We start from the raw sequence: 57671 nt of genomic DNA on the forward strand, positions 1-57671 counted from the left end.
TTGGTAGAAAGTCTTGCCCTCCGACAACCGAATAACGAACGGGCCCTAGCAGTGAAGGATCTGTGGCTCGACACGAATAGTTTACCTCAGATTTCTTACGCAGGGATTCCTACACTTACTGACAACGTCAACCGCTTTGCTTCCGGCTTTTGGGTGCAGCAAATGCATTTCTTCAATGGGGATTTTCGCCACAATGAAGAGTTCGAGACGTTCTTCTGGAACCAACGTGATGCAGACAAGATGTATTCCAGTGACATCTTGGGTGAGACGTTTCGCTACGGTTTAACGGCGGGAGTAAGCCCGCAGGGATATCACGCTGATCGCATTGGGGATCATCCCGATAATGTGTTTTCTCCGGAGGCCGTGGCAGCCTGGGGTGACATGGACACCCTCTTGCAATTCTACAACGAGCAGATTACCTCCACGAGTCCCAGCTACAAGTTTGGAATGGTCCGCGTGTCGGAAACGGAGCCCAATTGGCTTCCGAACGACGCGGGGTTGGTCGACCATCTGTTTCTACTCTTTGGCCTGGTAGAGAGCATAGATCCAGACTTCTTTGCGGATCGCTTGTTTCCCGCGTTCATTGAGGGTGATTTCGATCAAGATGGCGACGTCGACGGTGATGATTTCCTCCTTTGGCAGCGAGGCGGTTCACCCGCTCCGCTAAGTGCAGGCGATTTGGCAGATTGGAATTCTCACTACGGTGCTCCATTTCAAGTCACCCCATTGGCCGCGGTTCCTGAACCGGCAACAATAATCCACCTCTTGTGCGTGATCGGTCTACTTGTTGTTTGTAGGCGAAATGTTTAGCCCGAATTTCGGTAGCGTAACGAGAAATGAAACACCCATTAGAAATCGCTTTGCTGGAAAGGCTCAATGCTTGCTCAATCACTCGGCCTCTGCAGACCGAGATTCGATGTATAGCATTCGCAATATCGGTGTTTCATCTCATCTCTTGCGCAACAGCGCAACGCAGTTTTCACGATCAGCATGTAATCTTTGAGAATAGTGTGGCTGAGGAAGGCTATTACCACAGCCAGGGTTCGGTCGTCGCTCCTAGCAAACTGGAATTGATAGAAGGCAAATGTCCTGTTACGAGTAATCACTTCGTAAGTCCACCGAACGCTCTTCGCCTAAATTGGAAATCTGTGAGGGGCGCTGATTGGCGAATGACGCTTCAGTTGCCTGAACGCTATGCGGTTGATAATCAGCTTGCTGGCGATACTCTTTCGATGTGGTGTTACGCGGAGGAGGAACTTCTTGTTACCGATGCGCCCCGAATCCGTCTCGAAGATTCAAATGGGGCAGGTTTACCCAGCATCTCGTTGCTCGCCGACAGAGGTCGCCTTCCCCCTCGCAAGTGGGTGAGACTTTCCATTCCGCTCGAACGATTTCAAAATAGATATGGAGACACTAGGCCCTCGAGCTTCAATGCTCGCAAGCTCGCGAAGGTAGTATTCGTCCAGGGACTCGACGACGGAGCCGAGCACGTTCTGATCATCGACGACGTGCGAGTCATAGACGGCACCCGGCCGGATCATGAGCCCCCCTCCGCCCCGCGAGAGTTAGTCGCTGAGGGTCAGGACAGTCATTTCGATCTTAGCTGGCAACCTAATCACGAGGCCGATCTCTTAAGCTATCGGATATATCGCTCGCTGGAAGGGGAAGAATTCCTCCCGATCCACACCCGCTCAGGCAATTTCACCCGCCATGTAGACTTTGTCGGTCCAAACAAGCGTGCTTCGTATAAGATTAGTGCCCTCGACGCTCACAACAATGAGTCGCCCCTTTCCAACATCGCAAGCGGGTCAACGCAACCGTTTGACGACGAGCAGTTGCTAGACATGGTCCAACAAGGATGCTTTCGATATTACTGGGACGCGGCCAATCGCGATTCAGGCATGGCCTTAGAAGTGCTTCCAGGGGATGAGAATCTCGTCGCATTAGGTGGGTCTGGCTTCGGGATCTCAGCTCTAGTTGTCGCCACAGAGCGGCAGTTCATCACTCGCGATGAGAGTGTTCAGAGGATGTTGCAGATTCTGCGATTCTTGAAAAAAGCGGATCGTTTTCACGGCGTTTGGCCCCATTTTCTCGACGGTCGCACGGGGGAAGTCTGGCCTCTATTCGGCGAATACGACAATGGAGGAGACCTGGTCGAAACGGCTTTTCTCATACAGGGCTTGTTGACCGCCCGCCAGTATTTCAATCGCGATACACAGGAAGAACAGGAAATCCGCGATACCATTACTCAACTCTGGCGTGAGGTGGAATGGGATTGGTATCGCAAGACTCCAGACGGAGAGGTGCTGTATTGGCATTGGTCTCCAGATCACGAGTGGCACATCAGCCATCCGTTGGTCGGCTGGAATGAGACGATGATTGTCTATTTGCTCGCCATAGCGTCGCCAACTCATCCAGTGCCGGCTGAGCTTTACTATTCCGGTTGGGCCGGTCAGAGTGAATCTGCAGTAAAATATCGACATGGCTGGAGTCGTACCACCGATGGCGACCACTACGCCAACGGAAAGAGTTATTACGGTCACAAGCTGGATGTCGGGTGTGGAACAGGGGGTGATCTCTTCTTCACGCAGTTTTCGTTTTTAGGATTTAATCCTCGAGGAATCCGAGACCGTTACACAAATTACTTCGAGAACAATCGACAACTCGCGCTTATCAATCGCGCCTACTGTATCGACAATCCTCGCCAGCGAGAGGGATATGGACCCAACTGTTGGGGCCTTTCGGCCGGACTGCATACGGGTGGTGGTAAACCGCAACCTCGCGATGACAATGGTACCGTCTGCTGCTCCGCAGCGCTGGGCTGCATGCCGTTTACCCCCGACGAATCAATTGCCGTGCTGCGACACTTCTACCACGATTTGGGCAGCAAGATCTGGGGCGTCTTCGGATTTCACGATGGTTTTAGTGCTACTGAAAGTTGGTACGACGAGTGCTACATGGGACTTAACCAGGCACAAATCGTCGTGGGCATCGAAAATCACCGTACGGGACTTCCTTGGAAACTTTTCATGTCGAATCCAGAGGTGCAGCCAATGCTAGACGCGATCGGTTTCGTACCTGATTTGCAAAGTGCAAACTGATTTGAAGAATTTAGCTGTTCTTCAACCTTCTGCATGGCAACCCGATCAAGCTGAGCAGCAAGAGTACAATCACTGCCGGTTCAGGGACAACAGTAGTATTGGATAGATTTTCAACACCCGTGTAACCTCGCTGCCACCGCAGAAAATCGCCTCCGTCTACGTAACCGTCGCCATTGGCGTCTCCCGCCAAAGGACTGCCGATGCTGGGGATGCCGTAGCCATTTTGCCAGAGCGATAAGTCCGCACTATTGGTAACGCCGTCTCCATTGAGATCGCCTTCGATAAAGACCTCGTTAAGCGCGGATTTGATTCCGGCAAGCTGAGCAAAGAATTCACTCCCGCTCTGTTCTCCATTGAGTCTGTCCAGGTACTCTAAGAGGGCCATCGTTGAGAGGACTGTGTTCCAGTTGTCGCCGCTGTTGGAGACAAAATACGGTTCGCTTTGACCCGTATTCCATCGCACCGTGTCGGCAAGCCCCAGAGGTCCCGAGACGCCATCGATTTGCACCAAGGCCCGCAGAGCATCCTCGGCGCCGTCAGTACCGGCGAGCATCGCAAAGGCTACACTCCAAGGCATGAAGAGGTCGGGTTGGCCAAAATTATTGTACAAACTGTACTGCTGATAGCTGGAAAAGGGTGCTCCGCTGGCAGCGTCGGGCTGAAAAAAGTTATCGCGTCCTAATTGTTCGAGTTTGGCGGCTACCTCGCGTTCGTACCGCAGAAAATTTTGCCAGGGGTTGGTGGCCAACGATCGGACAGGATAATTGTCGACTCCTCTATCGCTCGTGTCGACAAACAAGTTGAGCAGTGCTTGTTCAAAGGGGGCACGAAACAGAGTACTTGAATGGACCAGATGGGCGTCGAGAGGGTTCACCAGCGAGGTACGGGTGCGATTTGTGTCGCTATTCCATAACGATTCCAAGGGGACATGATGCGCCTCCAAGGCTTCCGCAGCCAGAGAAATCACCTTTCCCTCGTTGGTATAGCCATTGTAGGTGCCCCCGGTGAATCCCGTGGCAGGAAAGTAAGCGAGCCGGAAACCACTTGCGATGGCAAATGCATCCAGTTGAAAGCGGTTTTGCACCGCATCGATTTGAGCCGCAAGTGCCGGAGAAGTCGTGGGTTGGCTTTTATAATTGTGCAACGCCAATGCGATGAATGAAGAGTCAATGCTCGACTCCTCGTTGTTACCACCAGGAATCGCAGCCGTCACAGGATTGATAAAACGAGTGGGAACGTACGAGGTTTGATTGAGATTTGTGTTGAGGGAGGTGGCAATCTGGGAGACTACGCTATCGGCCTCTGTCTGACTCACCCAACCGCGCTTTACCGCATTGGGAAGCATCCAAAGCACGCCTCCTGTGGTATTCATGGCGGCGACACCCACGTCATCCTTGTGGTTGTAGATCAAGCCGGTCGTTCGATTACGCCCTGACCATAATCCTTCAAATTGTCGACGGGCAAGACGTTCGGCGAGATCTTCGATAGGTGCTGTTTGCGGATCAACTGGACCCCCCGGTTCGATCAATGAAAAGTCATCAAGGTAGTATGAACCAGAGACAGCAGATGTTTCGTTCAAAACAAAACTCGCGATATATGTGCGACTGATGTCGGGATTTCCCACTACGCTCCATCCCGCACCAAGATCGAAGTTCGAAGAAACCTTGTTCCAAGTCGCACCCGTGGGAATTGTAAACGTCTTGGATGCACGATGGCTGTTGCTGTCGCGATAGTCCTTTAGTTCGAGGCGGATACTGAGGGGTGCATTGGTGTCATTGCGAAAGTATCCCTCGAAACCGTCGTAACGCGTGAGGTCGCGCGTTTGTCGTTGGGCTTCGGTACCAGTTCGCTCGCTGGAAAAGGTTTGGAAAAAGCTCAAGGTATTAGCGGGCAGACTCCCTAGATTCGCTTGATAGGCAGCATTTCCACTGTGGACAACGCTGGTTTGCTTGGTCATGCCAACCATATTGAGCGTGCCGAAAGGACCACCCCAGTAATTGAGCTCGCCATCTCGTTCACCGTCAAGCAGCGGCACAACAGAGAAGTCTGTGGCAGTGAGGAGATTACCCGGTAGGCAACTCAATACAAATGCCAGGATAAAACTGGCCAATAAGCATCTGGAGGGCATTGAAAACCGTCTGAGAAGAAAAAAGTGGGCGAGTGTGAACTACTTACAATATTACGACCACATTATGTACGAGTCCATCTCGCTCGACCGGCACGAGTGCGCCGTTCGCTGCTACTTCTACTTCCGTGCCATCTAGTACGGCTGAAGTAACACCCCGCTCTTTTTTATTGGGATTCTGGATATGGATCTCATAAACCGTCTTGCGATCAGACAGTCGATAGCGGACTCGGCACTCTGGCCAATCAGCAGAAATGCAGGGATCGATTCGCAGTTGATTCCCCTCTTCCAGGTGGATGCCGAGGAGCGACTCCACGGCCACGCGGAACATCCATCCCGCTGAACCGGTGTACCATGACCAACCGGAACGCCCGACGTGCGGTGGTTGACCGTACACGTCTGCAGCAACGACATATGGCTCAGCCTTGTAGATATCAACGACTTCTGGAGAGTTGCCGTGACTCGCGGGGGAAATCATTTCCAGCAGTTGGCAAGCCCGTGTCCCCTGCCCCATCTCCGCGATCGCTCGGATTAGCCACAGTACTCCATGGGTGTATTGACCTCCATTCTCGCGCACACCAGGTAGATACCCTTTAATGTATCCCGGGTCGTTTTTCATTTTGTCAAATGGCGGATCGAGCAAACGGATAATACCGGCTTGCTCGTCGACTAGGCGTTTGTCTGCCTCGGCAATGGCAGATGCGGCACGTTCTTTTGGAGCCGCACCCGACATCACGGCCCAGGCCTGCACAAGGGCATCAATGCGACATTCATCTGCAGCCGCCGTGCCAAGCGGAGTGCCATCATCAAAATAGGCTCGGCGATACCAACTGCCATCCCAACCAGCATCATTTAGAGCGTTGCGGAGTTGATCGCGATAATCGCTGTAGCGAACGGCTCGCTGAGTGTCGCCATGCTGTTGGCAGACAGGAATCATTCGTTCAAGGATGTAATCGATGAAGAATCCCATCCATACACTTTCACCCCTGCCTTGCTGGCCGACGCGATTCATGCCGTCGTTCCAGTCACCCGTTCCCATCAAAGGCAAGCCGTTTACTCCATTCGTCAAGCCGCGATCTAGAGCCAGGCAGCAGTGCTCGTAAACCGTTCCCGACCTACCCGAGTCTTGCGGAGTGAGAAAGATTTCCGGCTCGCCGGGAGGGACAAGCTCCGATGTGATGAACCGGACTTGTTCTTCCCATAGCGATTGGTCACCCGTCGTCTGCACATACTCGCTGGCAACGAGGGGAAGCCACAACAGATCGTCGGCAAAATTGGTGCGAATTCCGGAACTCTGTGGGGGATGCCACCAATGCAAGACGTCCCCTTCGACAAACTGATGAGCGGCGTTGCGGAGGATTTGTTCGCGAGTAAGCTCCGGCCAGTGGTGGATCAGTGCAGCGGAGTCCTGCAATTGGTCGCGGAATCCGTAAGCACCGCCAGATTGGTAGCTGGAAGAGCGACCCCAAAAGCGACAACTCAGGTTCTGATAGGGAAGCCAACCGTTCACCACCAAATCAATCGCTGGGGCCGGGGTCTCAATTTGAACGGCGGTAAGAGTATCCACCCAGAAGGATTTCACCTCGGACAAGGCCTTGGAAACCTTAGCCGGGGATTGGTAAGCATCGATCAACTGCTGGGCCTGATCGCGATTAGAGGTCTCGCCCAACAAATAAGCATATTCTTTGGTTTCGCCTGGTGCGATAGTGATGATAGCCTGTATCGCAGCACAAGGATCGAGATTGGCTCCATAGCGACCCGAGAGATTTTCTCCAGTCGCTATCGCTTGGGGATCGGAGACACTGCGGTGCACGCCGATAAACTCTGAGCGATCGGCGGTTTGGTAGCACTCATTCAACGATCCGACGACCGCTGCAAATGCAGTGTGCTCTGCATAGTCCAAGCGCCGAGCATTGGTGGCATAGATCGCCTGGCGAGCGGGATCAAGAGTGGTATCCGTGTGATGGGGATCAAAAGGACGGCCGTCAGAGAGGTCCCACTGAGCATAACCATATAAGCTGAGGTGGCGAGGTTTGTCGCCATGGTTGGTAAGGCAAATCTGCGTGATTTTGACTGAGTCTTCACAAGGCACAAACTGGCAGACAGTCTGCTCAAGTTGTTCGCACGTGTGATGATAAGTAGTGTAGCCCCAGCCATGCCGAACTTCGTGAGTCGTTTGCTCGGCAATAGGCCCGGGGGTCAGGGACCAGTAGTTCCCCGTCTCTTGGTCACGGAGATAAAATGTTTCGGAGTGGGGATCGCAGACCGGATCATTCTGCCAAGGAGTGAGTCGATTCAAACGGCTGTTGCCAGCCCAGGTGTATCCGGCCCCCGTTTCCGAAGCGATAAAACCAATTTGCTGATTGGAGATGACGTTGTTCCAAGGTAGGGGAGGAAGTTGGAGCGTGCCATCTCCCAGGGGGCGCAACCGCATCACATACTCACGGCCATCTGTGGAGAACCCACCGATTCCGTTGTCAAAGTGGAGCAATTCCTGAGACTCTCCGAGTGCAATCTGCGATGGCCTGCTTCTGTTCGCGCCACCCATTGCGCCACGCTCTCGAGCCTGTATAGATTCGAGAGCGGGAATCGGCGTCAGTGCGCCGACGATTCCCAGATGCGTCAAATAATCGGCCATCCGCTGATTTTCACCGGTAAACTTCGACGAGTTATTAGAACATTCTGTCGAGGAGAACCCGTTGGGGTTTGTGCTATCCTTTGAGAATCGAACGTCTGTTAAGCCAAGCAGTCGGCGAGCTGTGATTTCCTGAAGTTGTGGTAGATCAGTCGGTGAAAGTCCATTTTCTTTCAGGCACTCTTCGGCAGCATTGTCCGCGTGAACAAACGCCTCGCCAACAGTATTTACGTTGTTTAAACTCTCCGCAGTATTCAGCAAGTCTGCTCGTGAAGAAGCAACTGACAGAGCGAAAGTGACTTGAGCCGATTCTCCAGGAGCAAGGAGAAGAATCTTGCGCAAACTAAATACAGGGTCCAGCACACTTCCTTCCGTCCCGGAGAGAGAATTCGCTCCCACCAACGCTATCGGGTTGCGAAGACTCCGGCCGCGGCCAATAAAATTGTTGCGCGAGGTTTCCCACTCAGTTGGGGGGGATCCGCTCAGCTCATCAACCAGGTAGTGGCACGCAAACAAGGTATTTTCGTTAGAACCTCGAGGCCGACGATGTGCCAGGAGCATCTCGCCGCCGAGAGACTGCGTCTCGACAAAGAGCTTCGAAAACGCCGGATGGCCTCGGTCGGCCAAAGAATCTTGCAAGACTATCTCGGCGTAGCTGGTGAGTTCGATCGTACGAGTCTGGTTGCTATTGTTGGTAAGAGTAATCCGCCGCAAGTCGGTGTTCAGTGTTGGATGGATGCACTCTTCTAACCGCGCGCCAATCTCGTGCTCGACGTGATGCAAGTCGACCGTACCTGCCGTGTGAGAAACTTCGTACTGATCAGGCCTAGAACAGATTGGTTGGTAGCCCAGCGACCAAATCGAGCCCGATTCGAGATCGCGGAGATAAAAGAAATAACCCAGGGCATCACAAGTTGGATCCGCACGCCAGCGAGTAACGGCATGCGACCCCGTGAACTGAATGAATCCTGTGCCTGATACGGTAGTTAGAGATGTGAGTTGCTGGTTGGTCAGAACATGGAGGGCTGGAGGGGATTGATCGAGTGAGTTCAGGCTATAGTGGACAACTGGGCCGGTATCAGACATTAAGGTCTTAGAATTCATTCGTGCCAACCCTTTGGGCGGGTCTAACGACCCATCTCTCTCAACGCCCTAGATGGATGTGAAGTGCTGCTTCAGCTTCCAGACCAATCGCGATGAAGAAAGTTATCCCGTCTAATTTATTATGCCCTGACAATAAGCCTAGAGTAGATTTGAAAAGCAGGTTATCACCACAAGAAACGCCCCATTGATTGAGAGCGCTTTCATATTACTTTAACCTGCGATTGTAGGGTTTGTCCAGTGTTTTGCCCCTCGAATCTCCGAAGTTTTCAGAGTTTTGTCATTCGCACTTAATCTGAGCGGTAAATCAATCTCCCCAGCTGTTTGCCATTTCGTGGCTGAAACGAAAAAGCCCCGGCACCTTCTTGCTAAGGCCCGGGGCTTTTTCGTTTTCAATGACAACTGCTCGCGGGCGTCGTTGCCCTCGCCTCCTGCTACGAGCAGCTTGTTACCCGCTAGTCGGACTGACTAGCGGGTAACTTCTTGCGACTTGCAACTCCCTAGCTGCACCCCATGCTGTTGCCACAGTTGTGGCATAGGTAGCAGTTGCCGTTCCGCACTGTGATCATGCCGCAGCCATCACAGGAGGGAGCGTCGGCTTGGAAACCAGCAAACTGGTCGTTGCGATCAATGTCCTCACCAAGCTCCATTAGAGAATCGGCTGGTTCCAGGAGGTATTTGCCGAAGCCATTTGTGGTGGCTGGTGCATGGTGACCATTGGTTTCCACTTTTCCGTTTTCGCCTTTTCCCTTGGCCACCGTCTGCCCGTCAGCCTTCCTGGCGACGGGCTTGGTCTCGCCGGGCGAGTCGTCCCCCGAGGGTGCCGAACTGGCTTGCTCCTTCTTCGCCGACGCTTCGAGAGTCGCCTCCTTGTAGCCAGAGAGGAACGTAATACCCAACCAGCGGAAAATATAGTCAATGAGACTCTTGGCGATGCGGATGTCCGGGTTCTTGGTGTAACCCTGGGGCTCGAACCGCATGTGCGAAAACTTGCGGACATAGTCTTCAAGCGGCACGCCATATTGCATGCTCATCGAAACACTGGTGCCAAAGGCATCCATGAGGCCGCCGATAGTCGAACCTTCTTTGGCCATCGTGATGAACAACTCACCGGGACGACCATCCTCGAACAGACCCACGGTGATGTAGCCCTCGTGGCCCGAGATGCTGAACTTGTGGGTGAGGGCTTGCCGGGTATCGGGGAGCCGCTTGCGATGGGGTTTGCCCACAAGCGCTGCTTCCTTGTCCTTGGCCTTATCTGCCTCGGTACCCGTGTTGAGTGGCTGACTTTCCTTCGATCCATCGCGGTAGATTGCCAGCGCCTTGAGGCCCAGTTTCCAACCATCAATGTACGCCTTGGCGATATCCTCGGTCGTCGTGTTCCGTGGCATATTGACCGTTTTCGAGATTGCACCCGAAAGAAACGGTTGAGCAGCGGCCATCATAGTAATGTGAGCCGGCCAACGAATGCTGCGGGTACCGTTGCGAGCTGTGAAAGCACAATCGAACACGCTCAAGTGCTCGGGCTCCAAGTCGGCAGCCCCTTCGATCGTGTCTTCGCGATCGATGTACGCCAGAATTGACTCGATAGCAGGCTGGTCGTAGCCCAAAGTTTTCAACGCCAATGGCACGGTCTGATTTACGATCTTCAGCATTCCACCGCCGGCCAATTGCTTGTACTTCACCAGGGCGATGTCCGGCTCAATGCCGGTCGTGTCGCAATCCATCATGAAGCTGATTGTGCCAGTGGGTGCGAGCACGGTGGCCTGGGCATTGCGGAAGCCGTGAACCTTACCAGCGGCCAACACGTCGTCCCATCGCTTGCGGGCGGCATCGACCAGATAGTCGGGGCACTCGCTGTTGATCTCGTCTACCGCATCGCGGTGCATCTGCATCACGCGGCCCATCGGTTCGGCGTTGGGTTCATATTCATCAAAGGTGCCAACCGCCTCGGCCAGTTCGGCACTGGTGAGATTGGCCGAACCGTGCAGCAGTGCGGTAACCGCCCCGCACACTCCGCGGCCGGCATCGCTGTCGTAAGCCACGCCGTTGGACATCAGGAAGCTGCCGAGATTCGAATACCCAAGACCCAGTGGCCGGAACAGATGGCTGTTCCGGGCGATGTCGCGCGTCGGATAGCTGGCGTGATCGACCAGAATTTCCTGAGCGATGAAATACACCCGGCAAGCCGCTTGGAATCGCTCTACATCGAACTTACCATCCGGCTGGCGGAACTTCATCAGATTGATGCTCGACAGGTTGCAGGCTGTGTCGTCGAGGAACATGTACTCGCTGCAGGGATTGCTGGCGTTGATACGGCCACTGTTGGGGCAGGTGTGCCAGTTGTTGATCGTCGTGTCATATTGCACGCCGGGATCGCCGCAGTGCCAAGCACAGTCTGCCATCCGGTTGATCACGTCGCGGGCATTGTAGGTCGGGCCGGCTTGCTTCGGATTGGTCACCCAACGGGTGGTCCAGTCTTGATTCTTCTCGACGGCTTGCATGAAATCGTCGGTGACGCGGACCGAGAGGTTCGCATTCTGGAACATGATCGAGCTGTAGGCTTCGCCATTGAAGTTAGACTCGTAGCCACCCTTCTCGATCAGCACGCGGGCCTTTTGTTCTTCCTTCCACTTGCACTCGATGAATTCCATCACGTCGGGATGCCAGACCTTGATCGACTGCATCTTGGCAGCACGGCGGGTCTTGCCACCACTTTTAACCACTGCAGCGATCTGGTCGTAGACACGCATAAAGGAAAGCGGGCCGCTGGGATGTCCGCCGCCGGAAAGTTTCTCACGATGCGAACGTAGCGTGCTCAGATCGGTACCCGTGCCACTGCCGAACTTGAAGAGCATGGCTTCGCTGCGGGCGAGTTCCATGATGTCTTCCATGTTGTCCTGCACATGCTGAATGAAGCAGGCCGAACCTTGCGGATACTCGTACGGATTCTCGGGTTGCACGACTTCGCGTGTGACTGGATCCCAGCGCCAATTGCACTTGTCCCCGACGACACCGTATTGGTGGTAAAGTCCCACATTGAACCACACGGGCGAATTGAACGCACCATGCTGATGCAAGCAGAGCCAGGCCAAGTCGCGGTAAAATCGCTCGCCATCGGCGGGGCTGGCAAAGTAGCCATCCTCTAATCCCCAATCGGCAATCGTGCGGGCGACGCGGTGGACTAGTTGGCGGACACTGTATTCCCGCTCGTCCGTGCCGACTTCGCCGTAGAAGTATTTGCTGCAGATCACGTTGGTAGCTAACTGCGACCAGAACGAGGGGACTTCGCAGTTGGTTTGCTCGAACAGAACTTCGCCGTTCTCACCCTTGATGGCCGCCGAGCGGACTTCCCAGTTCACCGTATCAAACGGGTCGGCCACCTCGGTGGGGCAGAAGGTCGCATCGATTTTCAATCGGCCATGAAATTGCTTAGCCGTTTTAGCATCGGCCACATGAGACCCATTGGCAGCCATACGTTCAGCCTTTGTCTTATCTTTAGCTTGAAGACGAGTAGATCCGAGTTCAACTGTAGCCACGGCGAAACCTCCTGTTTGTGTGTTAGAAAAAGGGGTATCCATACCAATCAATCAGTGTACATTCATACACCAAAGCCACAAGAGGGATCGGTCCGCCTCACCGGTTCCCTCCAATGAATTCTCCGCCGAACAAACCACAAGGGCGAGCGGCGTCCTACCAGATTTTGCGTCTCTTATGGGATTGACTCGACAGAATCGAGTGGAAAATTCAGGCAAATCACTATATGTAGTATAGCGGATACCCATCAACTACACCACATACAGCTTTGAGGGAGACGATCATACACCTCGCCAGCAGTTCGTCAACCGGATTTTGTACTTTTTGTAACCTGCTATCACACAACAGGTTGTGACAATTGTGAAGTGCTAGCAAAGAACTGGTTCAGGAATTGTTAAGAAAACGAACGCCAATATGGCCGGTTGCAGGACAATTTCCAAGTCCGGTAGTCAACAGCGCATTACCCGTGAACCACGACGCGGAATGCCCCTCTACGGAAAACGCGAGTCGTCGTCAGAGCGGAGCTCGAGCTATGTCAGATTGCGTTAGATTCTTGCCAGACCAACAAGATGACGTCGTTTATGCTCTCGGTCATGCTAGATTTTGTGACACTCGCTAATCATCCAGAATTTCAAATCCCGGGTGAGCCGCGAATTTCGCGTATACCGACGGGATAACAAGGCATGTCAGCAGCGTGCTAGTAATGAGGCCGCCGATCACCACGGTTGCCAATGGGCGCTGGATTTCTGCTCCGTCGCTTGTCGAAAGTGCCATGGGCAGAAAGCCCAAGCTGGCGACCATGGCCGTCATGAGGACGGGGCGGAGGCGGTCGTTCGCTGCTAAAAGGGCAGAAGTCTTCGGGTCGTAACCTGCTTTGCGATGGTTTTCCGCATCACTGACCCAAACCAATCCATTGAGCACGGCGACTCCAAAGAGGGCGATAAAACCGACACCCGCCGCGATGCTAAATGGCATGCCGCGCAGCATGAGTGCAAAAATACCGCCACTGGCGGCCATCGGTACGCAGAGGAAGATCAAGGATGCCAATCGCGCCGATCGAAAGGTGGTATGAAGTAAGAGTAAAATGACCAACAGCACGATGGGTGTGATCAAGATCAAGCGCTTGCTGGCCGACTGCAGATTCTCAAAATCGCCTCCCCATTTCAATTCGTAGTTGGGTGGCATCACGACCTTGGCCTGCACTGCACGTTTGGCTTCCGCCACGAAGGTGGCTACATCGCGGCCACGGACGTTTGCTGAAACGAACGTGCGCCTTCGTCCGTTTTCGTGTTCCACGGTAGGGGGTGTTTGTTCCAGACGGATGTCGGCGAGTTCGTCGAGCGGTACGGGTTTTCCCCCTGCTTCGGCTACCGGCAATTGGGCGAGCATCTCGACATTATTCCGCCAATTCTCCGGCAGGCGGACGCGTATGGGGAACCGTGCGCGGCCTGTGAGTACTTCCCCCACGGGATGTCCTCCGACAGCAGCGACGACGTCCATCACCTCTCTCGCGTCGATGCCGTAGTGGGCAAGTGACTCGCGTCGTGGCTCGATAGTCAACGTTGCCAGCGTTGACTGTATGTCGGCTTTGACGTCGGCGGCACCAGGGATCTCTCGGAGCACGCGCTCGATCTCCTTGGACTTCTTCGCCAAGGTGTCGAGATCGTCACCGTAGATCAGTATGGCGACGTCGGCCTTCACTCCTGCGACCAATTCGTCGACGCGCATTTCGATGGGCTGCGTAAATCCGAAAGCGACTGCAGGAACATGGAGTGTGAGAACGGCTTCCATTTCCGCGATCAGTTCTTCTCGCGTTTTCGGTTTCGGCCACTGGTCGGGAGGATTCAGCATGACCCACACGTCTGACTGGTGCACGCCCATGACGTCGTTAGCAATCTCGGGACGGCCAGTCTTGGTGAATACGGTCTTTATTTCGGGAAATTCGAGGAGGTAGGTTTCGATCAGCTTGGCCATAGATTCGGCCCCTTCCAAAGACGCACTGGGCAAACGGACCGCTTCCACGAGTAGATCCCCTTCGTTCAAACGAGGCATGAATTCAGCTCCCAGATTGAGGGCGATGGGGATGCTGATTGCGAAGACGCAGAGTGCAATTGTGGCGGTAGCCAGGGGCGTTTCGACTGCCAGGCGCACCAGGGGGAGATAAGCCTTTTTGAGCAACCTCAAGAACCAGACTTCTGTTTCTTGGGGTTTCTTTGGCAGAAACAATGACGCCAGGGCCGGCATCAAAGTCATCGACAAAACGAGAGAACCGAGCAAGGCAAAGAGGACGGTTAACGCCATTGGGCGGAAGAGTTTGCCTTCGGTTCCTTCCAGAAGCAGCACAGGGACATAGACAACTGCAATGATCAGTTCGCCAAACATAGTGGGTCCTCGAACTTCAATCGCGGCGTCTCGAATGGTTGCCAAACGGCTTTTCCCTTCGTGGTTGTGCGCAAGGCGGCGGACGCAGTTTTCGACCATGATCACTGAGGAATCGACAATAAGACCAAAGTCGATGGCTCCAAGACTCATCAAGCTAGCCGAGATGCCGAAAGCGAGCATCAAGTTGGAGGCAAACAGCATCGAAAGAGGAATCGCGCAGGCTACAATCAAGCCAGCTCTCAGACTTCCCAACATGAAGAGCAGTACGACCGCGACGAAGAGGCCCCCTTCAACCAGATTCCTGGTCACCGTTTTGAGGGTTCGTCCGATTAGGTCTTCGCGATCGTAAATGACTTCTAGCTCGATGTCGCTGGGCAAGGTTGTGCGAATCTCGTCAAGTCGCTCCTTCACTCGGGCAACGACAGTGCGCGAGTTTTCGCCGATCCGCATCATCACCATGGCGGTCACTGCTTCGCCGCGACCATCTCGACTCACGGCACCTTGACGGGGCATCGGGGCAATGGTCACATCAGCAACATCTGCCAACAACAGTGGCGACCCCCCTTCACCACGACGCAGCACAATGTTGCGCAAGTCATCTTCTCCCTTGAGGAGTGCCTGCCCACGAATAAACCGTTGTTCATCGTGATGCACTACATAGCCGCCACCTGCATTAACATTACTCGCTTCGAGACGCTCGTAGAGTTCGTTAAGAGTAAGATCGTAGGCCATGAGCTGATTGGGGTCGGGTCGGATCTCGTACGTTTTAAAGAACCCCCCCATCGTGTTGATCTCGGTTACGCCCTTGACCTCGCGTAGTCGAGGCGCAAAGTCCCACTCTAGCATCGTGCGCAGCTCCATTGGCGAACGGCTTTCGCTGCGGACTTCGAATTGAAGAATCTCACCGAGTGCCGTGGTCATGGGTCCAAGCTCGGGTGGGCCGTAACCGGCGGGGATTTGCGTGGCGGCCTGAGCGAGGCGCTGGCTTACTTGCTGATTGGCGAAGTAAACGTCTGTCCCATCGACGAACACAATCGTGATGACCGAGAGGCCGAACTTGGAGACGCTGCGAACTTCGTCGACATTTGGCAGGCCCCCCATGGCCCATTCGATCGGATAGGTGACTTGCCGTTCGACCTCTACCGGAGGTAATGAACCCGCTTCGGTGATGACGGTGACCTGAGTGTTGGTCAGGTCGGGCACGGCGTCGATGGGCAGCATTAGCGCGCTACGCACACCTGCACCCGCGACGAATAGTGCCAGCACGATAACCAGGAGGCGATTTTCCAGGGAAAACTCAATAAGACGTTTGAGCATGGGTTATTCCTCCCCTTCCAGTAGGAGTTCGCTCTTGAGAACGAAAGCGCCTGCGACAACGACCTGTTGCCCTTCCGTGAGACCGGCAAGAATCTCGACCAGATCGCCTGATCGCGAGCCGATTTCGACCTTAATCGGGCGATAGCCACCGTTCTCCTCGACGAAGACGCTCTGTTCGCCTCCCAGATCGATGACTGCAGAGTCGTGCACGACAAGCGAATCAGGGATATTGCCAATGGGCACTTCGACCCGTGCAAACAATCCTGGGCGATATTTGCCCGAGTTGTTGTAGATCGTTGCTACGATCGGGATGGCGCCCGAAGCAGGATCCACTTCGCGGCCCACGAAATAGATCGTCGCCGAGAGTCGTTCGTCCTCTGTGGCCGGCGTAGTGACTGTAACTGGATCCCCCGCTTGAACTTGAATCGCACTCCAGTCGCGATTTCGGACGTCTGCTATTACCCAGAGCTGCGAGGTATCGGCGACGGTGAACAGTTCGCTTCCTGCGCTGACTCTTTCGGTCTTTGAATAGATCTTGCGTTCCACAGTGCCACTAATAGGGGAGCGTACTGCGAGTCGCGCGAGATCCGTCTCCTTTGAATTAGCGACAGGGGTCAATTCGAGTCTCTGGTTCGTACCAAGTAGCGTGACGAGTTGTTGACGTGCAACAATCAGACTTCGCTCCGCGGCTTGTTCTGCGGCTTCTGCCTGCTTATAGGCCTGGTGTGTTTCGAAGAGTGATTGATCCAGAGCGGCCTCGATTTCAGCACGGGCTTGTTGCAACTCGCTTTGGCGTTCGTGGTGGACTCGGCCGCTCAGAGCCCCGGAGTCGCGGACGCTGCTGGCCGATTGGGCGAGACGCGTTGCCAGGATGGCTTTGCTATATTTGGTGAGCAGTTTGCCGCCATAACTACCCAAGGTGGCCTCGCTGAGTTGTTCCTCGATACTTTCGATCGGTTCACCCTTCTCGATGGAAGCAGCAAGATTCTCCACGCCATGGTAGATTCTTAAGTGACGATCGCGGGCGGTTTTTGCCAACTGGTGTTCGGCGGTTCGTGTGAGCACTTCACTCCGTGCAGCCCCTACTGCAGGGCTCCGTAGCACAGCAATAGTTTGGCCGGTTGTCACGATGTCACCCGGTTTAACGAGGACCTCTTCCAGAACGCCATCCGTTGCCGCTCGCACGGCGACATGTCGCGTTTCGTCGTAGGCGAAGCGAGCTGGTAGCGTGCGCAGCAAAGGGAGATTTTCGCGCCTGACTGCTTGCGCCCTAATTCCAGCGGCAACCTGCTTTTCTTGCGACAGGCGAACGATAGGAATCGTCTCGGCAGGCAAGAGTTCTTCGGGAGGCTCGCTCTCCGCTAGGACAGGCCAAAACTGACGGAGCAGCCATGCTGTAATGAGGACGGCACTGAGTACAACCAAGCCGCTGAGTAATTTCGTGCGATTCATCGTAATTGCTTGTGTGGAGTGGATTCGTCATGGCAAGCGAACAACTTGCCAATGAAATGAGAGAGTTCGAGCGAACATCACTCGAAACTGTCATAACGAAACACACTTAGCAGCGCACCACACAGAGCAGTGCGCACGCGCGCACCGATGGCCGGAGAGAGGAGAATGGCTGGGACTGGCCAAGAGTCCCAAAGGCTGGTGACCTTATTCGAGCAGCAAGATCACAGTATGTAAGCAGTGTATGAGAAAGCAGATTGACAGGAAGTTTCTCCCCGCCAACGAGCATGGAACCGCTGGCAGCCAGACAGACGATGCTTGTTTCCGGGGGATTGGAGCCGTCATTCGACCCCTCTTCCTGACTCAATTCTCGAGGAGATAAGAAGTGCCAATGCAGTTCGTCTTCTACTGGCATCGAGGAATTATGCCGAGAGCCAACATGCTCTGCCAAGGTGGCTAGAGATTCAAAGCCGTCATGGCTGTGCAGCATCGGCAGAGGTAATTGCAGAAGCGAAATGCACGTAACCAAAGACGCCGCGAACCTGCCGCAGATCACCTGAGTGTCCAGAGGGTAATGAGATCTTCGTCGCCGCACTATTGGTTCCGATTGATGCTTGAATCACGAAAAAAGCACTAGTCTTAGAAAGCCACACATTGTGGCCTATTCTATACTCGTCATGACGAACTGTCCAAGTTGAATTGCATTCGATCTCTGCGGGATTGAGAGTAGTGACAATGAGATTGTGTCTCAATGCAAGCAGAATCGAAAAACGCTAGAAAAGTCATGAATCACGATCATGGAGGTCTTTTCCCGCCTTCTGCTTGTCTGCCCGCGTCACTGCCCAAAGAGCCGCTTTTCCGAGCTGGCTTCCTTGCCGAGTGACCGATTCTTCAGCGTCTCGCGCCATGAAGCCGAGAGGGCCGGGCAGTTTGCCAGCATCAAATCGTCTTCAGCACTTCGCGGCTTGGCATACATTACTCTGCTGGCCCAGGCGACGGTCAACTCGGATTTGTGCTCTACGAGTTCTATTACATCACCCGGCTGGATGGTTCCCTCTTCCAAGACGCGGTAGTACCAGCCGCTGCGGCCGTTCTTTTGTACCAGCATTGCCAAGTCGGGCATGTTCCAACGTCCGGAGAGTTTCCAACAGGGTTGGCGAGGTTGGGAGATTTGCAAGAGACATTCCCCGATGCGAACGATGTCGCCAATGTGGCACGTGGATTCGTCGAGTCCGCGGATGGTGAGATTTTCACCAAACCCTCCTGGGGCAAAATTCTTGTCGGGCAATTCTGCATTCCAGACGGCGTAATGCTCGTAAGCATAGGCAAGAACCGCCTTGTCGGGACCACCGTGGTGAATGAGATCGGCCTGTTGGTCACCCACCAGATTGGTTCTGCTCACAAATATCGGCCCCTCAACTTGGCGCTTGTCGATCCCCGACGACCACGGCTTGGCCGAGTCGCCGTCGTATTGCCTAGGACGGCCGACTTGGATGGATACCAGTGAGAGGTTCATGGTTTGTTTATTGTGGAGATTGAACAAATCTTGGTGGGCAAATTCTAGGTTCGAGTTTGCGTCTGACCGGGTATTTCGGAAGTTGTTCCCCGTTGCTGCACCGCACGGGAAGTTCGCCTGTCAGAATTGCTTGACGGCCAACTGCGTTGCGAAATCTGATGGCTACTCGATTATCGCCTCGGTTCGTTTGCGAAGCAATTCGATTTGACACTAGAAGTATTGCATACCAGTTAGGCAATTTCGGGAGTTCATAGGGCCTACTTGCTCATTCCTCCCCCCCAAGAGGATGAGTATTCCACCCCCTCAAGCATTCTGCGAAGAGTTTTCATTGATCGCATAGTGTGTTAACTTATAGCTTGGTTCAGGAGATCCAGTTGTTAGGGGCTACGACCCACGCCATGGCCGGCTTCGGGCCCCAGCCTTAAGGCATCGAGTCGAAGATGAATTCTGCACCCCCCAAAGTACCGAGCAAATATGAGCACTATCGCTCTCAGGGGGAAATGCCTCAGGAACTAGCCAACCGCTTGCGACAGTTTGCCTGCGCATTTGGCGATACCTATGCGTCCTACCTCATTACGGACGTCGACCGCGAATACTTCTGGGCATCCGAGCAACTTGGAGTCGTCGCTTTTCGTCGACTGGGTCGCTATGTCAATATCGCCGATGGTCTGCTTGCTGCGCCGGAAAATCGCGAACTTCTGTTGGCCGAGTTTCTGGCTTTTGCGGAGCAGAACCACTGGGTGGCATCGTTCATGAATGTGCCGCGCAACGAAATCAAGATGTATCGTCGTCAAGGGTGCCAAGTTACAAAGTGTGGTGAGGAAGCGCTCATTCAGCTCGACGAGGCCGACTGGCGGGGAAAGCACTCTCAATGGTTGCGCCGCCAAGAAAATTATTGCCGACGTCACGGTGTCGACATGTGCGAAATTGACCCCGACCCTACCGATCTCTTCTACAGAGTCGAAGTAGTACCTCAACTCGAAGAAGTGTCTCGTGACCATATTGCTTCGACCTTGCATCGTCGGGAGATGGAGTTTTTTGTTAGCCAGTTCTCTCCCTACGAGCTTAAAGATCGCCGCCTCTTTGTGGCTCGTGACGGCTCGCGCATCATCGCATTTATCATTTGCAATCCAGGATTGGACGGAGATTTCTGGGCGATTGAGGTTTATCGCCGCCGGCAAGACGCTGTGCGTGGGGTGATTCCAGGCTTGATCCTGTATGCCATGCGTGTAATGAAGGCCGAGGGAGTGAAATATGTTTCGCTCTCTTTGGTTCCCTTTGTACGCTGCAACCCGGTTAGAGGTGATAGCCCTGTTTATCGCTTTGCGGCAAATTTCTGGTGGCGACATCTCAATTCGATCTACGATGTTCAAGGCATTTTTCATTTCAAGAGCCGGTTCTGCCCGGACTATCGCGAGATGTTTTTGGCGGCAAAACCAGGGGTCTCAATCCGGTCGTTGCTGGTAATCGCCTACCATTGGAAGCTGTTCCATTTCAATCCCTTGCGACTATTGAAACGCAGTTTGTTTCGCAAGCGATCTGCTGAGGGCCATAAGTTAGCGGTTCCCGAGCACCGTTCGCAGCGGGCCATTCGCCAACTGCGCCGCCGGCGTGATTCGAACCCTACGGTGGATTTCCCAACCCCTTCTACTGCCCTCTTCGAGCAGAACGATGCCGAAATCCGCAAGCGCGAGAAAATCACGGTCTGAAGCAAGTCTTTGGATGGGCATGGACTTCTTTGCCTGGGTGCGACTGCTAGGCCACAACCGGTTCGCGGTCAGCTTCTCGAAATTGCCTCAGGTCCTATTGATCACTCTTGTGGCTGTTTTGAACACCAGCCTGCGATGGCTAGAGGTACTTTGGTATGGCGCGGCGTTGCGTAAGATTGAGGTGGGGGAGGATCCTATTTTTATCATCGGGCATTGGCGCACGGGCACGACGATGCTGCATGAGTTGCTCGCCCTCGATTCGCGCAACCGATGTCCGACGACCTATGAATGTCTTTCTCCTAATCATTTTTTATTGAGCGAACGAATCGTCCGCCGACTGGCATCATGGATGTTGCCGCGCACGCGTCCGTTTGACAACATGCGAATGAGTTTCGACAGACCCCAGGAAGACGAAGCTGCCCTTTGTTTGCGAGGTCAGCCCAGTCCTTTTCTTACGGTGGCCTTTCCTGGCAGATCTGTGCAGGATCAATCGTATGTCACCCTCGAAGGTCTGACTAAGCGACAGTTGTCCGCCTGGAAGGCAAAACTCTTATGGTTCCTTAAACTGTTGCTCTACAAAAAGCCGGGGAGACTGGTTCTCAAGTCGCCGCAGCACACATTTCGCCTACCCGTGCTGAATGAGATGTTTCCCCGAGCAAAGTTTGTCTATCTCGTTCGCGATCCGTATGTCGTCTATCCTTCCACCGTGCATTTTTGGACTACTATGTATGAAATTTATGGTTTGCAAGACTTCGATGATGCGACTGTCGAAGAGTTTGTGTTGTCGACTTTCGAACAGATGCACACACGAATGGAAGCGACCCGCGACCAAATCCCCTCCGGTAGATTTTTTGAGATGCGCTACGAAAAACTAGCGGAGAATCCTCTCGCTGAGTTGGAACAACTGTACGACTTCTTAGATTCAGATTTCGAATACGTTCGCCCAGCTGTGGAAAAGTATGCCGAACGCTCAAAGCGGTATCGGACGAATGAATACGAGTTGGACGAATCCAGCCGTGAAGCCGTCACTCGCCGCTGGGCGGAATACATTGAGAAGCACGGCTATGAAAGGTGCGAATTACCTGCCCCGCCGGAAGTGTTGACCACGTAGAGCCATGCCAAATCTGCCCACGAGCTAAGCATTAGAGCTTACCCTGTCACCACGCTCCGCTTCTTCAACAGATCCACGATTCGCTTGACGCATTCGTCGACGTCGAGTTCGTGGGTGCCGAGGACCAGGTCGGCGTTTGCGGGGATTTCGTAGGGGGCGCTTACGCCGGGGAAGTTGGCGATCTCGCCGGCGTCGGCGGCGCCGTAGAGGCCTTCCTGATCACGTTGTCGGCAGACGTCGATCGGGGCGTTGAGATGCACGACGAGAAACTTGTCGCGTCCGACGACCTCTGCTGCTTTTTGGCGAACTTCTTCCTGCGGGGCAAGGAACGCGGCGATCGTGATCAGCCCCGCCTCGTTCATCAGGCGGGCTACTTCGGCACTACGACGCAGGTTCTCGCTGCGGTCGTCCACGGAGAAGCCCAGGTCGCGGGTGATGCCGCGCCGCATGTTCTGGCCGTCGAGTACTGTGACCGCTCGCCCCATGTCGAAGAGGCGCCGTTCTAAGGCGTAGGCAATTGTGGATTTGCCTGAGCCCGCCAGCCCCGTGAGCAGCACGGTTGCCGGTTGTTGGCCAAATCGGCCAGATCGTTCCGTGGGGGTGACAGTGCTAAGTTCTTCGTGTAATCGCTCGTCGGCTTCATCGTCCCAGTGATCGGTGTCCGTTGCAGCAGTCCGCTCGAGGATCATCCCGGCCCCGACCGTGACGTTAGTCATGCGGTCAATGATAATGAACGAGCCCGTGCCATGATTGCTGCGGTAATTGTCGAAGGCAATGGCTTGGTTTAGCCGCACTTGGCAACGGCCAATTTCATTGAGTGCCAACTCATCCGTTTCTTCCCGGTGCAATGAGTTCACATCAATGCGATAGCGGATGCTCGCCACGCTGCCGGAAACAGTTTTCGTCGCTTGCTTGATGTGATACTGCTTGCCGGGCACGAGTGATTCGTCGGCCATCCAGACGATCGTGGCGTCAAAGACATCGGCCGTGACAGGGACATTGTCGGGCCGAACGAGCATATCACCTCGGCTGACATCGATTTCGTCTTCGAGTGTGAGGGTCACAGACATGGGAGTGAAAGCTTCTTCTAGTTCGCCATCGTAGGTGACGATAGATTCGACGCGGCTGGTTTTTCGCGAGGGGAGCACCATCACTGAGTCCCCCTTGCGAATCTTGCCCGAGGCGATTGTGCCGCAGAAGCCGCGGAAGTCGAGGTGCGGGCGATTCACGATCTGCACGGGATAGCGGAAGTCAATAAAGTTTCGATCCGAGGCAATATGCACGTTTTCCAGATGGTGCATCAATGTTGAGCCCTCGTACCAGGGCATGCTCTCACTGTGCTCGATGAGATTGTCCCCCTTGAGGGCGCTGATGGGAATGAAGTGCTGATCCACCATGTCCAGGCGCACAGCAAACTCGCGGTACTCCTTTTTAATGTTCTCGAATACTTCTTCCGAGTATCCGACGAGGTCCATCTTGTTCACCGCTACGAGCACATGCTTGATCCCCAGTAGGGACACGATAAACGAGTGCCGCTTGGTTTGGGTCATCACGCCATGGCGGGCATCGATGAGGATTATCGCCAGATCGCAGGTGCTGGCCCCCGTGGCCATGTTGCGGGTGTACTGCTCGTGGCCGGGACAGTCGGCGATGATGAACTTTCGCTTGGCGGTCGAGAAGTAGCGATAAGCTACGTCAATGGTGATCCCCTGCTCCCGCTCGGCTTTGAGTCCATCGGTCAATAACGCCGGATCGAATCCCCCGCCGGTTGTGCCGTGGGTAGCGCTGTCGCGTTCGATGGCGGCAAGCTGATCCTCGTAGATCATCTTAGTTTCGTAGAGCAGCATCCCAATGAGCGTACTCTTGCCGTCGTCGACGGAGCCACAAGTAAGAAACCGCAGGAGTTCCTTCTGCTCATGCTGCTTGAGGTAGGCGTCGATATCGGTGGCGATTAATGCAGACTGGTGAGACATAGTTGAATGTGGGTTCGGAATGCGGAACGGAAGAAATAGAACGCGGATGAACGCTGATTGGGCGGATTTTCGCAGATCAGATGATTTCGTATCAATCCGCTTCAATCCGCTGAATCTGCGTTCATCCGCGACCCATTTCCTCTCCCTTTTGATTTCTACTTCAATAAACAATGATCAACGTACGAAGTTCTCTAACACTATTGGAAGGGAAGCTAGAAGTAGCCATCTTTCTTTTTTTCTTCCATCGACCCTGATTGGTCATAGTCGATTACCCGGCCTTGGCGCTCGCTGGTTTTGGTGAGGAGCATTTCCTGGATGATCTCGGGGAGAGTCGTAGCAGTTGATTCCACGGCGCCGGTGAGGGGATAGCAGCCCAAGGTGCGAAAGCGGACCATGCGTTCTTCGATTACCTCCCCGGGTTCGATGGGCATGCGGTCGTCGTCGACCATAATTAAAACACCTTCTTTATTCACTACGGGACGCTTGGCGGCCAAGTAGAGTGGCACAATCGGGATGCTCTCCAGATGGATGTACTGCCAAACGTCGAGTTCCGTCCAGTTGGAAAGCGGAAACACGCGGATACTTTCCCCCTTGTGGACTTTGCCGTTGTATAAGTCCCACAATTCGGGGCGTTGGTTTTTCGGGTCCCAGCGGTGGTGCTTGTCGCGGAAGGAATAGACACGCTCCTTGGCACGGGATTTTTCTTCGTCACGGCGAGCCCCGCCAAAAGCGGCGTCAAATTTGTATTTGGTCAGACCTTGCTTGAGTGCCTGAGTCTTCATGATATCCGTGTGGAGTTGACTCCCATGGGTGAAGGGACCGACCCCCTGCTGGATGCCCTCTTCGTTGCTATGAACGATCAAATCCCAGCCCAACCGATTGCGGATCAAATCCTCGCGGAAGGCGATCATTTCCCGAAACTTCCACGTAGTGTCCACATGCATCAGCGGAAATGGGGGCTTGGCTGGGTAGAAAGCCTTCTCAGCCAAACGGACCATGACCGACGAGTCCTTACCGATCGAATAAAGCATTACGGGATTATCGAATTCGGCAGCCACCTCTCGAATAATGTGGATGCTTTCGGCTTCAAGTTGCTTGAGGTGGGTCAGATTGTAGGAAGTCATTGAAGATAATGGAGTTAAGGATGGTTTTAGCGATTTGGTCTAGTATGAATTCGCGGCCAGAAACTAAGGCCGACCGGCAAGGTTTATTGAAATCAGAAGTTCCGATGTCCTGCCAATTGCCTAGCAAAATCCGCAAAACCGGTAGTCTAGGTGCCAGAGGGCCGAAAAACAACTCGAACTCGGGCTTTACTGCGAAATGGGTCTGCGAGTTACACGGTTTTCTCTCAACTTTGTCCGGCTATCAGAACGCCCAACTATTGTAATCGTGGCAATTCAGGGAGATAATGGAACTTGAGGCGCTGAGCTGGGAGATCGGGGCATGCGGAGCGATTCGCACGGAGCCATGCTACCAGGCTTTTTATCGGAACAGAATTCAAACCCTAGCCGTGCCGGCACGTATATATTCTCAGCGACTGGCTGTCGCGCGGAACAAGCGGGGATCGTACGCATTTTCAGGCTCGGCAATTCATCAATGCACATCAAGATTAGATATATTGCGTACAGATTAGCTACCCATAAGTCGCTCAAGAGGGCAATCACGAATTGCCTGCGATCCCTTTCAATTTCGCTATGCTTTTTGCCTGGGCTTTCTGCAGCAGAAGCGACGACCTGGAAAGAATTAATCGGCTACGACCGTTTAGTCAGTATGGTGGGTTCGTCACTACCCAACGGGAATGGCGTTCCAATCTCGATCGTCGAAGCGGGAGGGACACCTCCCGTGGTCTACTATCCCGATACGACGGATGCCGATTTTCAGGCAGACTCTGATCCGCTCTCTGCGGCAGTGAGTTTTGTTGATGGCACTGGGCTGAAAGGCAATGGCAACTCAGGTCACGCTACGAATCAAGCAAATAATTTCTTTGGCAATACAGCGAGTGTGGCACCTGGAGCTAATACAGTCACTGTATATGAAGCGGGAGCCTATTTGAGCAACATTCTCCGCGCTACCACAAGTGCGACTCCCAATGCGCAAGACTTTCGCGTCCAGAATCATAGTTGGATTGGGACTTACGACAATACTCCTGCTACTCCCCCAACTGCTTCAGAGATAGCCAATGATGTGAGTGCTTTGCGACATTTCGATTTCATGATTAACCGAGACAATGTCACGGCCGTAGTTGGATTAAATAACAATACTAACTCTTTGCCTCGTCTGCTCTCACAAAGCTACAACTCAATTGCCGTAGGACGTACGGATGGAATTCATAGTTCAGGGCTAACGGATTTGGTGGACTACGGTTTGGGCCGCAGCAAACCAGATATCGTCGCTCCGAGAACAACAACTAGTGCTGCAACGTCTTCGCTTAGTTCCGTAGCGACATTCTTGCATAGTGCTGTTGCGGGCACGAATGCCGCCAAGAGCGAAGTCATGAAAGCGATTCTGATGGCCGGGGCAACGAAGAGCGAGTTTCTCTCTTGGACCCAAGGATTTGACCCTGCAGACCATTCCATGGTTCGCAACCCCTTAGACGAGACTTACGGTGCCGGTCAGGTCAGTGCTTACAACAGCTATGTGATTACTCAGGGAGGCCGTTTTGCAGGCAGCGATTCCACGCCAACGCCTGTCGCGACCCATGGCTGGGACTATCAAACAATTACAAGCGGCAACGAACTAAAATACCTGATCTCAGTTCCCATGGGGAGCCTTGCGACAGAGCTTTCGATTTTGCTCGACTGGAATGTCGATGTGTCTGCGGGTTTAAATAGTCAAACCTTGGCCGACTTTAGCTTGGAGCTTAAGGATTCATTTGGCCAAAGTTTGCAGTCCAGCGATAGTAGTGTGGACAATGTGGAACATATCTACCTGAAGAACTTGGTTCCGGGAGATTATACCCTTACATTGTCAAGCAACATGACCCACGACTTTGGTTTGGCTTGGCGAACCTCGCTCTTGTATGACTTTCCCTCAGCAGACTTCGACGAAGACGGCGACGTCGATGGCCGTGATTTTCTCACCTGGCAGCGCGGCTACGGAACACTAATCGGTGCATCCCATTCCGAGGGTGACGCAGATGGCGACGGAGACGTGGATATCGACGATATCATGCTATTCAAGGCTCAGTATGGCCCGCCGGCTCAATTGGCTTCAGCCCTGACTTTCGCTGTGCCAGAACCGAGTTCAGCCGTGTTGCTGACCGGAGGACTGCTCGCTTTTTTGCTGAGGCGACGTCATAGGGTCTGAACTTAGATCAGTTAATGGCCCAAGCGGATCGTGACCAGTCCAAGAGCGGCCAAGACACCGCCGGTTAACTTCAACCAAAATCCTACTTCCGCGGGCCGTTGTCGTGCGGTTTCCAGATCTGCTTTGATTTTCTTGAAGCGTTGCTGAACAGCGCGTAATTCTGCGGACTCCTCGGCAGTTAGCTCTCTGGCCGCATGCAAACTCTCGTGAGCAGCAGTAATCTGGGCAGCTGATGCTTCGGCGAACTCTTGAGCTTGCTCTTCAGACCATTGTCTGCTGCCAGCGATGGGCCACCAAAAGCCTGTTGCCACCAAGAGGAGACCTCCTAACACCGCACACGTGCTAATTGTGTGCCTGGATACTAACTTCATAGCAAACTAGGTTAGTTAGAGGAGGTTGCAGCAGCGGAGGCTTCAGGAATGGATGTCCCAATGGTATGACCATCGTTAACGCTAATTCGGTAGGCCATCACATATTCGTCAACATCGTCTAAGAGAAATTCAACGTGACCATCCAAGGATACGACATTCACGCCTCCTGGATGCAGACTTCGAGGAGCTGCCGACAACCAGCCATTTTTGTTTGCATCAAGGCAAGGCATAGCTTCCAGTTGTGATTCGACCAAGTCTGGACAAGCTTGCAGCATGTCGCTGTTGGGACCGAGTGTATTAGGCGTCTGGGTCTGATACGCAAAGTAATTGTAAGCAACGAATGGATCATCACTGCGATGGTTAATGCGGTCGTGGTGCATATCAAAAGCTAGCAAACTGGCCGCCGTCCAAGGCAAAGCCCAAGCACCGCGCTCGTCTTGAGCATGGTCACGAGTTCGGATCTCTCCGAAGAGCAAAGTGTTGCTCGAGCCATCGCTGATTCGACTCAGAGACTGTCCCCGCCCAACAAGTGCCCCCGGATAAAGCATTTGCAAGTCGGTGTGGTAGGGAGTGCAGAACGCGGCGTAGTTACCCTTTGCAAAACGTTTGCCGAGAGTCATGGTTTCATCTTCGAATAGACTTCTTTGAGAATGATCACTGGGACAAGCAAATTGCGCTAAAAACTCAGACTGGGGCTCCGCCTCTTGCTCAAAGACTGAAACATCAAAGTCAAAGCGATCATACAATTGTTGTTGTTCAAGATAGGGCAATATTAGAACGGCCCAGCTAAACTGCTTTCCTTTGCGTTGTTTGAAGTACACAGTCGTACTTTCAGAGTTGTTCGCAGTGACAGTTCTCGATTCCAGCTCAACGATACCGGAACGAGGCAATTTACCTGTGGCACTCTCAAAGTTGCTGGTAGCAATTGCAAGCTGCCGTGAATTGTTGACGCAGTGGATTCGACGTGCCGCTTCGCGTGCCGCTTGCACGGCGGGGAGGATCAGTGATATGAGCACTCCAATGATAGCAATCACGACCAGGAGCTCGACAAGCGTAAAACCACTTTTCGAGGTGCTACCGGAGGCGCGATGCAATGGGGAGGAGTTAGCTGGGAGCATAAGGAATCAACGAGAATTACTGCGGACTTCTTAGGAGGACCGACCTCAGATGTGGGTCTCTTGATTATACGTCAATGCCTCCTATGGGGCTAACCATCGGGCAAAAGTAGGGCAGAAATTTTGTAAATATCGTCCGTTTTTCGGGGAATACGAACTCCACTTTGATGGGTATACTCGATCGTTTCCCTTAATCGCTTCCTCACCGTTAAAGTCAAATATTCTAGGAGAATCCATGATTCATTCACTTACATTAAGAACCATTGCCTTGGCTACATGTCTCACGGCAATTTCTTGCCTGAACTCTACCGCTGAAGAGGGCCTTCCCAGCGGGGGGCAGGCAGACAATTCCGCAGCCCCAGTCTACAGCTACGCCATTGGACTGGAGATCGGCACCAGCTTTTTAGCCGACGGGGTGGTCCTGGATATTGACAGCCTGGTAGCTGGAATTAAGGATGGCCTTGCTAAGGCGAAACCGAAGTACGAAGAGCAGAAACTGGTACAATCGCTGCGTGAACTTTCTCAAGCCAGAGCTGGAGCAATGATCGATCAGAACAAGAAATTTCTTGAAGAAAACAAGAAGACCGAAGGGATTGTTACTTTGCCTAGCGGCCTCCAGTACAAAGTCCTCAAGTCCGGTGCTGGGGCTACCCCCACGAAGGATGACACGGTCCGGACCCACTACGAGGGGAAGCTCGTCGACGGAACCGTGTTCGACAGTTCTTATGAGCGAAACGAGCCAGCCGAATTCCCGGTTACTGGCGTCATTGCCGGTTGGACCGAGGCGTTGCAATTGATGAAAGTCGGCGACAAGTGGCAGCTATTCATTCCCAGCGATCTGGCCTACGGCGAAGCTGGGGCTGGGGGGGTAATTCCTCCTCACGCCACGCTGATCTTCGACATCGAGTTATTGGATGTCGTTGAGTAGATTGGTAGCAGAGTTCTGTTACAAGGCGTTCTGTTAAAATGCTCTGGAATTGTGGCCACGAAATCGTTGCAATTACAGGACATTTTGTCACTGAACATCTGCTATCAACTTCCTCAATTCATGGATATTTGCCGCTAATCTCAGGCTCCATATCGAATAGAACCACAGTCCTGAAGGTGGGCTGGGCATCTTCCTATTCGTCATAGACTGTGGCCTGCTTTGAAGTTGCGCGCTTCGCAAGTTGAATTGGCATCCCAGGGAGCAAATAATCGTTTTCCAAGTGGGGATCAGCCTCAACTTCTCTGCCCAGACGACAAATTCTCCAAATAATCTGTTTTTTGACCTGCAATCGTTGCGTGCCGGAAATCTCTTGCTAGAATCGCTTGAATACCTATCTTTCTTAATTAGACAGGTTAATGCTATAGGAATCACCAGAATGGGTGGTATGGGCAGTTTGTGTTGCTCTGCTGTTCTGGAATCATACTTTCAATCGATGGAGGGCTCCCCATGTTACGAAGAATCATGTGCCTGCTCCCGGTAGTCGCTCTACTGGTAGCGGGCGCTCAGGCTGATGCCTGGGCATTTGGACACCGACACAAGAAGAGTGCATGTTGTACTACTGCACCAGCTTGTGGTTGTGAAAGCGATTGCGGTTGCACTAGCGGCTGTGGCTCGAGCGATTGTGGATGCGGTGGTACCGCACTTCCTGCGGATGGTGGTTGCGGCTGCGGTACTACGACGGTCACCAAGATGGTGCCAACCTGGGAAACCCAGACTCGCACAGTGACGTGCACCGAGTACAAGCAAGAAGAACGCACTCGCAATTACACGGTCATGGTGCCTGAGACTCGCACCAAGACAGTGAACTACACCGTTTGCAAGCCGGTCACTGAGACCAAGACTCGCGAGTACACGGTGCAAGTACCTTACACCGAAAATGTTGAGCAGAAGTACACGGTGATGGTACCTACGTATGAGGACAAGACGGTCAGCTATACAGTGCAAGTACCCTACACTGAGAATGTTGAGCAGAAGTACACGGTGATGGTACCTACGTATGAGGAGAAGACTGTCAATTACAAAGTGCAGGTTCCTTACACTGAGAATGTTGAGCAGTCTTATACTGTCAACGTACCTTATACAGAACAGCGTCAAGGTTCTCGTACGGTAACTAAGCGGGTTCCAGAAACCACGATGAAGACCGTTACCGTTCGCGGCGGTCACTGGGAAACCCAAACGATGGAAGTTCCTGTTAATAGTGGTGGTTGCGGCAACAGCGCTTGCGGTGGCTGTTGTGAGTGTGCTCCTTGCACGCGTACCTGCTGCAAGCGGGTTTGGGTACCGACTTGTGAGACGAAAGAAGTCCCTTGCACGACCTACAAGTGTGTGACTGAAGAAGTTCCTTACACCTACAACGTGTGCCTGTCTCGCTGTGAGACTCGTACTCGCACGGTTTGTGTGAATAAGTGCAAGACCGAAGATCGTCAACGGACCGTCAAGGTCTGTAAGATGGTGCCTGAAGAGCGAACACGAACCGTGTGCGTGAACAAGTGCCGCACTGAGTCCCGGGACAAGACCGTCAAGGTTTGCAAGATGGTACCTGAAGAGCGAACACGAACCGTGTGCGTTAATAAGTGCAAGACCGAAACGCGTACTGCTGATTATCAGGTTTGCAGCTACGTGAATGAGACAAAGAGCAAGGAAGTCAACTACACGGTATGTGTGCCAGAACAAAGGACTCAGACTTATAATGTTTGCGTTCCTGTTCAAGTTGAAAAGCAGATTGAAGTCAAGGTCTGCAAGATGGTTGCTCAAGAAGTTGAAGTTCCCTGTGGCTGTTCCGCACCTTGCGGCTGCGGTGCTGCCCCTGCATGTGGGTGTGGCGGCTGATTCTTGTGCCTGCTCATGATTGAGCTTTGCTAGCTTACGACGGAGGCTGAGTGTTTTACTCAGCCTCCGTTTTCTTATGCACCTCCAATTGCCCAGAGCCCTGCGTGCTAGCAGTCATGTGGGCGATCTCTCTTGTGAGACCTCCCTAGCATTGGCTATATCGGTGTGCCTAATAGTACCCAGTTCTACCAATGCCAAGCACCTGTTGATTCCCTGGCTGACAGCCATGTCGTATCTACGCATTACCTTGCTCCGACGCGCCATCGGGGCTTTAACCCTCGTGATGGCTTGCTGCTGCGCGCTCATGGGCACGGCGGCAGACAAATATGCTGGTCCCGCAGTGCTTCCTCCGCCGGGTTCGCAATTGCAGATTCCCAATCCGACCGAGTTCTCAGAACTCTTGCTCACTCCCCCGGAAGGTGACTTCGGGGAGGATTACCTATCCGAGGAATTCGCTTCGATCGTGCCTGCCGAAGAAATCTTGGAGCCCTTTCCTGTTTACCGATGGTATCAGGCGGCATATTGGTTTGGACCGACGCCTTGGGACATGGGAATACAATTCGGACTCAATGGGAGTGAAGGAGCTAATCAGACCCAGAGCTTGCAGGTGGGCGGGCATTGGAAACGCAAGACCAAAGCGTGGAAATTTAATTCCAAGATTGCCTATAATCGCACTTCCGCCAACCAGGTCGAGACTCAGAACAACGCCCTGCTGGATGTGCGCTTGGATCGTCCGATTGATGGGTCTCCCTGGTCGTTGTTTGCGCTCAATCAGACCCTATACGATGAGTTCCAAGCTTACGACTTACGAGTGTCACTCAATACCGGTGTGGGATATCAATGGTGCGACACGGAAACGTTCGATTTGGAGGGACGATTCGGTATCGGTACCTCTCGCGAATTTGGGGGTCCCGACAATCGGTGGACGAGGGAAGCGCTGTTTGGACTGGAATCGGAATATCTGCTTAGCAAGACCCAGCGACTTACCGCCAAGGTTGATTATTTCCCTGAATTTGAGGATTTCAACCAGTACCGAGTCGTAACGGATGCCGGTTGGGAGATTGACCTGGACCGGCCCAGCAATGTGAGCCTGAAGTTTTCCGTAAATGATCGCTATGACAGCACCCCCAACGGCGTGGATCCCAGCCTTCTAAATTACTCGGCAGTATTAATCTGGGGGCTCTGAAATATCGGGACTAAGGCTTGCGATGCGCGGGACTAGATAAGTCAAATCGATGCGCGGCTAGCAGCCTGTTGCTCCTTACAGTAGCATGTAATGCTTCAAACTCAATCTTTGGGTGACTCCCATTCCCATGCGTCTGACTCAATGACCGACCCGTTAATCGACAAACTACAGCAGACGCTCCATCGTGAGATGCCTATTTCCAAAGCGATGGGTATTACGGTCTATGATTGGGACGGTGAGCGGCTTTCTATGCAGATGCCGCTGGAGCCTAACCGCAATCACCAGTATTCTGCCTTCGCGGGCAGTCTTAACGCCCTCTGTACTGCGGTGGGATGGGGAACCGTGGTGATGCTGCTAGAGTCTCAGGGGCTTACTGGAAATGTGGTAATCCGCCGGGGGTCGATCCGCTATCTGCGACCGGTTCGCACCGAGCTGTTCATCGCAAAAGGACTACCAATTGCCCGGGAGGCATTGGACTACTTCTACGATTTGCAGCAATCCAAAGGAAAGACCAAGATTGATGTTTCTGTCGCGATCGCCGATGAAGAGGGGACTTACGTCTCCTTCACTGGGGCCTATGTCGTACAGTGACCGATTTCACGCGGAGAAGATTCGGACCTGCCGAAATGACAGCTTCTCACTACTCCGGTCGGTCTGAAATGCCAATCAGACACTGCCATATTGGCAAGTAGATGTTCTATGTAGTACATAAGTTATTGCAATATAAAAACTTATGTCGATCTCTCAGGCGTTGGATTTAATCGGCACGAAGCTTGCTTTGTATCATTCACGAATTCGGAATTTCCAGTAGCGGGCTTCAATGTGAAGCCGTCGCGAATTCATACGAAGTGAACTTTAGAAGGAGGAACACAAAATGTCCAACAGTTGCACAACTCCCAAGAACCGATTGCGAGAATTTCTCCCCACGAATCTGGCCGAATTTGATTCGCTTTTGAATCAGGTTCTAGCTCCCAATGGCCTGAGGGCGGGACACAGTCCAGCTGGTCTATGGGAAGATGATGGTTCCTATCACATCGAGCTCGATGTGCCTGGCGTGACTCGCGAGGGCGTGGATATCACGCTCGATAAGGGGACGCTTTCGATCAGTGCTGAGCGGAAGCACGAAGAGAGCGAATCCACTCGCAAAGGATGGCGCGAAGAGCGGTTCTACGGCAAGGTGACTCGGGCGTTTAGCCTGCCTGACACGATTGATCCCGAGAGTGTTACTGCCGAGCTAAGCGACGGTGTGTTGCGGGTATCGGTTGCTAAGACTCCTGCAGCCCAGCCGAGGAAGATCGACGTGAAGTAACTTGCTGTTTTCAACAGCGATGCTAAACGAATGGGGCCACGTCTAGGACGTGGCCCTTTTTAAATGATTCGGCACATCCTATGCGGTTTCGCTTAGGTTGCCTATCTACCACCGTTCGTACCACTGGAGAGGTACTGGCAGTTCTACGTTGGCGAACTCTATGTGAAGTACACGTCGATGCTGTGGATTCGTGGACTTCGATGAGGCATGCAAGATCAAAGGGGAGATCACCACACAATCGCCAGCTAATGCGATGCACGAAATCGGCTCGATCTGCGAGATAAGATTTTGCGTCTTGACTTGATCAAGGGAACCATGCTTGTGGCTTCTGGGGATTACTTTCAAAGGGCCATTGTTTTCGAGGCAAGCATCTAAATGAAGTCGAAGAGTTACCATTCTCCTGAGAATCTCGATCGGCGGGCAAACGTGAACGATTTCCTCCTTTACTGACCAAGGTCCATATCCGGCATGAAGATGCTTTTCTTTCACAGCGATGTTAAGGTCCTGGTGCCAAGCGACAAACCAGTTTGACAAGGGAGATTTGTCGAAAAGAATTGCCCTCACAGCAAAGGCTGCCGGGCCGCAGAGTCTATCGACCACTTTTCGAATTGGCCTGGACCGAACTAGTTCTCGAATTGGTATAAATCGACTAAATAAGTCTCTTATGCCTGCCTGATGGTGACCGTGAAACAGCCCAGCAAGCCGATTGCATTCTGTAGACGTAAGAATCTGTTTCACTATGCAAAAACCTTGCTCAGCAAATTGGGCACGTTGCTTGGACACCGCTCCTAATTCCTTCCGCCGAACAGGACCATAAACAAGAGGATTGCCAAGAGAGACCCAGCCAATAGGTAAGATGTTTTTGGTGTCACTTGTGCTGAAATCGCAGTCCAGCCCATCCCGGGCCCGAGTCGGTGCCAGAACAGGAGTCCACCAATACTCGCCGTAATTCCAAATAGCCACAAGGTCGCAGGTGGTGCACCAAGACGAAGTAAGTCACCAGCATCACCAATGCGACCTAAGGAACCAAGCCCGATGTAAAGCCCGTTAGAAATAAGACAGAATCCTTGAAAGAAATTGGACATTGGTCGTGCAAGGATTCCCCTGCGATTGACGACTGCAAAGAAGAGCAAGGGAACAATTGACCCCAATATTGGCCCTGCCCAGGCAACGATGAGTGGGTGAGGGTTCTTAGCTAGGTCCGTGCGAGAGATGGTCAGTGGGTGAAGCACGACAAGTTCAACTTTTCCACCAGTTGTGATGGCACCTGCTATATGCCCAAATTCATGCACGGCCTGCATCGAGAACCAACAAATCGAAAGAAAGGAGAACAAAAAAAGGCATTCGTGGATTTTTGACATGGATAGCCGCTCATTATCGAATCCGTTCAGAACACTGGTTGAATTTGTTTTAGCCGTGCTTCTGTCTCGGTCATCAAGGCATCTTCAGCCGCTTCGTCCGACGCTTCGTAGGTGACGCTGAATCGTAGAAACGCACCCGCGTCGTCCCAGGGGACGGTGCAGATTGATTGTTCTTTGATAAGATACTGGCTGGCAGCTTCTGCATTCTCGAAGGTCTGCCCGCTAGCCAATCCCTTGGGCGATTGAGTGTAGAGGAAATAAGTTCCTCCTGGCATCTTGCACTGGAATCCACACCGGCGGAGTGTTTCTACCAGTTTTTCCATGCGGCGCTTGTACTTGGCTCGGATTCGCGATGGGATCGACGTGTCATCGAGTGCCGCGGCGGCCGCTTTTTGGATCGCGATGAATTGGCCGGAATCGCAGTTGTCTTTCACGTCGGCAAATGCGCTGACGATTTGCTCGTTGCCACAGACCCAGCCAAGCCGCCAGCCGATCATGTCAAAACCTTTGGACATCGAGTGCAGCTCGACACCTACATCCTTAGCCCCTGGCACGGAAAGGAAGCTGTTTGGTTCGCGGTCAAACGACAGTACGGCATGGGCTGCATCCTGCACCACGACGATATCCTTGTCTTTGGCAAAACGGATCACTGATTCGTAAAACTCGCGCGGGGCGGTCTTGCCGGTGGGGCTATTGGGATAGCAAAGCACCAGCAGCTTGGCAGCGGAAAGTATGTCATCGGGGATAGAAGCCAGATCCGGCAGAAAATTGTTTTCCGACAACAGGGGCAACTTGTACACACGGCCTCCGTAGTAGGCCGTGTGCGTACCAGCCACGGGGTACCCAGGCACCGTCATCAGTGTCACGTCTCCTGGGTTTATGAACACCGCTGGCAAGATTGCGAGCGCCGACTTCGATCCGATGCAGTGGTTGATTTCCTTCACAGGATCGAGCGTCACTCCATATTGCCGCTGCATGAATCGCGCAACCGCTTCTTTATAGGCAGCGATTCCATTATCAGCGTAGCCGCGATTCTCTGGCTTACCGATCTCCTCGGCCATCGTCCGCAGTACCAATTCGTCTGCCACGCCATCGTTTTCGCCGATGCCAAAATCCAAGAGCTTTCGTTCTGGATGCTCAGCCAGTGCCTGCCGCTTGGCCCGCTTGATCTTTTCGAATTTGTAGATGGCTGTGCCCTTGCCATACTGGGCCCCACCAATTCGGTCGGCAAATAGTGACTGAAAATAAGGGTCGCTCATGGGTTTCTCAAGGATCGTGGGATGGGAAAGCATGAAAACCGCTAGCGTACTAGAAGCAGTAGCATGCGGCAACCGACTCATCGCTGCAGTAGTTTTCTGCAAAATGGCTATGAAGCGCCCCCCTGCAATGCAGCCTCCCCACCGGTTACAATGTCCAGTCGATCACACGCCGGAATCTTGTGTCTGGAGGGAACCATCTTGTCGCAGCCTTTTGTCCATCTGCATTGCCATAGTCACTACAGCTTGCTCGATGGGGCTAGCCCGATCAAGAAGCTTGTGGATCGCGCGAAAGAATTGGGCATGAACGCCCTTGCGCTAACCGATCACGGTAATCTCTACGGTGCTTTGCAATTCTATCAGGCTTGTCGCGAAGCCGAGATCAATCCGATTCTTGGCTACGAGGCCTACGTTTCGCCGGGAAGTCGCTTTGAAAAATCGGGGGCCGCCAGCAGCAAAGAAGCCAGTTTTCATCTCACGCTCTTGGCACAGAATCGTATTGGGTTTCAGAATCTAATCAAGCTCTCCAGCCGCGCATTTCTGGAAGGCTTTTATCACAAGCCCCGTATCGATCGCGAATTACTTGCCGATCACTCCGAGGGGATTGTCTGCTTGAGTGGCTGTGTGTCGGGAGAGTTCAGCCGGTCACTGCTCAATGGAAACAACCCGGCCACCGAGGAGCAGATCGCTCAGGCAACCAACGTCGCCCAGTGGTTCAGCGAGGTGTTTGGCAATCGCTACTTTATTGAAATTCAAAACAATGGGCTCGACATTCAAAAGCAGGCGATGGAAGCGGCGCTCGTGGTTGCTCAGCGGGTTGGCCTCCCAGTGGTGGCCACCAGCGATGCCCACTATGTTCGACAGGAGGACGCTGAAGCGCAGGATGTTCTGCTGTGCATTAACACGGGCAAGTTCCGCACCGATACGAACCGTATGAAGATGGAAGGGGATCAGTTTTTTCTGCGAAGTCCTGAGCAGATGTACGCTGCTTTGCCTGGCTGTGAGGATGCCCTCCTGCGCTCGCAGGAAATTGCCGACTCGGTCCATATCGATTTGGAACTGGGCAAACGGCATTTTCCCAGTTTCACGCCTCCGGATGCCAAGAAATCCGATGATTACCTGCGCGAGCTTTGCATCGCAGGCCTTCAAGAACGCTACGCCCACGAGCCAGATCGCTGGGAGGGGAACGACCTCTCGCAAGAAGTTCATGATCGCTTGAATCGCGAACTCGGCGTGATCACCAAGCTCGGATTTTGCGATTACTTCCTGATTGTGTGGGACTTCGTTCGCTTTGCGGTCGAGAAAGGGATTCCTTGCACGGCTCGTGGCTCGGGGGTTGGCTCGCTCGTCTGCTATGCATTGAAGATGAGCCACGTTTGTCCGCTCAAGTACGATCTGCTGTTCGAGCGGTTTCTGGACGAGAGTCGCCTGGAAGCGCCAGATATCGACATCGACTTCTGCAAGGAGCGTCGTGGCGAGGTTATACAATACGTCAAAGATAAGTACGGTGCAGCTAACGTTGCCCAGATTGGCACTTTCGGCACCCTCGCCGCGCGGGCGGCAATCCGCGACGTTGGGCGCACTCTCGGTATGCCGATCTTCCGAGTCGATGCGGTCGTGGCGATGGTCCCTGACCAGTTGGGTATCTCCATCGAGAAGGCACTCGAGCAGAGCGATGAACTCAAGAAAGCGTACGAAAACGATGGCGAGATCCGCGAGTTGCTGGACCTTGCCCAAAAAATCGAAGGCCTCGCGCGCAATGTCGGCACCCACGCCGCGGCCGTTGTGATTGCCGAAAAACCGGTCGAAGAATTTGTGCCACTTCAGCATGTGAAGGGCAAGACGGAAGTCATCACTCAGTGGGCCATGGGAGATGTGGAGCGTGCCGGCCTGTTGAAGATGGATTTTCTCGGTCTACGTAATCTTACTATCCTGGCTCGCACGATCGAACTCGTCGAAGAGTCTCGTGGTGAGAAAATCGATCCTTATCAGTTCCCGATGGATGACCAGGAAACATTTGACCTGCTTTGTCGTGGTGAAACTAAGGGCATCTTCCAGCTTGAATCAGGAGGCATTCGTGACCTGTTGCAGCGGATGAAGCCGGACCATTTCCGCGACATCATCGCCACCAACGCCCTCTATCGCCCCGGCCCGCTCGAAGGGGGCATGGTCGACGACTACATTGAAGTCAAGCATGGCCGCAAAGAGGCCGAGTATCCGCATCCTGCGATGGAAGAAATCTTGGCCGAGACCCACGGTGTGATGGTCTACCAGGAACAAGTGATGCGGATCCTTAATCGCCTGGGTGGCATTCAACTCTCCAATGCGTATACCTGCATCAAGGCGATCAGTAAGAAAAAACTACCGATGATCGCCAAGTACCGCGAGGAATTCATCGACGGTGCCCACAGCCAGGGTCTTGATAAGAAAAAGGCTGCCGAGCTGTTTGGCATGATCGAAAAATTCGCGGGCTATGGATTCAACAAGAGCCATTCAACCGCCTACGCCTTGATCGCCTACATGACGGCATATCTGAAGGCGCATTATCAGGTGGAGTTCATGGCCGCTCTGTTGTCGTGCGACATTCCAGGGCGCAATTTCAAGAATAAGGACGCCCTCGTCGAGCATCTTGAAGACTGCCGCCGCATGGAGATCGAGGTTGCCCCGCCAAGCGTGAACAGCTCTGGTCCCGACTTTTTGGTTCGTGACGGAAAGATTTTGTTTGGGCTGAGTGCGATCAAGGCCTGTGGCACCGGGGCCGCAGAGGCGATTGAAGCCGAACGAAAAAAGAACGGTTCCTACAAGAGCCTCTTCGATTTCTGCGAACGGGTCGATCCGCAACTCTGCAACCGGGCCACTATCGAGGCACTCATCAAGGCCGGGGCCTTTGACGACTTGGGAGGTCATCGCGCACAGGTCATGATGATGCTGGAGCGTGCTTTACAAGCCGGAGCCGCTGCTGCGTCGGATCGCCGCTCGGGCCAGATTGGGTTGTTTGACGACGAGGATGAACCCACCGATGCTGCCGCAGTTGCCGACATGCCGAACGTCGCCCCGTGGGAAGAAAAGGATCAACTTACTCGTGAGAAGGAGGTGTTGGGTTTCTATCTCACCAGCCATCCGCTGGCCGAGCATGAGCAAATCATCCGTACCTATTGCTCGCACACCAGCCAGTCGCTTGCCAATCTGGCCCATCGCGACGAGGTCCACCTGGGGGGAATGCTGGCGGCGATCAAGTTTTCGCACACCAAGAATCCCCGTGCCGGCAGTACTCACACGAAGTATGCGATGTGGGACCTCGAGGACCTCGACGGGATCGTCCGGTGTATTTTATGGCCGGAGCAATTTGCGGAGTTCGGTCAATTCGTGGTCCCCGACGCCATCCTAGCCGTCATTGGCAAAGTAGACCGCCGCGCTGGCAGCGAGGAAGTAAACCTCATCGTTGACAAGCTGCTACCACTCGAAGAGATGGAAAAACAGTTCTCCAGCGGCATGGTGATCCGCATCCGCGAAGAGGAACATGGCGAGCAAGGACTCGAAAAGCTCCGTGAAATCGTCCGCGGCTATCCCGGCAAGAAGAAGTTGCGGCTGCGACTCGACTTGGCAACCGGCGGACAGGTCTGGCTCGACAGCAACTCAAGTGGTGTGGAAGCCTCGGCCGAACTCAACCAACGGATCGACCAACTTCTGGGCGAAGGCAACCGCATCATGGAACGCGTAGCCCCCCAAAAAGACCGCACTCCCAACGGACGCCCCGCCCGACGTGGCGCAAAGGTTTAGCCGCGACCCGAAGGGAACCGTTCTTGCTCACAATATCCATACACCCATGACCCACTCCATCGTCCACCTGATCGCCGAGTGGAGTCCCTTTGATGCCGCCGCCCATTTGCGGTCGGTGGTTCGCAGCCAGGTTCAGGCCGGCGAAAGGGTGGCTGTGATAATTCTCTCGGGCAACCCTGTGGCTCGCGACGAAATTTGTGCCCTGGGTGCCACATGTGTCGTTGTCCGACCGCGTTGGCAACTCGATCCATTTGCCTTGCGAGAGTGTGCTGTGCAACTCCGTTCGATGCATCCCCGGGTGGTCCAATTCTGGGGAGCCCGAGCAGCCGAATTCACCTGGCTCGCCCGTTGGGCACTTCCCAAGGCGAAACTAATCGGAACGCTTCCTGCTGAGCGTCGTTCCAAACATTCTTGGAGAGAGCGATGGTTCGGCAGCGATACTGCGAAACTCGATCGCATCGTCGTGGATTACGCCGCGGAGCACTTGCCGAATAAAGTTGTAGTCATTTCTCCTGGTGTGCCCACTCCAACCGAGATCGATTTATCGAAAGACCAACTGCTAGCCGAACTCATTCTCCCTGCCGATTCCGAACTGATCACAATCGCTGGCCCACTCACCAGATCGCAACTCATCGACGAAGCGATTTGGAATTTCGAACTGGTTCGCACTTTGCACGAACAAGCCTGCTTGATAATCCTCGGCGACGGCCCCGACCGTGCGCGCCTAGAACGTTACGCCCGCCTGGTCAGCGAGCCAAAAGCCATCCGTTTTGAGAAAGGGGTCAGAGCTAATATTCCAAAAAATAGTTCTGACTCCTTGTTGTCGTTTCTCAAGCACAGCGCTGTCTATTGGCAACCGGGACGCAGCACCTCGATCCCCTCTGCCCTGCTAACTGCGCAGTCGCTGGGCATCCCCGCCGTGGCCAATGACATATCTGCTCATGCTCAAGTCATAACCCATGGGGAAAACGGATTCCTTGTTCCAACTGAGAAACGGGCAACTTGGACTCGCCACACGGTTGAACTCTTGGAAAACTCCGCACTCAGAGAACAATGTGCCGAAGTTGCCAGGAGTGTCATTGCCGAGCGGCTTACACTATCGACCATGCTTCAGGCCTACGAAAAACTTACAATCTAGCCGTCAGCATTCCGTTGCATAAGATTACGCCTCAGCAACCAAACGCCTAACTCCCGAGAGACACGAGGCCGTGTCGATTATCGGTGGTAACCACTTTTCCTGTGATACGTGAAATTCGTATCCTACCGTGCGACGACGATGTTCTGCCGGGGTCCAACGTTGGCGGATTCTTGCACATTCCGATGCGATCTGTCGGGGTGAAGGCAAGTATTCGGGATAGGCTCTCATTGGGTAAATCTCGCTGCTTGATTAACTGACTGGAAAGAAACCAGGGCCGAATCGCACTGTGGCGAGGAAAGAACGGGCATTTGCGTGCGACTGATTCGGCCCTGGTCGAACGGTCAACTTGGTCGCAACTGTAATGGTCAAAAGTTGCCATCTGATTTAGAAATTGTGAATAATTGGTTCAGACCCGTTCCTCGGCAGCGACCCACTGCGGATGTAGCTCTTTGCCCGCACCCCCTAAACCATTAGAATTGCCTGAGTTACAGCTATTCTCATATCGCAAGGAAACACCAGGGAGGAACTGACGCGATGAACGATGTCTTGGCAGTGGTTTTGGCAGGCGGCAAGGGAACTCGGCTCGAACCGCTCACCCGCGAACGAGCCAAGCCGGCGGTCCCCTTTGGTGGCATTTATCGCATTGTCGACTTCACCCTCTCCAACTGCATTAATAGCGGTATTCGCCGTGTACTGGTGCTCACGCAATACAAGGCGATGAGCCTTAATCGCCATCTTGGCACGGGTTGGCGCCATCTCTTGAGCCGCGAGCTTGGCGAATTCATCGACGTCGTCCCTCCGCAGCAACGTATCGATGAGCAATGGTACCGGGGCACAGCCGACGCCGTGTATCAAAACATTTACACCCTCGAAAAGGAGCGCCCTGAACACGTTGTCATACTGGCCGGAGACCATATTTACAAAATGGACTACGGCAAGATGGTCGACTTTCACAAGGAAAACAATGCTGACCTCACGATAGCTGCCTTGAGGGTGGGAGTTGAAGAGGCCAAGTCCTTCGGAGTCATGCAGACGGACGAGCAGAGCCGGATTGTTGGCTTCGAGGAAAAACCGGATGAGCCGAAGACGATGCCTGGCAGCGACACACAATGTCTTGCTTCGATGGGCATTTATGTCTTCAACGCCCACTTCCTTTTCGACCAACTCTGCCAGGACGCCACAATACAACATTCCGCCCATGATTTTGGCCGCAACATCATTCCCTCGGTGATCAAGTCGCATCGGCTGATGGCATATCCGTTTATTGACGAAAATTCCAAGGCCGATCTCTATTGGCGCGACGTCGGAACACTGGATGCCTACTACCAATCGAACCTGGAGCTCACGGATGTCGAGCCTTTGCTGAACCTTTACGATTATCACTGGCCTGTGCGTACCGATCAGCCGAATCTGCCACCGCCTAAATTCGTGTTCAACGAGCCTTCCGGTCGTCGCGGCATGGCCACCGACAGCATCGTCGCCGCGGGGACGATTATTTCCGGTGGCAAGGTGGATCGCTCGATTCTCTCGTCGCGAGTCCGTGTCGAAGAATGTGCTGAGGTGTCTGGTTCGATCTTGTTTCGCGGTGTCCAGATAGGCAAAGGTGCCATTGTCCGCAATGCGATCATCGACAAATATGTCCACGTACCCGACGGCGCCCAGATTGGCGTCGACCTAGAACTCGATGCCCGCCGCGGTTTCACGATCACAGAGGGGGGTATCGTCGTGGTGCCGGTGATCGAAGCGGTGGAAGAGATTTTCTCGCGGAAGTAAACAGAACGCTCCCCTTCGGGTTGCGGCTAAACGAGTTCTCACCTCAAATCGACCATTCCACGATCTTGTCAAACAAGCGATCTCCCAGCCACTTGCGGGCAAAGATCATCGGCCGGGCCATTTTTCCGACGATGTAGCGTGTCTTCGGCTTGCGCGACTTTATCGCTTGAGAGACCGTTTTTGCCACCGCACTAGCCGGGGTAGCAGTCCCTTCTCCGTAAGCCTCGATACTGGCTACCTTTACCTTGTTAGCCAGTTCGGAGTAAGCCGTGTTGCCAGAACGCTCCATCATCGGGCCGATCATCGAGTCGTCAAATTCTGTTTCGATGACGCCCGGCTCGATAATGATCACATCGATTCCAAACTGGTCCAGCTCCAACCTTAAACAATCGGACCAACCTTCGAGCGCATGCTTCGAGCCGTGATACCAGGCCCCCATCGGCATGTACATCTTGCCCGCCATAGAAGAGATATTCACGATCTTGCCGCGTTTTTGTTCGCGCATGTGCGGCAGTACTGCCTTGGTTATACGCGCCAGCCCAAACAGATTTACATCAAACTGATACTTGGCATCTTCAATCGAGGTGTCTTCCATCGCGCCGTAGTTGCCAAACCCAGCGTTGTTCACCAACACATCCACCCCGCCAACTTCGCTTACGATTTGGTCGATTACGCGCGCAACATCCCCTTCCTTGGTGATATCCATCTCCAACGCAATCGCCCCATGCCGCTTGAGATCGGCCATCTTTTCCAGCCGTCGCGCTGCCCCATAGACAACCAATCCGTCGGCCAACAATTGCTCGGCGATTGCCTTACCAATCCCCGACGATGCGCCTGTCACAAGCGCTACGTTTTTCTGCTCTGTCATATTGTCTTAACTTGCCTCTGAACATGTGTTCCACAACTCCCCAAGAATCGACATTCGATCGATCTTCTACTAAGAGTTTAGCCACGGATCGACAGGGACGTAACAAGGATAAGAAACATAGCTGTCTTTTTTTCCGTGTTGCATCAGTTCTAATACTGATTCAAATTATCTCAGCTTGCGCAAATTTGTTTCAACAAGAATCAAAGAGCGAGGTTCTTAGACCCGTACAAACGCGGATTCAGCAGATTTTCGCTGATTCTTACCGAGGCAATCGAACTAATCCGCGCAAATCCGTCCAATCAGCGTCAATCCACGTTCTACTTCTTCCATAAATATCTGCCCCGTCATCTCCATTCTCCTGTTCTCATTTTTGGTTGCGGCCAGGGGCAGCGTTGGGTGAATCTGAGGCTGAAAAATGAGAATTCCATCCTCCATGCTCGTTGATGATCTCACCGACCCCGTCAACGGCTGGCAAGCACGCTATGACAGCGACCTCGACGGCGCCGACTTCCTCGCTTGGCAACGCCAATTCGGGAGGGGGATTCCGTAGGTCTTGACTGCGCAAGCCGTCCCCGAACCGCGACTCTCTGAATATTGTTGCTCGCAACAGTTGTCAAAGGCAACCGACATCAAAATGGTGGTGTGGTTCGGAACTCATAAGTATTCTGGGAAATACGCCGAACTCTTCGACCGTCGCCTACTCCACTGCACTGCCATCAAGTTCCAAGGTTTTTTCTTTGATAACCGTTCCACTTCGTGCAAAAGAAATCCCTTGCTGCGCGCTCGTGTCGATCATGACTGCCTCGATGACTGGTTGTGTCACGGGCTCCTTGGAAATCCACTCGACCAGGAAGTTTGCGCCACTTCCTCCTGAAGTATCATCTCGCTCAACAAGAAACGCTGTTGTGGCAAGTGGAGCAAGTGAAAGTGGACTTTCGAGATACTGCTTTATTTCTTTGCCTTCCGTATCAAAGTAACGCACCGAAGTCAGGATGATCTCATGGTCGAGACTTGTGTTTCTCACACTTAAGGTGATTGTCAGCAAGTGTGGCTTGCCGTCTTGATGGTAAATGTGGGAGTAGGCTGGAACGTAAACCGTTTGTCCCTGGACAGCGTTCGACGTCAGCATCTCGAAATTCAGATCCGCTGCCGGCGCTCCTACAGCTTGAGGAGCTTGAAAGCGCAACGTCTCTTCAAAGGAGTCAAGCCGGCGCTCCAGGAAATATGCTCCAAGAAAGATCGGCACCAACACGAGGAAAAAACAGAAAATCAGTATCATCCAAAATCGTCGCATAAAAGCATCGACGTCAGAATCTGCAATTTTGGCCATGCTATTCCTCGCTTAAGTGACGGTGATAGTTATCCCGCTTTGTTTAGTGACCATAGCGAACTCTACCGCAAACTACAATTCTAGGCCAATAGCTTCTGTCGAGAATCGTTGCCTGGCGTCTGAGGGTTCGCTTGGCACATCTCACAATCGGTCGAATCGCAATACTTGATACCCCAACATCCCCTTGCGACTCGCCTTCTCCAACAGCCGGGTTGCCCGTGAGAATAGTTCGACTTCTCGTGACTCGGGCCAGTCTTTGGTGCTGGAATAGAGAAAGTCATAAGTTGGTAGCGTGTTTTCGGTGATATCGATCGCTTGAGTTAGCTCAAGGTTATTCGCCTTGGCGAGTTCTCGATAGCGACTCAGCGAACAGGCCAGATCGATTTGTCCATAGCTCCACCGGACCGCTTCGTCCGCCGAGAAATCGATCGCATCAAGATACTCGGCTGCCCGCTCGCTGGGTACGAAATCTGAGAGCGTCAGGTTACCGCCTGGTGCCAGCAAGCGACCCACTTCGGCAAAGAACCTGGGACGGTCGAAATGAAACACACTTTCCAGGGCCAAGGCCACGTCGCAACTGGCATCTGCTAGTGGAATTTGTGCCGCATCGGCTTCGACCCACTTAAGTGAATTAATACCACAAGGTCGCACCATATCGGATGCGCGTTGAAGTTGCCTGGGATCGATGTTCACACCGATAAGCAGCATCTCGCCAAGTCGCTCGTTTAAACTCGCGATCGTCCCGCCAAAACCGCAGCCGACATCGACGACCCGCATCCCGTCGCCAATCCCTGCCACATCACAAAGGACACGGCTAAGCAACTCGGCAGCCTCACCATACTCCTCGGGAGTGCATGTCGCCTGAGGAGGTTCGTGCCAGTAGCCCCAATGAACATGGCGACTAAATGCTGCAGCCGTGCGCGCTTCCCCGATGGCCAAGCGGTGCAGCAACCCATCAAAATAAGGCGGATTCGAGGGTTGATGTACCATGGGCGTTTTTAAAGGGAGTTCGTCGTGGCAGTGAAGATCTTGGGGTAAGATGCCAAACTCTTAGGCGAGAAGCGATCCTACGTCGAATCACGCAATATTCAAACCCTAGGCCGTGATAATTGCGCATGTGCGTCAAAACTTTTCTGCAGTCGTTTGCGCTCACAACTATTCCATCACGCCACCGGAGACTATGCTGAACAGATCGCAGACAAGTCGAAACACTGGTTTAAAGAGGATTTTGCCGATGAGCCAGCACCCTAATCGAGAAGGTTGGCTTCGCGGCTCAAATGTCGCATGTGAACCGGTAGTATTCTCTCGCAAGCACCCTTATCGTTTGGTGCTGCTTGGGCCACCCGGCGTCGGGAAAGGAACTCAAGCTGAGCTTCTATGCGATCACCTAGGGACCTGTCATTTGTCCACAGGCGAATTGTTTCGCGATAGTGCCTGCGCAGTTAATCCTAGCCCTGCCATGGCCTCCGCACAGGCCGCCATGAACCGCGGTGAACTTGTCTCTGACGAGCTAGTCATGTCGATGATCCGGGAACGGTGTGGATGCTTGAGATGCCATGGCGGTTTCTTGTTGGATGGCATCCCACGCACTCTCTCTCAAGCCGAAAGCATGGAAATCATTCTCGGTGAACTGGGTGTGGCGTTGGACGCAGTGTTGTCCTACTATCTGCCCCTCGAAGAGATCATAGACCGCATCGGCGGCCGCCGCACTTGCGCGCAATGCAAAGCCGTGTTTCACATTTCGTCCCGTCCCTCCGCAAACGAGAATACCTGCGATCACTGCGGTGGAGCGTTACTACAACGCGAAGACGATCGTCCCGAAGCAGTACGGGTGCGTATGAATAGCTACGCCGAAGCAACCCTACCTTTGACTGCCTACTACGCGGAACGGAACAAACTAATCTCCATCGCTGCCCAGGGCCAACCGCACGAAATCTTTGAGCACACTTTGCAGTCGCTTCAGAAGCACTTAGGAATACCCATGGAGTAGTTCCTTTTCTTCTTTAGGGTTCTTCCCAGATTCGTGTACACACACGGACTCAGGATGAGATGGAACTCAAGCATCCCCATTTTTTGCAGCCGTCTCAGTCTGGGTTTGATCGATCTCCAGTTGTTTGGATCCCACCCCATTGTGGCTTCGCCCGACCAGCCAATAGGTCTTCATGCATCCCTTCCCTTTGACCTCCACCTCGCCACGCTCCTCGATCACGAACTCGCCGTTGAGCAGGGCGACAGCTTCCCCCGAAAGCTGGATACGACCCGGCAGGCCGCTCGATTCCATGCGGCTGGCTGTGTTGACCGTATCGCCCCAGACGTCGTAGGCAAACTTCTTGATGCCGATCACCCCAGCCACCGCAGGGCCAGAGTGGATGCCGATGCGAATGTTGATCGGTTGACCCGTTTCGCGGTTACACTCTTCAACCGCCTCGAGCATGTCGAGTGCCATGGCGGAAACATCTTTGGCATGGCCGACGCTCTTGATTGGAATCCCACCGGCTACCATGTAGGAGTCGCCGATCGTTTTGATCTTTTCGAGCCCGTGCTTTTCGGCGAGGTCGTCGAAGGCTGAGAAGAGATGATTGAGATGGTCTACAAGTTGTTTGGGAGGAACTTTTTCCGATAGGGCTGTGAACCCCACGATATCGGAAAACATCACCGTCGCAGATTCAAAATGGTCTGCGATAATCGATCGGTCTTCTTTGAGCCGCTGGGCAATTGAGGTCGGCAAGACATTTAACAGGAGCATTTCTGATTTCACCCGTTCCAGCTCCAACAACGCCTCCGCCTTCTGCGCCGCATCGCTATAGAAATACGACATGATTGCAAGAATCGCAAATGCACTCGTCACATTAATATTGAGAAATGCTTCCTGCGCCAGAGAAGCTTGCTCGGCCGTCGCACCCAATAACACATGGGGCTCGTTCCAATACTGGACCTGATAGTAAAATCCCAAGAATGAGATTAAGCACACAAAAAACAATGCTACCGGGATAAACATCACATTCTTGAAATTCATCAAGAAGGTAAACGCGACGATCACGAGTAGATAGTACTGAAACCCGAATTCCCATCCCAAGTAATAGACGGCAAAAAACTGATGAATCAGGACCTCGGTCGAACCGAGAATAACGGCGGTGAGCATGGCCCCCCAACGGTACAGAATCGTGATGCTGAAGATCCAGAAAATCACACTGCCGATATTGATAAAACTGAGCGTGGGAAAGTCCAGCCACCAGAAGACGAAAACCCAGGAGAGGTGCAATACGAGCGCGATGTAGTTGGCAATGATCATCGAAAGATACATTCGATAATCGTAGCGTTCCACATTCGCAGGAACTTTGAGAAGAACTTTCAAATAAGGATCAAGATAGCGCCCCGCGGCTTTGAGGAATTCTGGCATACTTTGGTGGCGCATAGGGGGATTTAGGGGAGGCAATGCTGAGTCTAACGCGATTATAGCAAAGGCACTGGTATTCCCCAAACGGCACTCCTTATTGAAAACGTCGCAGGCTTTCAGAGAGACTGGTTCTTAAATGCCGAACGTGATTGTGCTTTTCAAGATTCCGAGTGCCGGGTAACGGCGTGGCAACGCATGTCTAGCCGCGAGCTATGGGGTGAGCTTGGAATTCGCGCTCCGCTCCGCTGGCGCTGCGCGTCGCGGGGGGGACTGGGGAAGCGACACGAAGAAAAAGGTGCGGTCGGCGAGTCACGACTGGAGGTCTCCCCGAAATCGATGATGAATCAATCGCCGTTTGTCACCGACCGCACTGTTCGTAGAGGAGCAGGAATCACTGCTCGTAGGACGAATCTATCTGCAATGTAATGGCTGGCTCGCAAGGGGGCAACAAAATTGTCGCAAAGTTTCTAGAATTGGTGATTCACTGCTGTCGAAGCAATAAAAGCCCAGAGATTCTGCGCAGTAAGTCGCCCAGGGATTGCAATCCCTGGGCGTGTGGTTTTCGATGCCGGATCTATATTATCGGCACGGCTAGTTGATGGCGTATTTGCCGTCTTCCAGGCCGAGTTTTTTCATCTTCTTGTAGAGCGTTGTGCGGTTAACCCCCAGCGAATCGGCTGTGGCGTTTCGGTTCCAGTTATTGGACTCGAGCACATCGAGGATGATCTGACGCTCGGGTTCTTCGAGAGCCTCTTTGAGGGTTCGTGAACCGGCACGAGAGATGTTCAGCGTGGGACCGCCGGCGATTTCTCGCGGGAGGTCGCCGGGAGTAATGACATCTCCCTTTCCTAAGAGGACGGCGCGCTCTACAACGTTCTGCAACTCGCGAATATTGCCAGGCCACGGATACGATTCCAATGCGAGGAGGGCTTCGTCGCTGAATGCCCGGACTTCGCGGTTGGTGTCTTCGCGTAGCTCGGCCAGGAATGTCTGGGCGAGCAGTGGAATGTCGCTGTGGCGTTCACGCAGGGCGGGAAGTTCGACGTTGATGACGTTGATGCGGTAGTACAAATCCTGGCGAAAGCGGCCCTCGGCGACGGCCTGAGAGAGGTCGTCGTTGGTGGCCAGAATGACGCGGACATCGACTTTGAATGTTTTCGCACCGCCGACTTGCTCAAATTCCAATTCCTGCAACACGCGGAGCAGCTTTACTTGCATCGCGGGGCTGGCGGTACCGATCTCGTCGAGGAAGATCGTGCCGCCATTGGCTTGCATGAACTTGCCGACCTTGTCGCCAGTGGCGCCGGTGAACGATCCGGCGACGTGGCCGAAGAGTTCACTCTCCAAGAGATTTTCAGGAAGTGCACCGCAAGCGACTTCGATAAAGGGTTTGCCGGCGCGGCTGCTCTGGCGATGGATAGTACGGGCAATCATTGACTTGCCAGTGCCACTCTCGCCGGTGATCAGGACTGTGGCCTTGGTATCGGCCACGCTGGTAACCATATCGAACACGCGGAGCATCCGCGGGTCCTGGCCGACAACGCTGTCCATAGCATGGTGCTTGTCGAGTTGTTTGCGAAGTTGATGATTCTCCTCGACGACACGGCGTTGGGTGAAGGCCCGTTCGAGCGTCATCATAAGTTCGTCGTCGATGAGGGGCTTGGTCAGGTAGTCGAAGGCCCCTGCGCGTAGTGCTTCAACAGCCGAATCCGCGTTGCCGTAGCCGGTCATCAGCACGACGTGGGTATGAGGATGATTTCGGCGTACTTGCTCCAAGAGATCGAACCCGTCGCCGTCTTGGAGCCTTACATCCACAAGTAGCAGATCGTACTGCTTGCGACCAAGCAATTGAATTGCGTTGGCATAGCCTGTCGCAGTATCGAGTTGGAGGCCCTGATCGCGGAGCCAGTCGGCCATTGATTCGAGGACTTGACGATCGTCATCTACGAGCAACAAAGAACCATGGGTCATGGTAAGTCTCCCGGCGTATGGCACTCGGGATGATCCACCATGGAATTCCCCGGCGCCGCGTGTCTTGGTGTCTCAACCAATGTGGAGGGCCAATCGTCGAGTCAGACAATTGACAATCCTGTGAAACGGTGGCCTGTGCTTGGGGAGACGCAAACAGACGTTTACCGGCGGGGAGATTTCACCATAGGCTGTCGATAAATATGTACGTTGCTGCGGGGACCAAGTCAACAAAAGTGAGCGCGGGGGCTTCTGGAAACGGGTGGGAGTGGTAGGGGTTGTGAGGGAAATGCTACAACGCCTCCGGATTCCATTCGTGAGGTCTTGCAAAGGTAGGATTGTAAGATCGCCGAGCGGCACGCAGCCGGCACAACGCGTACCGGGTAGTTGCCTGCTCACCCAAAAAACTGCGGCCGCTGGCGATTCAGTGGGTTAAGCGCAGGGCCTGAAACGATGTTACAGCGTGAAATATTCTAAATTCCTGCTTTTTTCGGTCCCAAGGATATCAATTTTGCGAGTGGTTGGGTTAGACTAGAGACTGCCTCTTCGTCGTAACTCTTACATTTCGCCCAGACGATCGGCTTGAACTGGGTAATTGCCGTTCAGGTAATCAGTTCGCTTTTGTTTCATTTTCTTTTGGGAGGGAAACGCTCATGAAAAGTTTTAAGTTCAGTCTCTTGACGGTTGCTGTTGCCGTCTTCTGTTCGCCAGCAATGGCGGCCCACTTGGACAATCCAAATCTGCTAACGGATCCCAGTTTCGAAGGTACGCTCACCTTCGATGGCCCCCCATTTGTCGGTACCTGGGAAGGCTTTAATGCCGGTGTATCATCTACTTCGGAATTCAGTACAGATATGCCTCGTACCGGTGCCCAGTCGCTAGAGTTAAACATCGGCCCTGATGCCAACCTTTTCGCCGGAGCATTTCAGGATGCGAATTTCGGCTTTGGTGCTGCTGGTGCGATGGCCTGGTTCAGTGGGTGGCACAAGTTAGCCGCCGGTGATTCGGGTGGTAGCGAAATCCGCATTGAATGGCGCGACTCGGTCGCAAATACGGAGATATCACGAACACCTAACTTGGCCCCCGTGATTGGCTCCACTTACGAAGAGTTTATTGTCAGCGCGACTGTACCCGCTGGCGCTAACTCCGCCCGTGTTGTCTACGCCATCCAAAGTTTTGGCGGCGCTCTGAATCAACAAGTGTTTGTGGACGACGTCAACTTCAATGTCCAGGGAGTACCTGAGCCCGCTTCGCTGGCAATCGCAGGTTTGTGCCTGGTCGGTTTGGCAATTCCCTCTCGTCGCCATCGATAATAATTGCATTTTCCAATGCCGTTTGCCTGATCCAATGGATTGGGCAAGCGGCTTTTTTTGTGAGTATCTTGTGAAATTAAAGAGTCTCGAGAACTTGATCGTCGCGGTATGGATCGCATGGCTATTGTCGCCATTGCACGCACTTGCCGTTGTATTTACAGATGTCACCGCCACTGCAGGGATCAACCATGTTTAGACCACCTCTACACTCATCCAAGGTCTGCCCGGAACCTTTTTCATGACCGGCGGGGTCGCGGCAGGCGATTTTGACGGCGATGGTCGTACCGACCTGCTTTTTACCAGGCTCAATGATACTAACATCTTTTATCGCAATCTCGGAAACGGCACGTTTGAACCGCGAACTAGCTCGGCTGGTTTCAATACGGCGACATTGACTAACGGTGTCGTGTCAGGTGACATCGACAACGACGGTGATCTCGATCTCTACATGACCACTACCAACGATACCCGAAATTATCTCTATCTAAACGATGGGGCAGGTTTTTTTACGGATGCTGGAACAGGATCCGTCGCAGCGCTGGCCAATGGAACTGTGCGTCAGGGGCAAGGTGCCAGCTTTGGAGACTACGACAATGATGGATATCTTGATCTCATTACCGGTGATTGGAACAACTTAGTCGCCAACTGCCAGTCTCGCCTTTTACGCAATCTGGGTGCCTCGCAACCAGGTCAGTTCGAAGATGTCACCCCTGTTGCTGGAATCGATGTTTATCGCAATTCGAAGACTTATCGATTTGCTCCTCGATTTGTTGACCTCGATCGCGATGGTCATCTTGATTTGACTTTTGCCTCAGATTTCCCAACAAGCCAGCTTTTCTGGAACAATGGCGACGGAACATACACTGACGGGACCCTTGCTGCCGGCGTTGGCACCGACCAGAACGGCATGGGGACCACTTTTGCAGACTACGACGGAGACGGAGACCTCGATTGGTTTATCACCAACATTACCAATGCCCCAGAGTTCCCTGGCCCCTTTGGTGGTTTCAATCGACTCTACCGCAACGAGGGCGATCGCACTTTCACCGATGTCACACTCCAGGCAGGGGTGCGTGATTCGCGATGGTCATGGGGCACAAGCTTCTTTGACTACGACAACGACGGCGACTCGGATCTCATTGCCACGAACGGTTACAACGGCGGCAGTTGGAACAACGACCGCACCTTTCTCTGGCAGAATGACAATGGCGTTTTCACCGATGTCTCAAATGCGCTCGGAATCACTGATACGCTCCAGGGACGAGGGCTTGCTCATCTTGATTATGACGACGACGGCGACCTAGATGTTGTGATTGTAAACAATCTAGCTGCCCCGATCCTTTACCGTAATGGTGGAGGCAATCAGAACCATTTCCTGAGGATTCAGCCCGTCGGAACTCTCTCCAACCGAGACGGAATCGGAGCATGGATCACCGTCACACAAGATCTGAATGATCCCACCGCACAAATCGTCTGGGAGATAGATGGCGGCTGCAGCTATCTTAGCCAGAACGAACGGACAGCGCATTTCGGACTCGGCCCGAACACGAATGTTGTTGATATGATCACAATCGAATGGAGTAGTGGAATTGTACAACACCTGTTTGATATCGCTGTCGATCAGACACTTCAAGTAACTGAAGCAGCCCATATTGATACGGCTGATTTTAATGGCGATGGAAGTATCGACATCACTGATTTGAATTGGTGGCACGCCGCGTATGGTAAGGACAATAGCGCAGATGCCGATGGAAATGGCATTACTGATGGCAGAGACTTCCTCATCTGGCAGAGACAATTCAACCCAGTGATAACCTCTCTGGGATCACATGCTGCGGTGCCTGAACCCTCTTCTGCCGCATTGCTTCTTCTGGTCTTTCTTTTTCTCCGAAGAAAGATAACGCAATAGCACGATCGATCAACCCGCACGGGGATGGGCCTTTTCGTAGGCCTGCCGGAGGTTGCTGGTGCTCACGTGGGTGTAGATTTGCGTGGTGACCAGGCTCTGATGACCGAGAAGTTCTTGCACGCTGCGGATATCGGCACCTCGATCCAAGAGATGGGTAGCGAAACTGTGCCGAAGCGTATGCGGACTCGTTCGTTGATCGAGTCCAGTTTGGCTCAGGTATTTCTCCAGCATGCGGCCGACACTTCGTGTCGTGAGTCGGGTACCGAATCGGTTGACGAAGACGGGAGCCTGCCTCCCAGTGGGCTCTTTTGGTGCCAGCTTTCGCACGGCTAGCCAAGCTTGCAGGGCTTTCGTCGCAAACGAACCTAGCGGGGCGAGACGTTCCTTGCGGCCTTTGCCGCGTACTTTGAGGATGCCTTGGGGGAAGTCGAGGTCGCCGTCGTTGAGGTCCACGAGTTCGCTGACGCGCAGTCCCGCCGAGTAGAGTGTCTCAAGAATAGCCCGGTCACGCAGCGCTGATTGGGATTTGCCTTGGGGAGCAGCAAGCAGCTTGCCGATTTGGTCGGTCGTGAGAAAGTGCGGCAGCTTGTGCGCCTTGCGAGGATTGCGGAGCGCCTTGGCGGGATTCGTCTTGGCCCAGCCTTCGCGCTGGCCGAATCGATAGAGACTGCGGAGCGACGCGAGTTTTCGTGCGATCGAGGTTTTGGCGTAGCCGGCTTCGTGAAGCGCTGAGAGGAATCCGCGTAGCTCGACGGCGGTGATCTCAGCCGGATCTGGACAACTGCCATCGGCTTCGCTGAAGTACTCGGCAAAGGCAGTGAGGTCTTCGCGGTAACCCTTGATCGTATGCGGAGAAGCACCTCGTTCAATGGTGAGGTGCTGCAAAAATCGGGCAATTGCGCGCTTCATGTCGGTGGCGCGCTCCCCTTTTCCGAGCAGGTCTCGGCGGTCGGGTCGCGGCTAACCTTATTCTTCGAAGTCCAGCGGCTGGGCGAGCGAGATGCGGTTCTTAGGCTTAGAGGCGTGATTGTTGCCAGAATTGGAATTGCCAGCGCTCATCTGGCGGACCTTTTGGCTCATCACTGCTGCATCGTACCAACTGAAGCTCAGTTCAGGATTCGAGGCATAGCGTCCAAGAATGCGCAAAGTCTCGGCGCGTTGCGAGTCGTCGTACAAAAAGATGTAGCGCTCGTTGCCTTTGACTAGGGCCAGTACATTTATGTCGTCGTCGTTCACAGTTGCATCTCTCCGTGCGGCAGCGCGGGGGGGAGCTCTGCCTCCATAGTGCCGGTCCATGGCAGCAGGGACTATCGGGGCGGATGCTTGGGCGGGGTCAATTGCCTCTTGCATCCATGCGGGCTACGTGCGAGGAAACATCATTCCGGCGAGAACTGTTTCCTTTGAGCCTCTATCGGCACTCTGGCCAGCGTAACACCACCCGCGTTTTGCGACTTCCGCCGCGCGCTGACAGCATTTCTGAGATATGCATGTGACAGCAAAAGCGAACAAAGTCGTCGCTGCGTTGGAGATATGCTTCCCAGCCTCCGAAACGCGCGTCCTCTCTAAAGTAAACATAGCCTTTTAATGCTTCGGTCACTTCGGGATCGGTGCCGCGATAAATGTTCGTATGTGTTAGCACGGGGCCATTATGTGGCATGCAAGCAGGGCGATTTCCTTGTGATGGCAGCGGTGAGAAACAACTATCATCGGGACAACCAGGGAGCATTGTATTGATTGTGCCGGTCATATCTTCTCTAACCATTGATGGGTTATTACCATTCGTAGCAGACTCAACGTCTTCTGGAGTGAATTGCAAACCTGCTGGCAAATCTTCCATTGCTTGCACCAGGCGAAGTTCGCTTTTGTTGGTAGCACGCGATTCTTTGACAGGAGGTGCGAACATGTCCTGCTCCTGTGGTGGTTGTGGCAAGGGTTGGATGGCTTGATCGCAATCAGGAGCAAGGTTGGCCATCTGCGCGCGAGCCTGCGAGAACTTGGCTTCGTAGGCGAGTGAATCGGGAATGAATTCTTCTTCAGGCGTGTTCCAAGGAAGCCCATAACCCGCAGGTATTTCGTGATAACCAGGGTTGGCTGTGTACCAGTCCACACGCATCCCGCAGCGAGGTGGATAGTAAGGCGAGTAATCAGTCACCGCACCGACTACTACTGCGTCGACCCCCAGCAATTTCGCCAGACGACGTGCTTCGCCGGGACCCGAGAGATCGACCCGATGGTTGATGATGGCTTCTTCTACCACCCCGACTGGAACGACTTCAAATCCGGGAGTTTCTTGTAGTTCAGCAAAGTAAGCCATTGCAAACTCGCGTCCATCGACCGTCGGTTCATCACTCTGGTTGAAGAAGGGTGCGACGGCGATCTTGCTGAGTTGCGGGAACGGATTCCGGATCACCGGCTGATTGCTGATTTCAGGCAGCAGAAAGCTACAACCACTGGAGAGTGGCAGAGTGCTCAAGAGCAGTATGGTGATGAGTGTCCCACGCATGGTGGTAGGCGATCCCAAGTGAAAGGTGGCCCCCCTTTCAATTTGGGCGCCACAGCGAACGCAATTGCGCAGCCGTGGCGTTGTCCGTTTCTTCGGCACATTCGGGAGAGTCGCTCAAGAAAAACGCGGAAATGGACGTCAAATGCAGGCGTTGCTAGCGATTTAGGGAAGGGATTCCCGAAGGCAAATGTGCCTCTGGCCAAGGAGTTCTCCACGCCAATTGAAGGGAGTCGGTAGACGGCGTAGAATGGGGACTATGACGCTCCATGACTTGGAAAACGCTGTCACTGGGCTTTCGCCTGACGAACTCGCTCGGTTTCGCGCCTGGTTCGCTGAATACGACGGCGAATTGTGGGACCAGCAAATTGAAGCTGACGCTCGTGCCGGCCGCTTGGATGCCTTGGCTGATGCCGCTCTTCGTGCTCATCACGACGGCAATACGCAAGAGTTATGAAACACTTTGCGGATTCAGATTTCTGGCAGGCTTATCATCGTTTGCCAAAGCACGTGCAAAGGTTGGCAGACAAGAATTTTAGATTGCTTAAGTCTAATCCTTCCCATCCTTCTCTTTCCTTCAAGAAGATTGGTCGTTTGCATTCGGCGCGTGTCGGCATTCACTATCGTGCATTAGCAGTGGAGTCTGCGGAGGACTTGGTTTAGTTCTGGATCGGACCACATAGTGAATACGACAGAATCACCAAGGGTTAGAAATTATCCTTTTCACCACTTGATAAGGAAATCCATGTTTCACTGGGACCAAGGACTATTTCTGACAAAGGCAGGGCTCGCGCTCGATGTGACGCGACGGCAGAAGGTGGGGTTTATTTCGCATGCCCATGCGGATCACATGGCCAGGCATGAATTGGCGATTTGCACCCCGGAGACGGCACGCCTCTATCAGCATCGCTTAGGAGCGCACCGCCGTACGAAGGAACTGCGCTATCGGGAGCCGATGCGGTTCGGTCCGCTGACGCTGACACTTTATCCGGCGGGGCATTGCCTAGGGTCGGCAAT

At 53.5% G+C, this 57671-nt stretch carries 41 protein-coding genes (2 of these 41 running past the window's edge); 20 read left to right on the top strand and 21 right to left on the bottom strand.

Going from position 1 to position 57671, the window contains the following annotated elements; translation table 11 throughout:
- Positions 1 to 810, top strand: partial view of a hypothetical protein gene (locus Pla144_RS00475; RefSeq protein ID WP_146447367.1) — the 3' portion only. 624 nt of this gene lie to the left of the window's left edge; the window shows 810 of its 1434 coding nt (coding positions 625-1434); its start codon lies off the left edge, out of view; it ends in the stop codon at positions 808 to 810.
- A gap of 359 nt (positions 811 to 1169) precedes the next feature.
- Positions 1170 to 3101 carry a glucoamylase family protein gene (locus tag Pla144_RS00480; protein ID WP_197530282.1) on the top strand — a complete coding sequence of 644 codons (1932 nt, stop codon included), beginning with the start codon at positions 1170 to 1172 and terminating at the stop codon, positions 3099 to 3101.
- A 10-nt stretch (positions 3102 to 3111) separates the two neighbouring features.
- Here Pla144_RS00480 and Pla144_RS00485 read toward each other — a convergent pair whose 3' ends face one another.
- From Pla144_RS00485 to Pla144_RS00510, 6 genes are all read right to left on the bottom strand, one after another.
- The gene (locus tag Pla144_RS00485) at positions 3112 to 5229 is read right to left on the bottom strand and encodes a dockerin type I repeat-containing protein (protein ID WP_146447369.1); all 2118 of its coding nucleotides are present in this window, start codon (positions 5227 to 5229) and stop codon (positions 3112 to 3114) included.
- Positions 5230 to 5272: 43 nt separating this feature from the next.
- A complete protein-coding gene (locus Pla144_RS00490; protein ID WP_146447370.1) occupies positions 5273 to 8965 on the bottom strand; it encodes a GH36-type glycosyl hydrolase domain-containing protein in 3693 nt (1230 codons plus the stop codon).
- A gap of 497 nt (positions 8966 to 9462) precedes the next feature.
- Complete coding sequence (locus Pla144_RS00495; protein WP_146448912.1) at positions 9463 to 12438, bottom strand: vitamin B12-dependent ribonucleotide reductase; 2976 nt, start codon at positions 12436 to 12438, stop codon at positions 9463 to 9465.
- A gap of 676 nt (positions 12439 to 13114) precedes the next feature.
- On the bottom strand, positions 13115 to 16198 hold the full coding sequence (locus Pla144_RS00500) for an efflux RND transporter permease subunit (RefSeq protein ID WP_146447371.1): 3084 nt from the start codon (positions 16196 to 16198) through the stop codon (positions 13115 to 13117).
- Between the two features lie 3 nt (positions 16199 to 16201).
- Positions 16202 to 17650 (bottom strand): efflux RND transporter periplasmic adaptor subunit, encoded by a 1449-nt coding sequence (locus Pla144_RS00505; RefSeq protein ID WP_146447372.1) that lies wholly within the window; start codon positions 17648 to 17650, stop codon positions 16202 to 16204.
- Between the two features lie 832 nt (positions 17651 to 18482).
- Complete coding sequence (locus tag Pla144_RS00510) at positions 18483 to 19163, bottom strand: MOSC domain-containing protein (protein ID WP_146447373.1); 681 nt, start codon at positions 19161 to 19163, stop codon at positions 18483 to 18485.
- Between the two features lie 440 nt (positions 19164 to 19603).
- Between Pla144_RS00510 and Pla144_RS00515 the strand changes: the two genes are divergently transcribed.
- Entirely contained in the window at positions 19604 to 20872 is a 1269-nt protein-coding gene (locus Pla144_RS00515; protein WP_146447374.1) for a DUF2156 domain-containing protein, read from the top strand.
- A 19-nt stretch (positions 20873 to 20891) separates the two neighbouring features.
- The gene (locus Pla144_RS00520; RefSeq protein ID WP_197530283.1) at positions 20892 to 21983 is read left to right on the top strand and encodes a sulfotransferase family protein; all 1092 of its coding nucleotides are present in this window, start codon (positions 20892 to 20894) and stop codon (positions 21981 to 21983) included.
- A 38-nt stretch (positions 21984 to 22021) separates the two neighbouring features.
- Here the strand turns inward: Pla144_RS00520 and cysN are convergent, their stop codons facing one another.
- Complete coding sequence (gene cysN, locus Pla144_RS00525) at positions 22022 to 23956, bottom strand: sulfate adenylyltransferase subunit CysN (protein WP_146447376.1); 1935 nt, start codon at positions 23954 to 23956, stop codon at positions 22022 to 22024.
- 212 nt (positions 23957 to 24168) lie between these two features.
- Positions 24169 to 25080 carry a sulfate adenylyltransferase subunit CysD gene (gene cysD / locus Pla144_RS00530; protein WP_146447377.1) on the bottom strand — a complete coding sequence of 304 codons (912 nt, stop codon included), beginning with the start codon at positions 25078 to 25080 and terminating at the stop codon, positions 24169 to 24171.
- A gap of 319 nt (positions 25081 to 25399) precedes the next feature.
- Here cysD and Pla144_RS00535 point away from each other — a divergent pair, with 319 nt between their 5' ends.
- Positions 25400 to 27262 carry a PEP-CTERM sorting domain-containing protein gene (locus Pla144_RS00535; protein WP_146447378.1) on the top strand — a complete coding sequence of 621 codons (1863 nt, stop codon included), beginning with the start codon at positions 25400 to 25402 and terminating at the stop codon, positions 27260 to 27262.
- Between the two features lie 11 nt (positions 27263 to 27273).
- Here Pla144_RS00535 and Pla144_RS00540 read toward each other — a convergent pair whose 3' ends face one another.
- Positions 27274 to 27573: a hypothetical protein gene (locus Pla144_RS00540; RefSeq protein WP_146447379.1), complete on the bottom strand. Its 300-nt coding sequence runs from the start codon at positions 27571 to 27573 to the stop codon at positions 27274 to 27276.
- A gap of 71 nt (positions 27574 to 27644) precedes the next feature.
- A complete protein-coding gene (locus Pla144_RS00545; protein ID WP_146447380.1) occupies positions 27645 to 28751 on the bottom strand; it encodes a DUF1559 domain-containing protein in 1107 nt (368 codons plus the stop codon).
- 232 nt (positions 28752 to 28983) lie between these two features.
- Between Pla144_RS00545 and Pla144_RS00550 the strand changes: the two genes are divergently transcribed.
- The 5 genes from Pla144_RS00550 (at position 28984) to Pla144_RS00570 (ending at position 34061) form a co-directional block, all read left to right on the top strand.
- On the top strand, positions 28984 to 29676 hold the full coding sequence (locus Pla144_RS00550) for an FKBP-type peptidyl-prolyl cis-trans isomerase (protein WP_146447381.1): 693 nt from the start codon (positions 28984 to 28986) through the stop codon (positions 29674 to 29676).
- Between the two features lie 507 nt (positions 29677 to 30183).
- Positions 30184 to 31566, top strand: coding sequence for a hypothetical protein (locus Pla144_RS00555; RefSeq protein ID WP_146447382.1), 1383 nt, complete (start codon positions 30184 to 30186; stop codon positions 31564 to 31566).
- A gap of 226 nt (positions 31567 to 31792) precedes the next feature.
- The gene (locus Pla144_RS00560; RefSeq protein WP_197530285.1) at positions 31793 to 32752 is read left to right on the top strand and encodes a DUF481 domain-containing protein; all 960 of its coding nucleotides are present in this window, start codon (positions 31793 to 31795) and stop codon (positions 32750 to 32752) included.
- Positions 32753 to 32893: 141 nt separating this feature from the next.
- Positions 32894 to 33343, top strand: coding sequence for a YiiD C-terminal domain-containing protein (locus tag Pla144_RS00565; RefSeq protein WP_197530286.1), 450 nt, complete (start codon positions 32894 to 32896; stop codon positions 33341 to 33343).
- A gap of 283 nt (positions 33344 to 33626) precedes the next feature.
- Positions 33627 to 34061, top strand: coding sequence for an Hsp20/alpha crystallin family protein (locus Pla144_RS00570; protein ID WP_146447385.1), 435 nt, complete (start codon positions 33627 to 33629; stop codon positions 34059 to 34061).
- Between the two features lie 105 nt (positions 34062 to 34166).
- On the opposite strand, the gene Pla144_RS25395 is transcribed toward Pla144_RS00570, so the two are convergent.
- Genes Pla144_RS25395 through Pla144_RS00585 form a run of 3 tightly spaced genes read right to left on the bottom strand, consistent with a single transcriptional unit; the run spans position 34167 to position 36681 of the window.
- Positions 34167 to 34844 (bottom strand): phytanoyl-CoA dioxygenase family protein, encoded by a 678-nt coding sequence (locus tag Pla144_RS25395; protein WP_197530287.1) that lies wholly within the window; start codon positions 34842 to 34844, stop codon positions 34167 to 34169.
- 5 nt (positions 34845 to 34849) lie between these two features.
- On the bottom strand, positions 34850 to 35422 hold the full coding sequence (locus Pla144_RS00580) for a M50 family metallopeptidase (protein WP_146447387.1): 573 nt from the start codon (positions 35420 to 35422) through the stop codon (positions 34850 to 34852).
- A gap of 26 nt (positions 35423 to 35448) precedes the next feature.
- The gene (locus tag Pla144_RS00585; RefSeq protein WP_146447388.1) at positions 35449 to 36681 is read right to left on the bottom strand and encodes an LL-diaminopimelate aminotransferase; all 1233 of its coding nucleotides are present in this window, start codon (positions 36679 to 36681) and stop codon (positions 35449 to 35451) included.
- Positions 36682 to 36879: 198 nt separating this feature from the next.
- On the opposite strand from Pla144_RS00585, the gene dnaE reads away from it, so the two are divergent.
- From dnaE to glgC, 3 genes are all read left to right on the top strand, one after another.
- The gene (dnaE, locus tag Pla144_RS00590; RefSeq protein WP_231936108.1) at positions 36880 to 40458 is read left to right on the top strand and encodes a DNA polymerase III subunit alpha; all 3579 of its coding nucleotides are present in this window, start codon (positions 36880 to 36882) and stop codon (positions 40456 to 40458) included.
- Between the two features lie 46 nt (positions 40459 to 40504).
- Positions 40505 to 41596 (top strand): glycosyltransferase family 4 protein, encoded by a 1092-nt coding sequence (locus tag Pla144_RS00595; protein WP_146447389.1) that lies wholly within the window; start codon positions 40505 to 40507, stop codon positions 41594 to 41596.
- Between the two features lie 534 nt (positions 41597 to 42130).
- Positions 42131 to 43369 (top strand): glucose-1-phosphate adenylyltransferase, encoded by a 1239-nt coding sequence (glgC, locus tag Pla144_RS00600; RefSeq protein ID WP_146447390.1) that lies wholly within the window; start codon positions 42131 to 42133, stop codon positions 43367 to 43369.
- A 43-nt stretch (positions 43370 to 43412) separates the two neighbouring features.
- Here glgC and Pla144_RS00605 read toward each other — a convergent pair whose 3' ends face one another.
- Positions 43413 to 44237 carry an oxidoreductase gene (locus Pla144_RS00605; RefSeq protein WP_146447391.1) on the bottom strand — a complete coding sequence of 275 codons (825 nt, stop codon included), beginning with the start codon at positions 44235 to 44237 and terminating at the stop codon, positions 43413 to 43415.
- A 415-nt stretch (positions 44238 to 44652) separates the two neighbouring features.
- Here Pla144_RS00605 and Pla144_RS25255 point away from each other — a divergent pair, with 415 nt between their 5' ends.
- Complete coding sequence (locus Pla144_RS25255; RefSeq protein ID WP_261342304.1) at positions 44653 to 44787, top strand: hypothetical protein; 135 nt, start codon at positions 44653 to 44655, stop codon at positions 44785 to 44787.
- Positions 44788 to 44934: 147 nt separating this feature from the next.
- On the opposite strand, the gene Pla144_RS00610 is transcribed toward Pla144_RS25255, so the two are convergent.
- Both Pla144_RS00610 and Pla144_RS00615 read right to left on the bottom strand, forming a co-directional pair.
- Positions 44935 to 45567: a DUF3124 domain-containing protein gene (locus tag Pla144_RS00610; protein WP_197530288.1), complete on the bottom strand. Its 633-nt coding sequence runs from the start codon at positions 45565 to 45567 to the stop codon at positions 44935 to 44937.
- Positions 45568 to 45708: 141 nt separating this feature from the next.
- Entirely contained in the window at positions 45709 to 46557 is an 849-nt protein-coding gene (locus Pla144_RS00615; RefSeq protein WP_146447392.1) for a class I SAM-dependent methyltransferase, read from the bottom strand.
- Between the two features lie 244 nt (positions 46558 to 46801).
- Between Pla144_RS00615 and Pla144_RS00620 the strand changes: the two genes are divergently transcribed.
- Positions 46802 to 47557 carry an adenylate kinase family protein gene (locus Pla144_RS00620; protein ID WP_197530289.1) on the top strand — a complete coding sequence of 252 codons (756 nt, stop codon included), beginning with the start codon at positions 46802 to 46804 and terminating at the stop codon, positions 47555 to 47557.
- A gap of 66 nt (positions 47558 to 47623) precedes the next feature.
- Here the strand turns inward: Pla144_RS00620 and Pla144_RS00625 are convergent, their stop codons facing one another.
- Positions 47624 to 48967, bottom strand: coding sequence for an adenylate/guanylate cyclase domain-containing protein (locus tag Pla144_RS00625; RefSeq protein ID WP_197530290.1), 1344 nt, complete (start codon positions 48965 to 48967; stop codon positions 47624 to 47626).
- A 192-nt stretch (positions 48968 to 49159) separates the two neighbouring features.
- Between Pla144_RS00625 and Pla144_RS00630 the strand changes: the two genes are divergently transcribed.
- Positions 49160 to 49390, top strand: a complete 231-nt coding sequence (locus Pla144_RS00630; RefSeq protein WP_146447395.1) for a hypothetical protein — start codon at positions 49160 to 49162, stop codon at positions 49388 to 49390.
- Positions 49391 to 49555: 165 nt separating this feature from the next.
- Here the strand turns inward: Pla144_RS00630 and Pla144_RS00635 are convergent, their stop codons facing one another.
- Entirely contained in the window at positions 49556 to 50935 is a 1380-nt protein-coding gene (locus Pla144_RS00635; RefSeq protein ID WP_146447396.1) for a sigma-54-dependent transcriptional regulator, read from the bottom strand.
- 650 nt (positions 50936 to 51585) lie between these two features.
- On the opposite strand from Pla144_RS00635, the gene Pla144_RS00640 reads away from it, so the two are divergent.
- Both Pla144_RS00640 and Pla144_RS00645 read left to right on the top strand, forming a co-directional pair.
- Positions 51586 to 52245: a PEP-CTERM sorting domain-containing protein gene (locus Pla144_RS00640; RefSeq protein ID WP_146447397.1), complete on the top strand. Its 660-nt coding sequence runs from the start codon at positions 51586 to 51588 to the stop codon at positions 52243 to 52245.
- A 238-nt stretch (positions 52246 to 52483) separates the two neighbouring features.
- On the top strand, positions 52484 to 54154 hold the full coding sequence (locus Pla144_RS00645; RefSeq protein WP_146447398.1) for a CRTAC1 family protein: 1671 nt from the start codon (positions 52484 to 52486) through the stop codon (positions 54152 to 54154).
- Between the two features lie 9 nt (positions 54155 to 54163).
- On the opposite strand, the gene xerC is transcribed toward Pla144_RS00645, so the two are convergent.
- The 3 genes from xerC to Pla144_RS00660 all read right to left on the bottom strand — a co-directional run bounded on the left by xerC (position 54164) and on the right by Pla144_RS00660 (position 56657).
- Complete coding sequence (gene xerC, locus Pla144_RS00650) at positions 54164 to 55063, bottom strand: tyrosine recombinase XerC (RefSeq protein WP_146447399.1); 900 nt, start codon at positions 55061 to 55063, stop codon at positions 54164 to 54166.
- Positions 55064 to 55120: 57 nt separating this feature from the next.
- Positions 55121 to 55390 (bottom strand): hypothetical protein, encoded by a 270-nt coding sequence (locus tag Pla144_RS00655; RefSeq protein ID WP_197530291.1) that lies wholly within the window; start codon positions 55388 to 55390, stop codon positions 55121 to 55123.
- A 172-nt stretch (positions 55391 to 55562) separates the two neighbouring features.
- Positions 55563 to 56657, bottom strand: coding sequence for a hypothetical protein (locus Pla144_RS00660; RefSeq protein ID WP_146447400.1), 1095 nt, complete (start codon positions 56655 to 56657; stop codon positions 55563 to 55565).
- Positions 56658 to 56913: 256 nt separating this feature from the next.
- Here Pla144_RS00660 and Pla144_RS00665 point away from each other — a divergent pair, with 256 nt between their 5' ends.
- Positions 56914 to 57111, top strand: coding sequence for a hypothetical protein (locus tag Pla144_RS00665; RefSeq protein WP_146447401.1), 198 nt, complete (start codon positions 56914 to 56916; stop codon positions 57109 to 57111).
- Between the two features lie 288 nt (positions 57112 to 57399).
- Positions 57400 to 57671: the 5' portion of an MBL fold metallo-hydrolase gene (locus tag Pla144_RS00675; RefSeq protein ID WP_146447403.1), read on the top strand. The gene runs 691 nt beyond the window's last position; 272 of the gene's 963 nt are visible here — the first part of the coding sequence; the start codon lies at positions 57400 to 57402; its stop codon lies off the right edge, out of view.

Source organism: Bythopirellula polymerisocia (assembly GCF_007860015.1).
Taxonomy (GTDB): Bacteria; Planctomycetota; Planctomycetia; order Pirellulales; family Lacipirellulaceae; genus Bythopirellula; species Bythopirellula polymerisocia.

Coding starts and splice junctions, on each gene's coding strand:
- Pla144_RS00480 (WP_197530282.1), top strand. CDS start 1,170: ATGACGCTTCAGTTGCCTGAACGCTATGCGGTTGATAATCAGCTTGCT.
- Pla144_RS00485 (WP_146447369.1), bottom strand. CDS start 5,229: ATGCCCTCCAGATGCTTATTGGCCAGTTTTATCCTGGCATTTGTATTG.
- Pla144_RS00490 (WP_146447370.1), bottom strand. CDS start 8,965: ATGAATTCTAAGACCTTAATGTCTGATACCGGCCCAGTTGTCCACTAT.
- Pla144_RS00495 (WP_146448912.1), bottom strand. CDS start 12,438: ATGGCTGCCAATGGGTCTCATGTGGCCGATGCTAAAACGGCTAAGCAA.
- Pla144_RS00500 (WP_146447371.1), bottom strand. CDS start 16,198: ATGCTCAAACGTCTTATTGAGTTTTCCCTGGAAAATCGCCTCCTGGTT.
- Pla144_RS00505 (WP_146447372.1), bottom strand. CDS start 17,650: ATGAATCGCACGAAATTACTCAGCGGCTTGGTTGTACTCAGTGCCGTC.
- Pla144_RS00510 (WP_146447373.1), bottom strand. CDS start 19,163: ATGAACCTCTCACTGGTATCCATCCAAGTCGGCCGTCCTAGGCAATAC.
- Pla144_RS00515 (WP_146447374.1), top strand. CDS start 19,604: ATGAATTCTGCACCCCCCAAAGTACCGAGCAAATATGAGCACTATCGC.
- Pla144_RS00520 (WP_197530283.1), top strand. CDS start 20,892: ATGGACTTCTTTGCCTGGGTGCGACTGCTAGGCCACAACCGGTTCGCG.
- cysN (WP_146447376.1), bottom strand. CDS start 23,956: ATGTCTCACCAGTCTGCATTAATCGCCACCGATATCGACGCCTACCTC.
- cysD (WP_146447377.1), bottom strand. CDS start 25,080: ATGACTTCCTACAATCTGACCCACCTCAAGCAACTTGAAGCCGAAAGC.
- Pla144_RS00535 (WP_146447378.1), top strand. CDS start 25,400: ATGCGGAGCGATTCGCACGGAGCCATGCTACCAGGCTTTTTATCGGAA.
- Pla144_RS00545 (WP_146447380.1), bottom strand. CDS start 28,751: ATGCTCCCAGCTAACTCCTCCCCATTGCATCGCGCCTCCGGTAGCACC.
- Pla144_RS00550 (WP_146447381.1), top strand. CDS start 28,984: ATGATTCATTCACTTACATTAAGAACCATTGCCTTGGCTACATGTCTC.
- Pla144_RS00555 (WP_146447382.1), top strand. CDS start 30,184: ATGTTACGAAGAATCATGTGCCTGCTCCCGGTAGTCGCTCTACTGGTA.
- Pla144_RS00560 (WP_197530285.1), top strand. CDS start 31,793: ATGTCGTATCTACGCATTACCTTGCTCCGACGCGCCATCGGGGCTTTA.
- Pla144_RS00565 (WP_197530286.1), top strand. CDS start 32,894: ATGACCGACCCGTTAATCGACAAACTACAGCAGACGCTCCATCGTGAG.
- Pla144_RS00570 (WP_146447385.1), top strand. CDS start 33,627: ATGTCCAACAGTTGCACAACTCCCAAGAACCGATTGCGAGAATTTCTC.
- Pla144_RS00580 (WP_146447387.1), bottom strand. CDS start 35,422: ATGTCAAAAATCCACGAATGCCTTTTTTTGTTCTCCTTTCTTTCGATT.
- Pla144_RS00585 (WP_146447388.1), bottom strand. CDS start 36,681: ATGAGCGACCCTTATTTTCAGTCACTATTTGCCGACCGAATTGGTGGG.
- Pla144_RS00595 (WP_146447389.1), top strand. CDS start 40,505: ATGACCCACTCCATCGTCCACCTGATCGCCGAGTGGAGTCCCTTTGAT.
- glgC (WP_146447390.1), top strand. CDS start 42,131: ATGAACGATGTCTTGGCAGTGGTTTTGGCAGGCGGCAAGGGAACTCGG.
- Pla144_RS00605 (WP_146447391.1), bottom strand. CDS start 44,237: ATGACAGAGCAGAAAAACGTAGCGCTTGTGACAGGCGCATCGTCGGGG.
- Pla144_RS25255 (WP_261342304.1), top strand. CDS start 44,653: ATGAGAATTCCATCCTCCATGCTCGTTGATGATCTCACCGACCCCGTC.
- Pla144_RS00610 (WP_197530288.1), bottom strand. CDS start 45,567: ATGGCCAAAATTGCAGATTCTGACGTCGATGCTTTTATGCGACGATTT.
- Pla144_RS00615 (WP_146447392.1), bottom strand. CDS start 46,557: ATGGTACATCAACCCTCGAATCCGCCTTATTTTGATGGGTTGCTGCAC.
- Pla144_RS00620 (WP_197530289.1), top strand. CDS start 46,802: ATGAGCCAGCACCCTAATCGAGAAGGTTGGCTTCGCGGCTCAAATGTC.
- Pla144_RS00625 (WP_197530290.1), bottom strand. CDS start 48,967: ATGCCAGAATTCCTCAAAGCCGCGGGGCGCTATCTTGATCCTTATTTG.
- Pla144_RS00630 (WP_146447395.1), top strand. CDS start 49,160: ATGTCTAGCCGCGAGCTATGGGGTGAGCTTGGAATTCGCGCTCCGCTC.
- Pla144_RS00635 (WP_146447396.1), bottom strand. CDS start 50,935: ATGACCCATGGTTCTTTGTTGCTCGTAGATGACGATCGTCAAGTCCTC.
- Pla144_RS00640 (WP_146447397.1), top strand. CDS start 51,586: ATGAAAAGTTTTAAGTTCAGTCTCTTGACGGTTGCTGTTGCCGTCTTC.
- Pla144_RS00645 (WP_146447398.1), top strand. CDS start 52,484: ATGACCGGCGGGGTCGCGGCAGGCGATTTTGACGGCGATGGTCGTACC.
- xerC (WP_146447399.1), bottom strand. CDS start 55,063: ATGAAGCGCGCAATTGCCCGATTTTTGCAGCACCTCACCATTGAACGA.
- Pla144_RS00660 (WP_146447400.1), bottom strand. CDS start 56,657: ATGCGTGGGACACTCATCACCATACTGCTCTTGAGCACTCTGCCACTC.
- Pla144_RS00665 (WP_146447401.1), top strand. CDS start 56,914: ATGACGCTCCATGACTTGGAAAACGCTGTCACTGGGCTTTCGCCTGAC.